At 48.9% G+C, this 57,671-nt stretch carries 29 protein-coding genes (2 of these 29 only partly in view); 14 read left to right on the top strand and 15 right to left on the bottom strand.

Annotated elements, in window-relative coordinates:
- The 10 genes from tssF to OCV12_RS08955 form a co-directional block, all read right to left on the bottom strand.
- On the bottom strand, positions 1-806 hold the 5' portion of the coding sequence (gene tssF / locus OCV12_RS09000) for a type VI secretion system baseplate subunit TssF (RefSeq protein ID WP_176681106.1). Its footprint begins 946 nt before the window's first position; the window shows 806 of its 1,752 coding nt (coding positions 1-806); it begins with the start codon at positions 804-806; its stop codon lies off the left edge, out of view.
- Positions 799-1,221, bottom strand: coding sequence for a type VI secretion system baseplate subunit TssE (gene tssE / locus OCV12_RS08995; RefSeq protein ID WP_176681107.1), 423 nt, complete (start codon positions 1,219-1,221; stop codon positions 799-801). The genes tssF and tssE overlap by 8 nt, the downstream gene beginning before the upstream one ends.
- Entirely contained in the window at positions 1,221-2,615 is a 1,395-nt protein-coding gene (locus tag OCV12_RS08990) for a type VI secretion system contractile sheath large subunit (protein ID WP_261884436.1), read from the bottom strand. Before OCV12_RS08990 ends, tssE begins: the two co-directional genes overlap by 1 nt.
- A 38-nt stretch (positions 2,616-2,653) precedes the next feature.
- A complete protein-coding gene (gene tssC, locus OCV12_RS08985) occupies positions 2,654-4,132 on the bottom strand; it encodes a type VI secretion system contractile sheath large subunit (RefSeq protein ID WP_017110738.1) in 1,479 nt (492 codons plus the stop codon).
- The gene (gene tssB, locus OCV12_RS08980) at positions 4,132-4,635 is read right to left on the bottom strand and encodes a type VI secretion system contractile sheath small subunit (protein ID WP_009846607.1); all 504 of its coding nucleotides are present in this window, start codon (positions 4,633-4,635) and stop codon (positions 4,132-4,134) included. Before tssB ends, tssC begins: the two co-directional genes overlap by 1 nt.
- 19 nt (positions 4,636-4,654) lie before the next feature.
- Positions 4,655-5,176, bottom strand: coding sequence for an Hcp family type VI secretion system effector (locus OCV12_RS08975; RefSeq protein ID WP_086713379.1), 522 nt, complete (start codon positions 5,174-5,176; stop codon positions 4,655-4,657).
- Positions 5,177-5,208: 32 nt separating this feature from the next.
- Positions 5,209-6,654: a type VI secretion system protein TssA gene (locus OCV12_RS08970; RefSeq protein ID WP_261884435.1), complete on the bottom strand. Its 1,446-nt coding sequence runs from the start codon at positions 6,652-6,654 to the stop codon at positions 5,209-5,211.
- Positions 6,655-6,873: 219 nt separating this feature from the next.
- Entirely contained in the window at positions 6,874-7,173 is a 300-nt protein-coding gene (locus tag OCV12_RS08965) for a PAAR domain-containing protein (RefSeq protein ID WP_017110734.1), read from the bottom strand.
- 24 nt (positions 7,174-7,197) lie between these two features.
- Positions 7,198-7,758 (bottom strand): DUF6931 family protein, encoded by a 561-nt coding sequence (locus OCV12_RS08960; protein ID WP_261884434.1) that lies wholly within the window; start codon positions 7,756-7,758, stop codon positions 7,198-7,200.
- A gap of 68 nt (positions 7,759-7,826) precedes the next feature.
- Positions 7,827-9,809 (bottom strand): type VI secretion system Vgr family protein, encoded by a 1,983-nt coding sequence (locus tag OCV12_RS08955; RefSeq protein ID WP_261885948.1) that lies wholly within the window; start codon positions 9,807-9,809, stop codon positions 7,827-7,829.
- Between the two features lie 373 nt (positions 9,810-10,182).
- On the opposite strand from OCV12_RS08955, the gene OCV12_RS08950 reads away from it, so the two are divergent.
- From OCV12_RS08950 to OCV12_RS08900, 11 genes are all read left to right on the top strand, one after another.
- Entirely contained in the window at positions 10,183-13,356 is a 3,174-nt protein-coding gene (locus OCV12_RS08950) for an HD domain-containing phosphohydrolase (RefSeq protein WP_261884433.1), read from the top strand.
- 412 nt (positions 13,357-13,768) lie between these two features.
- Positions 13,769-14,488 (top strand): GntR family transcriptional regulator, encoded by a 720-nt coding sequence (locus OCV12_RS08945; RefSeq protein ID WP_261884432.1) that lies wholly within the window; start codon positions 13,769-13,771, stop codon positions 14,486-14,488.
- 37 nt (positions 14,489-14,525) lie between these two features.
- Positions 14,526-15,422, top strand: coding sequence for a methylisocitrate lyase (gene prpB, locus OCV12_RS08940; RefSeq protein ID WP_239848188.1), 897 nt, complete (start codon positions 14,526-14,528; stop codon positions 15,420-15,422).
- 159 nt (positions 15,423-15,581) lie between these two features.
- Positions 15,582-16,784 (top strand): bifunctional 2-methylcitrate synthase/citrate synthase, encoded by a 1,203-nt coding sequence (prpC, locus tag OCV12_RS08935; protein ID WP_261884431.1) that lies wholly within the window; start codon positions 15,582-15,584, stop codon positions 16,782-16,784.
- Positions 16,785-16,885: 101 nt separating this feature from the next.
- Positions 16,886-19,540: a Fe/S-dependent 2-methylisocitrate dehydratase AcnD gene (gene acnD / locus OCV12_RS08930; RefSeq protein ID WP_261884430.1), complete on the top strand. Its 2,655-nt coding sequence runs from the start codon at positions 16,886-16,888 to the stop codon at positions 19,538-19,540.
- Positions 19,541-19,549: 9 nt separating this feature from the next.
- Complete coding sequence (gene prpF, locus OCV12_RS08925; RefSeq protein ID WP_261884429.1) at positions 19,550-20,722, top strand: 2-methylaconitate cis-trans isomerase PrpF; 1,173 nt, start codon at positions 19,550-19,552, stop codon at positions 20,720-20,722.
- Positions 20,723-20,838: 116 nt separating this feature from the next.
- Positions 20,839-22,743 carry a propionyl-CoA synthetase gene (locus tag OCV12_RS08920; RefSeq protein WP_261884428.1) on the top strand — a complete coding sequence of 635 codons (1,905 nt, stop codon included), beginning with the start codon at positions 20,839-20,841 and terminating at the stop codon, positions 22,741-22,743.
- A 162-nt stretch (positions 22,744-22,905) separates the two neighbouring features.
- Positions 22,906-23,352 carry a hypothetical protein gene (locus OCV12_RS08915; RefSeq protein ID WP_261884427.1) on the top strand — a complete coding sequence of 149 codons (447 nt, stop codon included), beginning with the start codon at positions 22,906-22,908 and terminating at the stop codon, positions 23,350-23,352.
- A gap of 242 nt (positions 23,353-23,594) precedes the next feature.
- On the top strand, positions 23,595-23,996 hold the full coding sequence (locus OCV12_RS08910; RefSeq protein ID WP_017631231.1) for a glycine zipper domain-containing protein: 402 nt from the start codon (positions 23,595-23,597) through the stop codon (positions 23,994-23,996).
- Between the two features lie 177 nt (positions 23,997-24,173).
- The gene (locus OCV12_RS08905; protein WP_261884426.1) at positions 24,174-24,653 is read left to right on the top strand and encodes a GNAT family N-acetyltransferase; all 480 of its coding nucleotides are present in this window, start codon (positions 24,174-24,176) and stop codon (positions 24,651-24,653) included.
- 84 nt (positions 24,654-24,737) lie between these two features.
- Positions 24,738-26,150, top strand: a complete 1,413-nt coding sequence (locus OCV12_RS08900; RefSeq protein ID WP_261884425.1) for a bifunctional NUDIX hydrolase/phosphatase PAP2 family protein — start codon at positions 24,738-24,740, stop codon at positions 26,148-26,150.
- A 79-nt stretch (positions 26,151-26,229) separates the two neighbouring features.
- On the opposite strand, the gene OCV12_RS08895 is transcribed toward OCV12_RS08900, so the two are convergent.
- Complete coding sequence (locus OCV12_RS08895) at positions 26,230-27,039, bottom strand: Cof-type HAD-IIB family hydrolase (protein ID WP_261884424.1); 810 nt, start codon at positions 27,037-27,039, stop codon at positions 26,230-26,232.
- Positions 27,040-27,224: 185 nt separating this feature from the next.
- Between OCV12_RS08895 and queE the strand changes: the two genes are divergently transcribed.
- Positions 27,225-27,893 (top strand): 7-carboxy-7-deazaguanine synthase QueE, encoded by a 669-nt coding sequence (gene queE / locus OCV12_RS08890; RefSeq protein WP_315972788.1) that lies wholly within the window; start codon positions 27,225-27,227, stop codon positions 27,891-27,893.
- A gap of 62 nt (positions 27,894-27,955) precedes the next feature.
- The gene (gene queC, locus OCV12_RS08885) at positions 27,956-28,651 is read left to right on the top strand and encodes a 7-cyano-7-deazaguanine synthase QueC (RefSeq protein ID WP_261884422.1); all 696 of its coding nucleotides are present in this window, start codon (positions 27,956-27,958) and stop codon (positions 28,649-28,651) included.
- On the opposite strand, the gene OCV12_RS08880 is transcribed toward queC, so the two are convergent.
- The 4 genes from OCV12_RS08880 to OCV12_RS08865 all read right to left on the bottom strand — a co-directional run bounded on the left by OCV12_RS08880 (position 28,611) and on the right by OCV12_RS08865 (position 33,219).
- Positions 28,611-30,644: a tetratricopeptide repeat-containing diguanylate cyclase gene (locus OCV12_RS08880; RefSeq protein ID WP_261884421.1), complete on the bottom strand. Its 2,034-nt coding sequence runs from the start codon at positions 30,642-30,644 to the stop codon at positions 28,611-28,613. The genes queC and OCV12_RS08880 overlap by 41 nt on opposite strands.
- A gap of 163 nt (positions 30,645-30,807) precedes the next feature.
- Positions 30,808-31,158 (bottom strand): DUF2750 domain-containing protein, encoded by a 351-nt coding sequence (locus OCV12_RS08875; protein WP_012603863.1) that lies wholly within the window; start codon positions 31,156-31,158, stop codon positions 30,808-30,810.
- Between the two features lie 136 nt (positions 31,159-31,294).
- The gene (locus OCV12_RS08870; RefSeq protein WP_261884420.1) at positions 31,295-31,912 is read right to left on the bottom strand and encodes an OmpA family protein; all 618 of its coding nucleotides are present in this window, start codon (positions 31,910-31,912) and stop codon (positions 31,295-31,297) included.
- Positions 31,912-33,219: a TolC family outer membrane protein gene (locus tag OCV12_RS08865; protein ID WP_261885947.1), complete on the bottom strand. Its 1,308-nt coding sequence runs from the start codon at positions 33,217-33,219 to the stop codon at positions 31,912-31,914. Before OCV12_RS08865 ends, OCV12_RS08870 begins: the two co-directional genes overlap by 1 nt.
- Before the next feature lie 403 nt (positions 33,220-33,622).
- On the opposite strand from OCV12_RS08865, the gene OCV12_RS08860 reads away from it, so the two are divergent.
- Positions 33,623-57,671, top strand: the 5' portion of a protein-coding gene (locus tag OCV12_RS08860; protein ID WP_261884419.1) for a Calx-beta domain-containing protein. The gene runs 7,091 nt beyond the window's last position; 24,049 of the gene's 31,140 nt are visible here — the first part of the coding sequence; its start codon is at positions 33,623-33,625; its stop codon lies beyond the right edge, outside the window.

Raw genomic sequence — 57,671 nt, 5'->3', positions numbered from 1 at the left:
AAGTTCTTAAGTCTGAAGAACTGTCGTTTCTCTTTGAAAAAGAAGAACTCGTTGATCAGTTGGTAGCCCGTAAATTGATTTCCGTGTTCTGGCAGAAATTTGAACTCTAGGTCACTGATTCGATTCTTAAGCTGGTGGCTATCGACAGTGACGTGTCGAGCGCACTCACTGTCTGAAATTGAAATCGATAAGGTATTGTTGAGAAGGAGTTCGACTAACGAATCTGCATTGTTCTCAAAGCCTTTGACGAAGAAGTCGAGATCGTTCAACTCCAAATGGCTGAAATGGACTTCAGGATCGCCTGTACTCAAAGAGATTTGAACAACGGCAGAGCTTTGATTAGCCGATTTCGGTCTGTTAAAGCTAAACGGAGCGCTTAAAGCCTTGATGTTACCTAAATTAAACGGGGCTATTTTGAGTTCATCAACGGTTCTAAATAGGCATTCGTTTTTGGTGTTAGTGCTCGAAAACAGTGAACCTTTTGGTAACGTGCTCGATTCAATCGGACCATCTTCCGCAAGCAACTCCAAATAGGCAACGCTTGGAACGGTTTGAATGTAAGAAGGGTAGAGGACGCTTAAAATGCCTTCAATCACCTCAGGAAGTTGCTCAGAGAGCTTCTTTTCTACTTTCGCATTCAAAAGTGCTACGCCATCTAAAAGGCGAGCCATACTTGGGTCTTCAATCTTACCCTGATGAATATTGAGTTTTTCAGCGTGCGTTGGATATTCTTGACCAAACTGCCCCAACGAACGGCGCACAAAAGCCAGTTCTTGCTCGAAGTAACGCATAATAGGTTCAGTCATAGTTATCTTCTTCTAAAGAGGTCGTTAAGTCGCTCAATGCGATTTTTGAATCGAAGATCAGGTCTTGTTCGCCATGGCTGGTTTTTACCTTGGCAATGATGTTGAACGATAGCGAGTTGTCGCCTTCTTTACGCTCTCCGAGTTCGACAGAAATATCATGTAATCGCGGTTCAAAGCTCTTGATCCAGTTTTCTATGCGCAAAGTAAGCTGTGTTTTTTCTAAGGTTGCGCTGAGTAACTGGATATCTTCGATACCAAATTTCAAGTTAGAGCGATTAACTTCAATCAACCTGTTATCGATATCTGTCAGTGACGCCTCGGCTTCTAACAGCTTGGTGAGATGGAACTTGATGTCTTCAATCTCAGCATCCTGATAAGGTTTTGAATCGCTAATAAAGGTTGTCCAAAAGCTCATTACGCCAACTCATTTAGGTCGGTAGTTAGAACTACTTCGCCACTGAAGTAATCAAACTGGTATTGAGGAACGATACGTAGAGTACAAGCAAAGCTGCCAGCTTGAGCACCAGACTCAGTGACACTCACTTTAGCGAAGCTTAATGGGTATTTAGATAAGGTCTCTTCATTGGCAAACGACACATTGCTTGAGAACTTTTCAATCCAGTGTGTCAAAAACAACTCACACTCTGTGGCATTGTTGAAGCTGCCAATCATCTCTCTGACCTGAACTTTTAAGTAGTGAGCGATTCGGCAAGACATCAGTGTGGTTTGAATCTGGGTAAGCACTTTGTCATTGTCGCTTTGCCCACATTGCCAAATCGAGTTATTACCATTGAAGTAGAACTTGTCGGTTAAAGGGCTTTTCGCTAATGGGATAAAACCGCTTTGCGCGTAAAAGTTCGATAGTTGGCCGAACAAGCTAATGTCGGCGACTGGCTTTTGCAGGTGACTATCGAAATAGTGGTTCGCAGGCAGATTGATAACAGCACCTTGAAGCTTGTCGTTCCAGCGAGATTTTAAAAATCCAAACCAGTTAACACGGTGAAACTCTCGCATGATAGTGGTCGCCAGTACCATATTAGCTAAACCCCAAGCGCCTTTACCTTGCTCGTTATAAATGAAGCCAGCTCGTCGGTTTTTGTAGGCATCACGAAGGCGCACTTGAGGAAGTGCCATGCCGATAAAGCGAGAGCTCGGTTTGCTGCGTAAATCCTGCCACGCTTTAAAATCGGGGCCGGAAAGTATTTTATTGATACGTTCAATGTCTGATAGCCAATCAGCGCCACTTTCGCCAAAGAAGGTCGAGACTGGGGAAAAGAGCATAGGGCATAGTGTTGCTTCGCCTAATTTACCTAATAGCTCTACGGTAAACAGGTCGTCGTAATCGGCGTCAAAATCGATATCCATCGAGATAGGGTGACTAAACGTGATGCAACCAAACGGGTGACCACCTAAGGTATTGAGTTCGTTATTACCAATCTTGTTATACAAGTCACTGGATTTGGTCGAATAAGCTTGGTTGACGTCACTGGATATCTCCGCCCAATTCATATCGAGTAACTTTACATGAGCTCTTTGATAGCTGACGGGTAGGGATACGAGTTGTTGAAGGCTTAACCAGTTACGCTCTAGCTTTTGAAATTCAGGTTCATGCAAGATTTCATCAAGCTGCAAACTGAGTTCAGTATCGATTGTTGATATAAGTGTTGATATCAATGAAATTAGTGAGGATTTAGAGCTTAAGGAGTGTTTGTCTAACTCAGAAAACAGAGATAAAGCCTCTTTCATAAAGGTATTATCTGTGTCATCTAATTGATTGAATTTGTTTTGCCATTCTGTATTTAACTTCATACAAAATTTTTGGCCGGATTGCTCCGGCCAAATCCCTATTAGCCTGGAATCTTCGCAACCATTCGAACTGAAGTCGTCAGTTCTTCAAGTTGTAACCAAGGTCTTAAATGAGCGACAGCTGAGTATGCGCCTGGCTTACCAGGTTGCTCAACCACCTCGATGCGAGATTCACAAAGCGGGGTTTTCGCACGTTGCTCATTACCAATTGCACCAGCGTTGGTGTATTGGTCGATCCAAAGTTGTAGCTCGCGTTTGATGTCCGGAGCTTCAAGGTTCGAGCCTAGCTTATCTCGACCCATTACTTTCAAGTAGTGGGCGATACGACTACTCGCCATGATGTAAGGCAGGCGGGCAGAGATTGCAGCGTTCGCCGTTGCATCTGGGTCAGTGAAGGTTTTAGGCTTCTGTGTGGTTTGACCGCCGATGAATACAGCGTAGTTCGAGCTTTTGTAGTGAACCAAAGGAAGGAAACCAAGGTCAGAAAGCTCTTTCTCACGCTCATCTGTTAGGTTAACTTCGGTTGGACATTGCTGAAGTAGATCGCCAGCTTCAGACTTGTACGTTAGGTTTGGAAGATTCTCGACCTTACCACCGTTATCTAAACCACGAATAGAAGTACACCAGCCAGAAGCGGTATAAGCTTGAGTCATTTTAAGACCCAGATCATACGCTGCATTTGACCAAACTAACTGATCATTGCTGGTCGGCTTAGGATTTCCATCCATGTCAGTGCCTAACTCTTCATAAGCAAAGACATCCGTGCTTAGGCCTTTGTCACCATAAGGTAGACGAGCCAGAGTACGAGGCAGAGTTAGTGTTACGTAACGTGCGTCATCACTCTCACGGAAAGAGTTCCATGCTGCGTATGCAGGAGAGTCAAAACCAGCGGCTACCGGTTTGCCTTCAGAGAAGGTTTGGAAGTCGTTAAACTCAAACATCTCAGCGTTTGCAGCGGCAATGAATGGTGCGTGACACGCTGCAGCAACTTCACCCATGTAGCGAAGTAGGGCAACATCTTCATCTTTCGCGCTAAACTCGTAGTCGCCAATGAACGTACCGTAAGGTTCACCACCGGCAGTACCGAATTCACCTTGATAAACGGCATTGAACAGCGGGCTACGGTCAATCGCAGGCGCATCTTCAAATTGGTCTAGCAGTTCTTCTTGAGTGTAATCGACCATTTTGATCTTCAGATCTCTGCCAAGCTCGCTCTCTTTAACCAGTTTTTGCAGACCACGCCAAGAGCCTTCCAGCTTTTGTAGGTCTTTCTGTTGCATGACTTCAGATAGCTGTTGAGACAGTTTTTTATCAATCTCAGAGATTGCATTTTCAATGGTTTTTGTAACGTTTTTATCCCACGTCACCGTGCCAGAAAGTGCTTGCTCTGTAAGGACAGAAAACAGCTCTTTTGTGGTGTCCGCAGGAGTTTGAGTGGTTGCTTCAATCGCACGGTCCAGGAAGCTCAGTGAGCCTTCCGCCGCCTCCGGTTGCGCTTGATTCTCAGTTTCAGTACTCATTACTCAGCTCCTTCTTCTTTAATACCAAGCTCATCAGAAAGAGCATTAATCGTATCTGCACTTTGTAGTACTTCTTTAAGTAGCTTCTCTAGGTCGCGAGAACGATCGGCTTTAGAAAGAAGTACCTTCAGTTGATTGCGGGTTTCGACTAGCTTCTTAAGCGGTTCAACTTGTTCGATGATCGCTTCAGGTTCGAAGTCTTTCATTGAGTCAAACTTAAGGCTCGCTTCGAATTGACTGTCATCGCCTGCAAGTACGTTGTCTACTTTTAGGGATAGTTCAGGACCAACGCGCTTCATTACAGTGTCGAAGTTGTCTTTATCAACGTTATAGAAAGTACGATCTTCCACTTCTTCTTTGTCTTGCTTATGGCCTGAGTAGTCACCAATAACCCCAACAACAAAAGGGAGCTCTTTGGTTTCTACAGCGCCATTAGTCTCAACGTCATAGGTAATACTTACGCGGTTCTTACTTACGCGTTTATGTTGGGAATTTAGTGCCACGGTAACTCTCCTTGTTTAATTACTTAGCAGTTGAAGTAACTTTAGCTGTAGTAGCATCGAAGCCAACCTCAGGGCCTTTCTCGATCTTACCGCCGTCTGCTTCAATGTAGTAAGCCTTCGAAATTTCTGTGTAAGTTAGGCTGAAAGATTCGCTTGGCAGTGAACCATCCGTACCAGACATGTTGTAGCTAGACATACGAGCCATTTTTAGCGTTAGAATCAGGTATGGATCAGCACCAGAACCTTCACGGTTTGGTTTTGTCATAACGATTTCAACAGTGCGACCTTCAGGGCCCGGCGCATATAAGAATGTGGTTAGATGTGGTGTTGCACCATCACAGCCACGAGTCATGTTGACTTCACCAAGAGCAACCATGCCTTGGTCCGCATTGTTTGCATTACCTACATCGATACCAACACCACGAACAGCGCTCCAAGAAATACTATCAAGAGCAAAGAAACCATCTTTGCCTCCGATTTTTTCTACAGTTGCCGCACCTTTTGGTGTCGTACCATCAATTCTCATAAAAATAGAAGCCATTACTTTCTCCTTGCTTGACGCATTAATGTGCTTTACCACTCAAAATCTTGCAGGCTGCTCGATGATGAGTCGGAAGTAGATTCAGATGTTTGGTTTGTATCTGTCGTGCTATTTGAACTATCGGGAACTGACGTTGCTGTCGCGGGCTCTTCAATAGTCGGTTTCGCTACCGGCGTTATCTCCGGAGCGGAAGTCATTACTGGAACCGACTTTCCAGACAAGTCCATCTTGTCTAGGTTGTCCATTCCCGTCATTTGATTAATTTGAGCAATCACATTTTGTTCATTGCCAATCATTTCTTGCAGCAGCTCTGGGAAGCTCATGTAGCCCCAACGAATTGAACGCTCAAGTAAGAAGGCGATAGGGCTGTGAGGTTCTGTTTCTTTGAAGTATTCGGCGATTTTTCGTATCTCTTGAAATGCATGGTCGCGATTCACAATGCCGTTAATGCTCGATACATTCTGTACAACCGTTTGAACTTGACTCGAAGTTGGCTGAATACTTGGCGCATGAGATTGCGCTGGGTTTGCTAGGGGTTCTTGCCCTAGATCTTGGTTGGTTGCCGTCGCAGGATTAGCGTTGCTGGCAGCAATATTCGCTTGCTCTGATGCCGCAGGTGTTGAATCGCTTTGCACTGAGCCGTCTGCAGTGTTCTGAATAACATGGAACTCATCATCTAAAGGCCAAGGAGTGAACTTTTCACCCACTAAGAAATGTATCGCCTTGATAAGATCACGTACATTAGTTTTGATGAAATTAAAACTGATTATGGTTGCACCAACGGTTTGGCATTTTGCCGCTAAGTTTTTTTCTACGACCTCCAATTCGCTGTAAATGCTAGCCAATTGAAAAAGTGTTTCTGAAACGCTTTGGTCAAATGCGCCTAAAGCTGACTCTTTTAATTCTGCAATATTGCCTTTGCGCTCTGCAGTGAGGTAGTCACCAAAAGTGATACCGGCACAAAAATCAATCATTTGAAAAGGAATGTAGACAGAACTTGAGTCAACAGACTCACCAACTAATTGAAGTAGGGGTTTAGTTCTAAACTCAGTAATTTCCTTTGCTCTGCCTGCATCATCAGAAGCTTTGAGTTTTGCTTCTGGTGGCATTGGGTTCAACGTGTCCCAAAATTGGTCGATGAAAAGGTTTAAAGCAGGGACAGCACTAGCAAGGTTATGGAATGGTTGCGAAGTAAAGAGTTGGCTAGTGATGTACCAACCCAATATCTCTAAGTCTTTCGATTGGGAAGTCAGGGTTTCTTCTGAAACTTTTCTTAGCTCAGCCCAATTGTCTGTATTGGCATCTACGATCGCGGGATCAGACGAAGCGTCAGGTGTTTCAACTAACTGTCTAAATGAAGATTGAGCACTGTTATAAACATTTCTCAAACTGCGATAGGCACTTCGATCTAACTTCAAATAAGTGCCCGACGGCGCATCATCTGAGATAGGAACAAGTAAGTGGTCGATTTCTGTCATATACATCCTGTAAAAATCTATTTGTTATCCTGATCGCACAAAGTGTCATTTTTGATACATATTCCTTATGTTTCGTAAACACTTGTTAACATTTATTAATTCTAGAGCTTTTTCTTGAAAAGTCTCATGCAAAATAGATATTTACTTAAAACTTTGAACTTCATCTAAGAAAGTGGACCGATGTCACGGTTTTTTGAAACCCTATGAAATGTAAGGTATTTAACCTCCAATCATCACGGTTGGCATACCAAGAACAATCGTGCCGCCATGGCTTGTTGTATCGCCCATACGCGCAGCGGGTTTACTCATTATGAGTACGGTAGCACTGCCCTTAATGATGCTGTCTGGAGGTCCGACACATACGCACATGTCACCAAGGGTTGCTGCTGGCATATTGCCAATAAGTACCGTTGGAACGCCGGGGCCACTAATCGGGCCACCAACGTGGGGGATAGGTGGGACTGCAGGTGTCTGCATTGGGCAAACGTGCATGTCAGTTAATCGTGCGGCTAACGTCATTAGTTACTCCTGTCATCTTTAACTTTATGCTTTACTGCCTTTGGCAAGCTCAAGTGCAATGCCAATGGATTTCTTATAATACTCGTTGGTTTTATCCCAGTTAGGCAGTGCCGCGGAATGGTTGATCGCGCCAGCTACCGCCTTAGAGTATAAGAAAGGATCGGGCAGAACGTTGGGTAAATCTGGCGCCACAATGCTGCCAGAACCATTCCAGAATACGGCTTGAGCTAACCAAGACGGGCCGCAATTCAGTTTGAGCTTGTTGGAAAAGAGTTCGCTCTTTCGCCTCTGCTCCTCTGAAGGAGACTTCACCCAAGCCTTGGCGGTTGAAATACACTGCTTTTGCATTGTAGACCACACATCATTTCTTGCATCGAGCGTATGTGCGCCCCACCAAATAGCCTCACGCACAGGCAACCCGTGAGCAAGAAACTGAACCAAGTCGAAATAGAGTTCGTCTTTCAACAAAGCTTCTATGGAATCAGCGACGTTGAGCTCTTCATCTATCAGAGCTTGAGCTTCGTCTGAGCTTGAAAACCTGTCGAGCAGTTGCCTGCCCGTTTGATATGGAATCTTTTTATACATCTTTTCGTTCTACCTAAATTTCGTTCGTGGTGGCTTATGAGCTTGATGAGTGAATTTCCTTGAACGGATTAATTCACCTTTACAATCGCGCCTTTGAGTTCGCCCATCACACCACCATCGAAAGTTCCTTTTAAGCCAGACTTAAACTCGGCACTCAATGATCCTTCCGCTGAGAGGGTAGTATCTGCTTTGATAGCGACGCTGAGCCCTTTGATACTGTTGGAACTTGTTGCTTCGAGCGCTGTTGTCACCCCTGATATCTTGTTGGCCGATGTTGCCTTGCTTGTCACGTTCATCCCTTCGAGGTTGAGAGCGCTGCTCGCTTTAATGTCGATGTTACTGGCTTCAATACTGATGGAAGATGAAGACATGGTGATCTTGCTGGAACCTACCGTTAGCTCAATTTTGTCATCGGCTTCTAACGAGATGGATTTGCCTTTCTCACTGATCGCTTTGTCTGAGGTGAGCGTGTAGTTATCTTCTGTGGAAACAGTTACTTGCTTAGTCGTCTTCTGAAGCAGTTCGCCTTTGATCGTTTCAGTCAGGTTGTTTTCTACTTCTTTGGTGAAGTCTTTCGTCGCGTGCATGTACATAAGCTCATTGTCTTTCTTATCATCGAAATAGAGCTCATTCGCTAATCCACTTAACTTAGTGCTGATCCCTGTTTTAGTAGAGTTGGCTTCTTTGTAAGGGGGCGCGTTTTTACTGTTATAGACACTGCCTGTGATAATCGGTTGATCTGGATCGCCATCAATAAAGCTAACCAGTACTTCTTGTCCCACTCTCGGGATGAATTGAGCGCCATAGCCACTGCCTGCCATCATCTGAGCGACTCGCACATAGCAACTCGTCTTGTCTCCGGATGCTTCGGTATCCCAATGGAATTGAATACGGACTCGACCTTGGTCATCTTGATTGATTTCACCTGCTGTACTACCCGCGACAATTGCGCTTTGTAGACCGTGTATTCTGGCTTTATCTCGCGGTGTCGGATAATTAGGAATTGAGGTATCAAGTAGGGTGAGGCGAGTATCACAGTGGTTCTCGGTGCTATATCGGATATGAAGTTCAGTGACGAGGTAGTCGCCCAGTTGAGCTTTGTCCAAATGGGATGCTAATGAAAACCAAGTGCCCAATTCGAATGAGTCGTGCTGCGCTTCTGCGTCTACGGTTTGATAGTTTTGCTCGAGTTGCTCAATACGTCGCTTAACTAGATTGCTTGCGAGATCTTCCATCCCACCTGTGATACCAAGGTTCGGGTAAAACTGTTTGGTTAACTTGGTGTTGTTAGCAATTGTGTGGCTGGATTTCTTCTCTTTACTGCTTACTAATTTGGTTTGTGAGTAGTCATAACTGGTTAGTTCGATACTGGCACCATGAAACTGACCTTGAGGCATCCATTTATCGATCAATGGATTACTGCCGGAGGGGACTTCAATCATGTCGAATTTGCCGGCATCTGATTTTTGGAAAGGGCTCTGTGCATCTTGAAGCATCATCAGATGGTCTGAATCGCTGTGTTGGAAAAAGTAATGCACGCCTTCTTCTGCAAGCAAGCGTGTTACAAAATCAAAGTCGCTTTCATTGTATTGAACGCAATATTCGCGTTTCGATGAAGGCATGGTTCCTGCTTTGAAGGAGCCACTGAAACCAGCTTGAGTTAGTACGTCTGAAACAATGTCTTTGGTCGATTGGCTTTGATAAACACGGAACGAGTGAGTGTGTTTCAATAACCAAAACCAGGGTCTTAGAGTGACACGGTAACTAGAGTATTGCAGATTACTGTCCATACCCAGTAATTGAACTTGTGTGACTATACCGTTGAATACTCGCGTCGCGGTCAAATTGTCGGTGTCGTTAACAAAGCGGGTAATAGAGAGTTTTTGACCCAGTTGGTCGTCAATAACAAAGTTCTTAGAGATAAGAGTGAGTTCGATTTTAAAAGGCTTCGATAAGTACTCAGAAATAGCAAAATCGCTGACTGCATGCTCGTTGCTTTTAGAATCTTTTGCCACAATCGTGCTGGCAGAAGGGGAGAAATTATCCGTCATAGGCTCGCCTGATAATGCTCGAAGATGTTCAGACATACGATTATGTCGATACTAACGAACTGACTTGATGTTAAAATTTTATATCTAAATTTATAGCATAAAGTAAATAATATAATAAGCATCATAACAAAGGCGTGAGGTGTTTCCATTTTATGAAAACAAATACCATTAATTTAAATAAGGAAATTGGCGGTCAATTTATATTGTTAAATATCATTAAAATATAAGGTTATTGCGACGTAGAGGGGAGATATAGGGATAACTTAAATAATATATAGAATAATGTGTTGCTAGAGACAGTATGCCGTAGTAATAATAGAAATATTGCTAGCATGTTACATTTCTTCGCTAGTGGTTATTCAAGGACAGAATAATGAAAAACACAAAAATCTCATTACGGGTGACCGTTGGAGGGATGTTTTTGCTTGCGACGGTACTGACGGCGATCGTAGCGGTTTCACTTCAATACTATTTCAGCAAAAAAATGGCGACTGAGCACACCTTGTCGAAACTGACTATGGTATCTCAAGATCTCAGTGACTATATCGGTAACATCGATTCTGATGCGATAAACACTGCACGATTGCTCTCCTCTGTACATCGTTCTATCAGCCACCAAATCTCTCGTGAAGAGTCACGTGGGATCCTTTCTGAAGCAATAAAAGACAACCCTCTATTTTACAGTATCTACATTGGCTCATCTAATGAACGCTTCTTCCAAATTATCAATCTAGAGTCTTCTCCTTTTGTTCGAGATAAAATCGGTGCTGATAGTACAGACCGATGGGTTGTAATAGAGATCAGTGATAGGGAAGCAGGCCGTATCCGAACGACCAAATACTATGACCTTGAATTTAATCTTCGAGATTCAAAAACAGAGCCGAGTAATTACTTTCCCACGACAAGACCTTGGTACGTAACAGCGAATACTGAGACTGTTGAAAAGACGCAGCCTTACCTTTTCCAACATCTCCAAATCACTGGACAAACCTATTCTTTAGCCTTTGAATCCAAAGCGGTAAGCGACACACAACATGTGATAGGTATTGATATCGTCCTCTCTTCGTTAGCGAGCAAGTTATCTGCTAGTGCATTGGACTTGGATGAAGAAAGCCAGGTTGAATCCTTTTTGTATTCCAAATCAGGAAACATTATTGCTTCAAACCGCGACCTCGATACGACACAGGAACTTCCACAATCCGATCAAATCAATTGGTCGCCTGAGCAGCAAGCCATAATAGAAGCTACGCCGCCTTTGTTGTTCTCGAATCAAACGGATTGGGGGCCAATGGATTTCTCTGTTTCGGGACAACCTAATGGCTATGCGATTGATCTTCTAAAGATGGTCGGGGAGACAAGTGGAATACAGTTTGAATTTGTAAACGGATTTTCTTGGAAAGAACTGACAGACAAGTTTCATGAAGGAAGCATCGATGGTCTTCATTCCATCCAGAACTATGAGAGTAATGGTGTAAAAGGATTATATACCGATGCTATTTACGATTTACCGTTTTCGGTGGTGACTCGCAGTGATGTTCAAACCGTATCAAGCTATGGCGAGCTGAGTGGTAAAAAGGTCGCGATTCTATCTGGATGGTCTATTACACCTCAGTTAATACAGGATTTCACAAGCATTGATCTTGTTGAAGTTCCTAATATTGAGGCTGCACTTGATGCCGTAGACAATGGTGAATACTTTGCGGTACTGGATGCCAAGCCTGTCCTCGCTTTTTCTCTGGATAAGTTCTTTCATGCCAACTTGAAGGTGAATGACGCATTGTCTGACCTAAAAGCAAACTATCCAAATCAGTTCCATATAGTGTTGCAGAATAAACATCAGCAGCTCTTACCGATCATCAACCAAGCGATTGGTGCACTGACTGTTGAACAGAAAGAAGCGTTAGCGCAAAAGTGGTTTCATCATCAGGCATTAAATACTGGAACCACCATTCCTTATACCGAACTTTACGAGAAAACCGCGACAGCGACGACTGAAGGCGAAATGGTCGAGATGGTGCTCAATGGAGAGACTAAACACCTTTATCTGAAAAAGATTGAGACGGGTGAGCATTATTCAGAATACTTTGCTGTGGCGATACCTGAGGCGGAAATTTACAGCGCGGTAAACAAGCGTGTGGCGACTTCGATTGGCGTGACTGTGCTGCTTATGAGCCTCACATTGCCTGTGGCTTGGATCTTTGGAGCGCCGATTGTTCGACCTATACGTCAGCTTAAAGCTGAAACAAATAAGATTAAACAACGTGATTACGACAGTGTGAATGTGCTTGATACTCGTATTAAAGAAGTATGGGAGTTGTCTGTCGCCGTTAAAGATATGTCTGCTGAGATTAAGCAACATGAGCAAACTCAAGAGGCGTTTGTTGAGTCGTTTATTAAGCTTATTGCTCAAGCGATCGATGACAAGTCTGCCTATACAGCAGGGCACTGTAATCGTGTGCCGGAACTTGGTTTGATGTTGGCAGAGGCGGCGGAGAAATCACAATCTGACCATTTCAAAGACTTTAAATTCGAGAATGACGATGAGCGTCGTGAATTTAGAATTGCAGCTTGGCTTCATGATTGTGGCAAGATCACCACGCCTGAGCACATCGTTGATAAAGGTTCGAAGCTAGAAGCCAACTACAACCGAATTCACGAGGTCAGAACACGATTTGAGGTGCTTTGGCGTGATGCAGAGATCGCCGCATTGAGAAAACAACTGGAAGGCACGCTACCAACACAGCAAATCGCCGACGAACTTGCTGCGGCTAAGCAACAGCTACAAGATGACTTTGCGTTCATCGCCAATTCAAACGTTGGTGGTGAGTTCATGAGCGGTGATAAAGTCGCACGTATTCGTTCTATTGCTGAAACCACTTGGACGCGCAATTTTGATGATCAACTTGGCCTATCACCAATTGAAGCGTTGAATAGGACACCAAGCTCAACCTTACCTGCGACAGAACCACTTCTGAGTGATAAGCCAGAGCACATAGTGAAAAGAGACCGACCGTTAGAGTTTGACCCAAAACACAAGATCAAAATGGACGTTCCTGAGCACTTATATAACTTAGGTGAGGTTTATAACCTGAGTATCGCTCGTGGTACCTTGACCGAAGAAGATCGATTCAAGATCAATGAGCATATGCTTGGCACCATTAAGATGCTGGAGAACCTACCATTCCCTAAAGAGCTAAGTCGTGTGCCTCGTTATGCTTCGACCCATCATGAAACGCTCAAAGGTACTGGTTATCCAAGGAAGCTGACTGCTGAAGAACTTTCTATTCCAGAGCGTATTCTGGTGATATCCGATATTTTTGAGGCATTAACCGCTGCGGATAGGCCGTACAAGAAAGCGAAGCCAATTAGTGTGGCAGTCGACATAATGCACAAGATGGCGTTGGACGAACATATCGATATCGAGCTGTTCAGGTTGTTCTTAACCAGCGGGACGCATGTTCGTTACGCAGAAGAGTATTTGAAACCAGAACAAATCGACTTTGTGGATATCAATAAATACCTCGAAGTCACTCGTCAGATTGCTTAACCACCGGATGTTTCGTTAAGGCAAGTACGGTCTCATCCTAAATTTCGTTTAACAAAAGGCGCACATGAGTGCGTCTTTTTTTGTGTCCGTTTATCATTGAACTCACTGGCAGGTATAGGTGAAGCGGTGTTTGGCGACTTAACTTGGTTAGTTGTCGACACATTATTTTGACCAGCTTTAAGGAAAGTAAAGGTTTAGTGGAGTGTTGGTTTGTTAAATTCATTAACTAACAATGACTTAGTTTTATTTCATGCTTGATGTGGCCATATTTAAACTGGCTAAAGAAAATACTACCTTAGTCTAAATTGTCGACAATTCGCTTGATTGTCGACAATTTGATCGTGTATTTTATGTTCATGTTATGGAATTGTTGACAATTAAGGTTCGGCAATCAGAAGTGAGCAGCGTGAATATGAATACTGCGATAAAAAATCTCACCTTAAGTGCAAACACGAAAACACATGTTAGCGCTAAAGAGAGCACCAAGTCAGAAAACCTGACGGAATACCTCGTTGAGGCGATTGTTAATGGCGAATTACCACCGGGCAGTAAGATCTCAGAACCGGAGCTGGCTAAACGCTTTGAGGTAAGCCGAGGTCCTTTGCGTGAAGCGATTATGCGGGTTGAAGGACTGGGGCTTATTGAGCGTATTCCTCATGTTGGCGCCCGAGTGATTACCTTTTCTGCTGACAAGCTACTTGAGTTATACGCGGTTCGAGAGGCTCTAGAAGGTATGGCTGCGCGACTCGCAGCAAGACACATCACACAAGAAGAACTGATCGGCCTTGAAGGGTTATTGTCGACACACTCTCAGCATATCGATGAAGTAGAGGGTTCTTCCTATTTCCACCAACACGGCGATTTCGATTTCCATTATCGAATCATTAAAGCCAGCCGCAACAGCAAACTCATTTCTTTATTGTGTGATGAGCTTTATCACTTATTACGCATGTATCGCTACCAATCGCCTAGAGCTCAGTCTCGACCAAAAGAGGCGCTTGATGAACACAAATATATCTTACAAGCAATTCGCAATGGTGATGAAGAGCTAGCAGAGATGCTGATGCGACGACATATCTCCGGTAGTCGTCTGCTTATCGAACAACAAATTCAATCCAAAGATATGGATTAAAAAACTGACAAATAAACATTTAACAGGGAGCGTCATTATGAAGTTATCAGCGGGAGCAAAGTTCCGACAAGCTGTGCAAGACAACGATCCACTGCAGATCGTCGGCACGGTGAATCCGTACTGCGCGATGATGGCAAAGAACTTGGGTCATCAGGCCATTTATTTGTCTGGTGGAGGTATCGCCAATGCGTCTTACGGTTTGCCTGACTTAGGCATCACTACATTGAACGATGTGCTGGTGGATGTGGAACGCATTACTAATGCGTGTGATTTACCTCTGCTAGTGGATATCGATACGGGATTTGGCGGTGCGTTCAATATTGCACGTACGATTCGAGCTATGGAGAAGGCGGGCGCTGCTGCCATTCATATGGAAGACCAAGTGGCACAGAAACGCTGTGGTCATCGTCCTAATAAAGCGATTGTTAGTCAGCAGGAAATGGTCGATCGAGTAAAAGCTGCAACCGATGCGAGAACTGATGAGAGCTTTGTGATCATGGCTCGTACCGACGCACTGGCCGTAGAAGGCATAGACAGTGCGATTGAACGCGCGATTGCGTGTGTTGAAGCCGGTGCGGACATGATTTTCCCTGAAGCGATGAATCAGCTCGACCAATACGTCAAGTTCTCGGCGGCGCTGAAATCAGCAACCGGTAAGCATGTGCCTATCTTGGCGAACATCACCGAGTTTGGACAAACACCACTCTACAACTGTAAAGAGCTGGCGCAATCTAATGTCGACATGGTGCTTTATCCACTTAGTGCATTCCGTGCAATGAACAAAGCGGCAGAGAACGTTTATAAGCACTTGCTAGTTGAAGGCAATCAGGAAGCACTGTTGGATTCAATGCAAACTCGTAAAGAGCTCTATGAACACCTGAATTACCACGACTACGAGAACAAACTGGATCAGTTGTTTTCGAGTGAAGAATAAAACCAGTTTCAAATATTAAAACATCAACTTAATCCAATAACGTGAATGGTTAGTCAGCCACATCGGGTCCGTGAAATCGAGTGAGATAGTCGTGGTCATCGAATACAAATAGTCAGCACCAAAGAGTGCAGGGCGGCTAACCCAGAGAAGGAGTTCATCATGTCTGTATCTTTGAGTGATAAAGCAACTGTCGATAATGCTTCAACAGTAAACCAACAAGAAAGCGCAAAACCAGCAAGCACACCAGAGATTGGTGGTGCTGGTCTGCGTGGCCAGAGTGCTGGAACCACGGCGCTGTGTACCGTAGGAAAATCAGGAACAGGTTTAACCTACCGTGGCTATGATATTACCGACCTTGCTAACCATGCTCAATTTGAAGAAGTGGCATATCTGCTACTAAGAGGCCATTTACCAAGTGAAAAAGAGCTAGACGATTACAAAACATTGCTGGTTGGTTTACGTGGTTTGCCTGAGCCGTTGAAAACAGCATTAGAGCTTATTCCTGCTGAAGCTCACCCTATGGATGTGATGAGAACGGGCTGCTCAATGTTGGGTAACTTAGAGCAAGAATCTGACTTCTCTGAACAACTATCAGCAACAGAACGTATGCTTGCGCTTTTTCCTGCCATTATCTGCTATTGGTACCGCTTCAGTCACGATGGTGTGCGAATTGATACACAAGACCAAAGCGAAGCGTGTCTGGGTGGCTACTTCTTGAAGATGCTAACGGACAAAGCGCCAAGTGAACTGCATAAGAAGGTGATGCACTGTTCGCTAACGCTTTACGCAGAGCATGAGTTTAATGCCTCTACCTTTGCGGCTCGTGTTTGTGCATCAACGCTGTCGGATATTCATTCGTGTGTAACAGCAGCAATTGGCACACTAAGAGGCCCTCTCCATGGCGGTGCGAATGAAGCGGCAATGGAAATGATCCAAGATTGGAAAACTGCCGATGAAGCTGAAGCAAACATCATGAAGATGCTTGCTAATAAAGACAAAATCATGGGCTTCGGTCACGCCATTTATCGAGAGAGCGACCCGCGCAACGCCCTAATTAAACGCTGGTCAAAAGAGTTGGCTCAAGAAGTTGGCGATGAGCAGCTTTACGCGGTATCTGAACGCGTTGAAGCGGTAATGAAGCGTGAGAAAGGCTTGTTCTGTAATGCAGATTTCTTCCACGCCTCTGCCTATCACTTCATGGATATCCCTACCAAACTATTTACGCCTATCTTCGTGATGAGTCGTCTTACCGGTTGGACAGCGCATGTGTTCGAGCAAAGAGAAAATAATCGCATCATTCGTCCAAGTGCAGACTACACCGGGCCAGAGCATCAAGACTGGCTACCTATACACCTACGTTAACCCTCTATATCGAGTCGACTTATGTCTTGAGGTGACTTCTGTCTGCATAGGACAAGACCTCAAGAAACAACGAATAGAATGTAACAGATAATGGTGGATGTATGTCTGATGTAAAAATTGAGCAAAACCAGTGCCTTGATAAAAATACAGGCGTTGAAAATAGCCAATATAGAAAGGCTCTACCGGGTACGGGCTTAGAATATTTCGATGCTCGTGAAGCGGTAGATGCGATATCTCCGGGCAGCTATAAAACCTTGCCTTATACGTCGAGAGTGTTGGCGGAGCAATTGGTAAGGCGCTGTGCCCCAGCCGCTCTTGAAGATAGCTTGAAACAGATCATTGAGCGTAAGAGCGACTTAGACTTTCCTTGGTATCCAGCGCGTGTCGTGTGTCATGACATTCTAGGTCAAACTGCTTTAGTTGATTTGGCGGGCCTACGAGATGCGATTGCTGATCAAGGCGGAGACCCTTCCAAGGTTAACCCAGTGGTCGAAACTCAACTGATTGTTGATCACTCTTTAGCTGTGGAGCATGCAGGGTTTGATAGACAAGCGTTTGATAAAAACCGTGCGATTGAAGAGCGCCGAAACGAAGATCGTTTTCATTTTATTGAATGGTGTAAAACGGCATTTCAAAACGTTAGTGTGATTCCTGCGGGTAACGGAATTATGCACCAGATTAACTTGGAAAAAATGTCTCCGGTCATTCAATCTAAACAAGGTATTGCGTTCCCAGATACCTGTGTTGGTACCGATAGCCACACTCCTCATGTTGATGCGCTGGGCGTTATTGCGATTGGCGTTGGTGGCTTGGAAGCGGAGACTGTAATGCTAGGTCGTCCGTCGATGATGCGTTTACCAGATATTGTGGGCGTTAAACTAACCGGTCAGCGACAGGAAGGCATTACAGCAACCGATATTGTGCTAGCAATTACTGAGTTTCTTCGCAATGAAAGGGTTGTTTCAAGTTACTTGGAATTCTTCGGTGAAGGCGCTCGTGCACTGACTATTGGTGATCGTGCAACTATCTCAAATATGACGCCTGAGTACGGTGCGACGGCAGGCATGTTTTACATTGATGAGCAGACCATTCAATACCTTAAATTGACAGGTCGTGATCCGGATCAGGTTGAGTTAGTCGAACTTTACGCTAAGCAAACAGGACTATGGGCGGATGATCTCGACTCGGCTCACTATGAGCGTGTACTCGAGTTTGATTTGTCTAAAGTCGAGCGAAACCTCGCAGGGCCTTCGAACCCTCATCGACGCTTACCAACCAGTGAACTTGCCGAGCAAGGTATCAGCCAAGTTTCTTGGAAAGCGCAACACGCTGAACAATATAGTGAAGAGCAAATGCCAGATGGTGCGGTAATTATCGCCGCAATTACCTCTTGTACCAATACCAGTAACCCAAGAAACGTAGTGGCGGCAGGGCTAGTAGCTAAAAAAGCCAATCAACTTGGTTTGGTTCGTAAGCCATGGGTGAAAACGTCATTTGCTCCGGGGTCTAAGGTTGCCAAGCTCTATCTAGAGTCTGCGGGTTTGCTTCCAGAACTTGAACAGTTGGGTTTCGGCATTGTCGGCTATGCATGCACGACTTGTAACGGTATGAGCGGGGCATTGGATCCTCAAATTCAACAAGAGATCATTGACCGCGACCTCTATTCCACTGCGGTGTTATCAGGTAATCGAAACTTTGATGGTCGAATCCATCCCTATGCCAAACAAGCTTTTCTAGCGTCACCGCCATTAGTAGTAGCTTATGCCTTGGCTGGCACGATTCGTTTTGATATCGAGAAAGACAGCCTAGGCAAGGACAACAACGGTAAACCGATTTATTTAAGTGATTTGTGGCCAAGTGATGCAGAGATCGATGCGGTTGTTGGCGAGCATGTTAAACCACAACAGTTCCAACAAATTTACGTGAAAATGTTCCAGCCAGATGATGAGCAGCTAAGCAGCGAGCCGCTTTACGATTGGCGACCTAAGAGTACCTATATTCGTAGGCCTCCTTATTGGGAAGGTGCACTCGCAGGTGAACGAAGCCTTTCTGGTATGAGGCCTCTAGCAATCTTAGGTGACAACATCACCACCGATCACTTATCGCCATCAAATGCGATTCTAGCCTCAAGTGCGGCAGGTGAATATCTTGCCAAAATGGAAGTACCAGAGGAGGACTTTAACTCGTACGCGACTCATAGAGGTGATCATCTAACGGCACAAAGAGCGACCTTTGCTAACCCGAAACTGTTCAATGAAATGGTCAAGGAATCAGGAAGCGTTGTACAGGGTTCATTAGCACGAGTTGAGCCTGAGGGACAAGTAACTCGCATGTGGGAAGCGATAGAAACCTACATGAACCGTAAACAGCCTTTGATTGTTGTGGCTGGCGCAGACTATGGACAAGGTTCATCACGTGACTGGGCGGCTAAAGGAGTGCGTTTAGCGGGTGTTGAAGTGATTGTCGCCGAAGGCTTTGAACGTATCCACAGAACTAACTTAGTGGGTATGGGGGTCTTGCCTTTGCAATTCAAAGAAGGAACAGATCGCAACACGTTACAACTCGATGGTACTGAACTTTACGATGTGTATGGCGACATCCAAGCGGGAGCCGATTTAGCGTTGGTCATTACTCGTAAAAGCGGTGAAAAGCTTGATGTGCCAGTGACCTGTAGATTGGATACGGCAGACGAGGTAAGTGTGTATAGCGCTGGTGGCGTATTACAACGCTTTGCCAAAGACTTTCTCGCGCAATAGGAGCCTGTGATGAGTATTAAACAGATAAAAGTCCCGGCAACCTATATGCGCGGAGGGACCAGTAAAGGTGTTTTCTTCTGCTTGAATGATCTACCAGAAGCGGCGCAAGTTGCGGGACAAGCGAGAGACGAATTCCTTCTACGTGTGATTGGCAGCCCTGATCCTTATGGTAAGCAAACCGATGGCATGGGCGGTGCGACGTCCAGTACCAGTAAAACTGTCATCGTATCGAAGAGTGGTAAAGCTGGTCACGATGTTGACTACCTCTTTGGGCAGGTAGCTATTGATAAGCCATTTGTCGATTGGAGCGGTAACTGCGGGAACTTGTCTGCGGCGATTGGCCCATTTGCTATTCACAGTGGTTTGGTGGATTCAAGCCGTATTCCGCAAAACGGTGTGGTCGAAGTGCGAGTATGGCAAGTGAACATAGAGAAAACCATTATTGTTCATGTGCCTATCGTGGATGGTGAAGTTCAAGAGTTGGGTGATTTCGAGCTCGATGGCGTCACTTTCCCTGCAGCTGAAATCCAGGTTGATTTTCTGGACCCGGCAGACGCGAGTGGGTCGATGTTTCCGACGGGAAATGTGGTCGATTTCTTAGATGTCCCGGAGTTAGGTTGCATCAAAGCGACTTACATCAATGCTGGGATACCGACCATTTTTGTTGATGCTGAATCGGTTGGATATCAAGGCACTGAGCTTCAATCAGATATCAACAGTGATCCAAAAGCCCTCGAAATGTTTGAGTCTATCCGAGCGCATGGCGCAGTTTCGATGGGGCTTATTGATTCGCTAGAACAAGCGGAATCGCGCCAGCACACGCCAAAGGTCGCCTTTGTTGCCAAGCCTCAAGCGTATCAAGCTTCAAGTGGCAAGTCAGTTGCTGTGGATGATACTGACCTGCTGGTACGTGCTCTGTCTATGGGGCAGTTGCATCACGCCATGATGGGCACAGCTGCGGTTGCGATTGCTTCAGCGGCGAGTGTGCCGGGTACTTTAGTGAACTTAGCGGCGGGAGGTGGCTCTCGTGACTTTGTGACCTTTGGGCACCCATCAGGAACGCTAAAGGTGGGAGCTAAAGCGCTAGAGACAGAAAGTGGATGGAAAATCGAGAGGGCGATTATGAGTCGTAGTGCCCGAGTGATCATGGAAGGTGCCATTCGTGTGCCTTTTCCCAAGTAAAGCGATTGTCGTAAACGGTTAAATGTTCCGAGAACAACGCTGAGAAAAGAGTGCACCCAAGTGCTACTGCCAAAGGCTAGCCGCTTGGAAAATGGATAAATCATGGAGGAGGCATTATGTCTGCTACAAATCGAATGACTAGAAAAACGGATTACATCACCGAGTATCAATGGGCGAGGGAAGATCCAAAATCGTTCTGGGAAACACAATCACAAGCCATTGATTGGTTTGAGTCTCCAAAAACAATATTACAAACGGACGATAACGGTATTGAACGCTGGTTTCCTGATGGAGTAATGAATACTTGTTGGTTGGCTTTGGATTATCATTGTGAAAATGGCCGTGGTGATAAGGTCGCGCTGATTTACGACTCGCCAGTTACAGGCATCAAGTCGTCTTATACTTACAATGAGCTTCGCGAACAAGTGGCTAAGACCGCTGGTATGTTGGCAGAACAGGGCGTCACCAAAGGCGATCGTGTAGTCATCTACATGCCCATGATTCCTGAAGCAGCTATGGCAATGTTAGCCTGTGCTCGGTTAGGGGCAGTGCACTCTGTGGTATTTGGTGGGTTTGCTCCGCATGAGCTTGCGGTTCGAATTGAAGATGCTGAACCCAAGGTATTGATCACCGCCTCATGTGGCATCGAAATCAACAAGGTTCTACCGTATAAACCAATGGTTGACCGTGCAATCATGGATAGCCGTTGGAAGCCAGAGAAGGTCGTGGTCTTCCAAAGAGAGCAATGCCTTGCAGAGTTAAACAACGAGCGTGATTTGCATTGGCAACAAGCTGTTGCTAACGCTGAGCCTCATAAGTGTGTACCTGTTTTGGCAACCGACCCGTTATATATTCTCTACACCTCGGGCACGACAGGCAAGCCAAAAGGCGTGGTTCGTGATAATGGCGGCCATGCGGTCGCGATGAAATACTCGATGAGTACCATCTACGATATGCCACAAGACGGTGTATTTTGGGCGGCTTCCGATGTGGGTTGGGTAGTTGGACATTCCTATATAGTTTACGCACCACTGATTCATGGCTGCACTACGATTCTGTTTGAAGGTAAGCCTGTGCGGACACCTGATCCGGGTGCATTCTGGCGCGTGTGTGAAGAATATAAAGTCGATGTTCTATTCTCGGCACCAACTGCATTCAGAGCGATTAAGAAGGAAGACCCAGAAGGTGAGTTGCTCATCAAATATGACTTATCATCACTCAAGTCGATCTTTATGGCTGGCGAGCGTTTAGACCCGCCAACATTGGATTGGGTTGAATCTCATACGAGCAAACCGGTTATAGACCATTGGTGGCAAACCGAGACGGGTTGGGCTATCTCAGCAAATCCAACGGGGCTTGAGTCTTTACCGGTGAAAGCGGGTTCTTCAACTAAACCTGTGCCGGGCTATCAAGTGGAGATCCTCAATGAGTTGGGTGAGCCTGCACAAGCTAACCAACAAGGCTTCGTCGCACTTAAAAGACCGCTTCCACCTGGCTGTTTACCGACGGTATGGCGCAACCATGATAGGTTCGAATCGGGTTATTTAAGTCAATTCCCAGGTTATTATGTCTCGGGCGATGGTGGTTATCTCGATGAAGAGGGTTACCTATTTATCATGGGACGCATTGATGACGTGATAAATGTCGCAGGGCATCGTTTGTCTACTGGTGAAATGGAAGAGATCGTTGGTGGCCACCCTGCCATCGCTGAATGTGCTGTGGTCGGTATTCACGATGATTTAAAAGGTCAGCTTCCTCTCGGGTTAGTGGTTCTGAAAGATGGCGTGAAAGTGGATGGCGAAGACCTTCAAGCTGAGCTTGTTGGTAAGGTTCGAAATGAGATTGGTGCTGTCGCATGTTTCAAACAAGCCTTAGTCGTCGAAAGGCTACCAAAAACGCGTTCTGGTAAGATCTTACGAAGAACTATCCGACAAATAGCCGAAGGTGAACAATACGTAGTGCCTTCAACGATTGATGACCCAACAAGCCTAACGGAAATTGCCGAAAAGCTCGGTAAATAAAGGCTAGGTTGAATCTGAGTTGTGGCTTGGTTCTTTAAATAGTACTTAGTTTGATGAAGTATAACTAGGCGTGATGCTTTATCTAAACTCTGCTTTATTCATCTCCCAATGCATCGCATTTACTATGACCTCATTATGAAATACAAATAATGAGGTCTTTTTATGCGAGCTTACTTTTTGTTGATTACTTTACTTGTTAGTGGTGTCGCCAGCGCCGGTATTTCAAAGGATGAAGCGAGTAGAGCGCTGCTGGAGCCTTTAAGCCACCCTAAGATATTTAAATGTGTCTCCAAGACGGGTGTCGACTTGTATCAAGCCGTGTTTGATATTGGTGTTGGCTATGAGGCAGACCCAATTAACTCCAAGATGATTGTGAATTCAAGGAAAGGCCGCTTTGAGTATCAAATTTTAGGCGCAGTGAAATCACAAAGAGCAGGTGAAACCGTCGTGCTGACTCGACATGTAGGAGACGGTGTTCAAGTTGCCGCCATGATTGATGAGGAAAATGGCAAGATACTTGGGATAGGCGATAAACATCATTATCGAGATTGTGGTGTAAGGCCGCCTGCTAGCGTAGTGGATATGCAGAACTTTTGGTCGCAAGGTTAAAAGCTAAATCTTAATCTGACTCTGAATGTTATAAAGAAGAATTATCGAGGCGACCTTAATGGTCGCTTTTTTGTTTTTGATGGAGCAATTCGTATCAAAGGCATATGTCACGCTTCAAATATGCGTTGGTTGAATGATACATAGCTGAACACTATGTATCGTCTAAACTTGGCTTTATTTATCTCGATAACGCTTCTATTTAAGATGGCTTCATTCCAAACGAAGAACTAAGCGAGACTCCTATGAAATTCACTAAACCTTTCCTTTTAGCGACACTAATTGTGACTCTTTCTGGTTGTGCATCACCAGCAATGGATAACGAAAATGAAAACGCAGCACGTAACCGTGGCGCAGTTGGTGGTGCTTTACTAGGAGCGACAGCTGGCGCGTTGACTGGAGACGCGAGCTTAGCCGTGAAAGGGGCTGCGTTAGGTGGTGTGACTGGCGGTGTTGCGGGTTCTATGAAAGATACAGACGACGCGCGAAATGCTCAACGAACTCAAGTGACGGCAGACGGCCTAGCGCAAGACAATCGTACTGACGCTGAAAAGCGAGTTGCAGAAGTCGAAGCAGAAATTAAGCTTATTGAACTGGAGCAGCAGCTTGCTGACCTCAAAGAAGAGAAAGACGACAACGGTGCATAAAGTCAGCTTTCTGATTCACGCTTAATTAAATACAAAAATGGTCACTTTATGTGGCCATTTTTGTATTTAAAACACTCAGTTCAAACAACGAATTAATTCAATAGCTTGTATAGATACTTACTGCAAGTAAACTAGACTCTGTTTAGATATTAATTGGGTTTTAGAAGCGTACTTGTCATGAACGTCACTTTAAGGGCTGCAAAGCATACCGATCTCGAGCAACTTAACGAGTTAATGTTTGATCTTCACCACCATCATCACATTGCCTGTCCCGAACACTTTAAAACAGCAGAAGAGATAGAGCAGGAAAAGAGTATTGCAAGGTACTTAGATGACCCTGAATGTTTGGTGTATGTGGCATTAAGAGGTGAACTGATAGTCGGTTTCATTTCAGGACATTTTTGTGAGCTTATCTCTACTGTGAGTAAACCGGTGCAGATGGGCAGTGTCGATGAACTTTTTGTTTTACCAGAATACCGAAAAGCAGAAGTCGCCCAGATGCTGTTTAATCGTGTTGAGTCCACTTTTGGAGACTATGGTGTTACCCAGGTTTTTGTTGAGGTTTGGGACTTTAATTCACCTGCCAAGGACTTCTATCAAAAAATGGGGTTCACACCTCACATTCAATGGATGAGGAAGGCTTTGAATAAAACATAGACAGCGATTTTGTGTGGGTTTGATTACAATAGGCTCGATGTATTAGCAGTCTTTATTTTTTTCTATTATTTTTAGGTAAATTCGTTGGTTATTCGATATTTATTAGTTCTTATTCTATCTCTTTTGAGTACTATTTCCGCTTGGGCGAGTAACACCTTGCCTGACCATATTGCGGGCGCCTTATGTGTAGTGCGTGCTGATAACCAAATTGTGTTGGTTGATGAACTGATCACAGGTCAATTATCTCTGCCGGGTGGCACGGTTGTTTCTGGTGAGCCGCCAGCGATTGCAGCGCAACGTGAAACTTGGGAAGAAGCCGGTTTGTCCGTCACCGTTGGTGATGTGTTGGGTTACACCGACAGTGCCGTTGTGTTTGATTGTGTCTCTGATTCTGAAGTGATCAGTTATCAAGCTCGAAATGAGCTAGGTGGTTTTGAACTTCCTATCTGGTTTGCTCCTCACTATGGAGTCGAGGTCAGCAGAGCGATGTTACTTCCTCCTACTGAGTTGGAAGCAAACCAATACCGTTATCCAGAACAATGGTCTGAGATTAACGAACTGTTTCTTTCCGCGACGGATCAACCAGTGACTTATGTGACTGAGTTGGTGGGCGCTGCGCCGAAAGTTCATCAAGTTGAATTGAGCTGGATTGTTTCACTTCAAAACACGTTCGATAATTTACCGAGTGTGTTTTCTAATACGGTACTTTTGACTGACTTACTCGCAAAGCCTTGGGTTTTCATCATTATCCTGCCGTTGATTGCTTGGCATTTTGGCCGTAATTTTGCGTTGAAGTTTGGTTTCACGTTGATATCAGTAACGCTGCTTACGCTAATTGCCCACCAAGGCTTTGGCTTTCCACGACCGCACGCTTATCTTCCAACACTGAAATTGGTGATGAGCAGTGGCTATAGCTTTCCAAGCCAACTAGCGGCTCTATGGGTTAGTTTGACTTTGTTGGTGCTTTGGAAGCTTAAACGCCTGTTTGAACAGAAATCGTTGTTGATTGTGTTAGCCGGTCTACTTTGGATTATGTTGTTTAAGTCATACTCAGGCAGTGCTTTCTTTAGCGATGTCTTGATGGGAGGCATATTAGGTGCGTTGACAACGTGGCATATCGTGAGGTTAGACACCAAGCCTGATGTTGATATCAGTGTGTTATTGAGCTCTAAAGGCGTTTGGTGGGGGCTGTGCCTACTATCAATTGTTCTAACCGTTATCTGGCCACTGCCAACCTTCTCATTCTGGGTGGCTATTTTGATGACGATTGCTTGTTTGGTGACGTTAACGGATTCAAAGCCTTTGGTCGGCCAGTTCTCATTCAAGGTCGTGGTTGGGGTTATTGCGATGTTACTTGCCGGTAACCTGTTGATCAGTTGGGCAGGGAGCTTTGTCTCTTTTAGTGGCATCGCTTCATTTATTGTCGAAACGTTACGTTTCCCAATCTTGATTCTATTTGGTGTTGTGGCGTTCCGTCTGCCTTGGGCTCGGAAATAGTTAAACCACTCGTGTTAAGTAAAAGAAGGCTGTGTACTGCACAGCCTTCTTTGTTTCAACGATACACTATCGAAAATGCTTATGAGTTGAAGATAAACTTTTCAATCGCAACAGCTACACCGTGGTCATCATTGCTTGCTGTAATGTAGTCAGCTAGCTTCTTGGTTTCTTCCATTGCGTTATCCATTGCAATACCAAGGCCCGCGTATTCAAGCATATGGTGGTCGTTCTCAGCGTCTCCCATACAGATCACTTCTTCGGCTTTAATACCTAAGTGTTTAGCAATCGCTTCAATACCCACACCTTTGTTCGAATTTGGATTTAAGAACTCTAAGAAGAAGGGTGCACTTTGCACGATGGTAAACTGAGTCTTAAGTTCTTGTGGCAACTTGCTGATGATTTCGGTCAACTTGCTTGGCTCAGCAACAATCATGGTTTTGATGATTTCGTGATCGTCTTCTAGTTGAGAAAAGTCGAATTCGGTAATTTCTAAACCATTAATGCGTGCTTCAATGCTAGTGTATTCGTTGTTCTCTGGCGTCATTAAACCATGAACCTTGCTGAATGCATGAACGTAACCACCTAGCTGTTTAGCAAGAGCTGCGATTTCTTTCGCGGCTTTACCATTGCTGATCTCGCTGTGAATGACCTCTTTTGTCGATACATTCTGAACCATAGAGCCGTTGTAGAAGAGCACAAAGTCATCTTCGCCGTTGATTGACAGCTCATCTAGCTTACTCTGCATGCCTTCTAAAGGGCGACCAGAAGCCAGAACCACTTTCACACCTGCAGCACGAGCTTTAGCAATCGCGTCTTTGTTCTCTTGAGAAATCACTTTTTCACTGTTAAGCAGCGTGCCATCCATATCAAGAGCAATCAGTTTGTACATGTTGTTCCTTACTAAAAAATTAAAAGCTAACGAAATCTAATGGGCGAAAGGATAAGGGAACTTGAAACTTCAGGCTAGGGCTTTGATCAACTGATTTATCAGTACTCATTTGTTTGACCAAAAGAGGTAAGTGCTTTAAGGTCTGCGGTTGATTAATTTCATCAAATGATTGAGCTGAGGGAAAGTTGTACAAGATTAATGAAATGTTTGAAACCATCCAAGGTGAGGGCGTGTTTACTGGCGTTCCTGCTGTTTTTGTTCGTCTGCAAATTTGCCCAGTTGGCTGTTCTTGGTGCGATACCAAACAGACTTGGGAAGCATTACCAGAAGATGAAACTAGCCTTGGCGATATTATGGTTAAGACAGAGGATTCACCCACTTGGTCAGCCATTGATGCCCAAGGAATCGTCAATGAATACATCAAGCAAGGTTACACGGCTAAACACATTGTGATTACTGGTGGTGAGCCGTGCATTTATGATCTTGTCCCTCTTACTGAAGCGTTTGAGCAACACGGTTGTCGTTGTCAGATTGAGACTAGCGGTACGTCAGAAGTTAAAGCAACAAGTGACACTTGGGTTACGGTGTCACCGAAAGTGGCAATGAAAGCGAAACTGGAAATTTTAGACAGTGCCTTGCAACGCGCTAACGAGATTAAGCACCCAGTAGGAACCGGAAAAGACATTGAACAGCTAGATGGTTTACTAGAGCGAGCGGATGTTTCGAGCGACACAGTGATCGCACTGCAACCGATTAGCCAAAAAGACCGCGCGACACAGCTTTGTATTGATACCTGCATTGAGCGCAATTGGCGTTTATCAATCCAAACTCACAAGTATTTGAGCATCGCGTAGTAGGTTAGATCGCATAGTTGGTTAGATTGTAGATAGCTCGTCAGTTTTAGGTAGGAATGAAAATGAAAAAAGCAGTGGTAGTATTCAGTGGTGGTCAAGACTCAACAACATGTCTTGTTCAAGCATTAAAAGAGTATGACGAGGTTCATGCGATTACATTTGATTATGGTCAGCGCCACCGACTAGAGATTGAAGTGGCTGAGTCATTGTCAAAAGAACTGGGTGTGAAAGCACATAAAGTGATGGATGTGACTCTGTTGAATGAGCTAGCGATCAGCTCTCTAACACGTGACGATATTCCTGTATCACACGAGCTTCAAGAGAATGGTTTACCGAACTCATTCGTTCCTGGTCGTAATATTCTTTTCTTAACGCTGGCAGGTATTTATGCGTACCAGATCGGCGCTGAAACTGTGATTACCGGTGTGTGTGAGACTGACTTCTCTGGCTACCCAGATTGCCGCAATGATTTCGTAAAAGCGATGAACTCTGCGTTAGTGCAAGGCATGGACAAGCAGCTTGATATCAAAACACCACTGATGTGGCTGAACAAGGCTGAGACATGGGCGTTGGCCGACCAATACTCAGCACTTGAGCTTGTTCGCAACAAAACCCTGACTTGCTACAACGGCATTATCGGTGATGGTTGTGGCGATTGCCCTGCGTGTGAATTACGTAAAGTAGGCCTTAATGATTACCTCGGTGACCGTGAAAGCATCATGGCTGAGTTGGTTCGCAAACAGGCTGAGAATAAATAACATCAGGTAAGTCTATTGGGTCGTTATAGGCATCGATGATGCAGTTTCGGCCATTACTCTTCGCTTGATAAAGTGCTTGGTCAAGAACTGAGTACAAGTCATCAAAGTCACTTAATGCGTTTGAGGTTGCTAGGTAAGCAAAGCTCGCGGTCACATTAAGTGGCTTTTTGCTTTCTGATAAGAAGACAGTGCTTGATATAGCGTAGTGTAACTCCTCAACGCGCTCCCGTACTTCAGAAGGTTTTGTATCGGTCAGCATGATGACAAACTCTTCGCCACCTAAACGGCCAAACAATTCACCATTCATTAAGTGCTTTCTTATTTGCTGACTAACATGAACCAGTGCTTTGTCGCCAGTAGGGTGGCCATGTTGGTCATTTATCTTTTTAAACTTATCTAGGTCGAGTAAAACAAGCACGTGTTGCTTTTCCTTTCCTGGACAGCGTTTTACTCGCTTAATTCTTCGTATTATTTCGGTGCGACCGTATGCTTTTGTCATAGCGTCAATGGCTGCTTTCGCACGAACTGTTCTGTTGACCAATACCGTGAAGCTTGCAGCACACAGCAGTAGAATCACAATGATGTTGTACATCCACCTTTGATGCTCCATCTTTTCAATTTGAAGGCGGTCGAGTTTCGTCTGATGTGTCAGAAAGGAGCTTTCTAACTCTTGCTCATATTTGGCGTGCGTTAGATCTAGTGCTTCAAAGGCTAATCGGTTATCAATGTCTCGTGCTTCCATCTGTATGGACGAGTAGCGTTGGTAGAAGTAAAACGCTTGCTGGTAATCGGCCAGTGATTGATGAATATCAGAAAGCTGAAGAAGAGCCCCTGCGATGTATTTATGTCTAGCAACTTGCTCAGCTAACTCTAACGCTTGTTGTGCATAATTGAGCGCTTCTTCCATTAGTTTTTGCTCTTCGAACATATCGCTGATTGCCAAGTAAGCGTTGATTCGAATGACATCGTTGTTGAGCTCGCTGGAAGCTGAAAGAGAGTCGACTAAATAGCTTCTCGCTAGATCATAGTCATTGATTTGTGTGTAAGCCTTACCCAAACCAAGATTGGTTAGAGCGATGCCGTAGCTATGGGATGAGGCGCTTAGCAGCACTTTAGCTTGCTTAAAATGGGTAATCGCTAAATCATTTTGACCTTGATTTAGATACAGGTCAGCTAAGCTATGATGCACTTGAGCTTTCATTAAATCGGAAGCATCAGCCCTTAGTACCAGCGCTTCTTCCAAATACTGCGCCGATTTATCGTATTGCTTTAGTTCTTTGAGTAAATTACCCACATCATTGTATATTCCTGAAATATCATGCCCTTGTGGGAATACATTAATCAACGAGAGGTAGGTGCTTAGCGCTGCTTGATAGTCACTACGGAAATGGTGATTGTTGGCGATGACTCGATAAGTCCCAAATTTTGGCAATACTGGGTCGGCAATGTCATGCAGATCGGATTGAAGAGCGGAGCAGTAGTAGTTCGCTTGATGATATTTCGCTTGCTCGTTAAGGGATCGGCATAGTTGGTATTTCAGTAGCGCTCTTCCCGTTAAATCGCTGCGTGATTGCATCTTCGCCAGCAAAGTCAAAAAGCCTTGTTGTGCCTCTTCATATTGACCTTTGCCGTCTTTCATCAGAGCAGAAATAAACGCTTCTTCAATTGCTTGATATTCGCTGTCATTCGAAGCTATGCCATAGAATGGTTGATCGCGATGGCTCATGTATTGATACAAAAGAGACGATAGGTAAAGCTTATCTCCGTAAACCGTTGAGCTCGTATAACGTGTCTGCAGCATGTTTAACGCACGTTCAGGAGAGTGGTTCAAAGTCGAGAGGTAAAGCGCATTCCAATCAGCGTTGGGAGTGGTGTTAGCGTCTAAATTGGAAGAATAATTGGATGACTTGTGGTCACGATCTGAAGTCGATACTTGGCTATAAGAATTAAAACTAATGAAAAGAAGAAAGGTAACGAAAGCAGAGTGAATCACAAGAAAGTATCAGTTAGATAAAGAACGATATTCTATGATTAATTTGATGTTGCTTCAATTTTTGGGTGATGTATGTAGGAGGTTGTGCGAGGAGGTTCTCGAATTTAACGAGTATTATCAGAGGTATATCGGCCGTACGTATTCGCACGGCCGATATTGGAAATTAGATGTATAATTTCGCTAGGTCAGAAGGCTCAAGCTCTTTGCCTTCTAGTGTCGCATTCCAGTTAATACCAACAAGAACGCCGTCTTCAGCAAGAGTCAGTAACCAATCTTCTACAAAGATATCTAGTGGAATTTCTAGTACTTCAAAGTCAGCCCACTCTTCAACGTTGTGAGTTTGAGCGTCTTCTTTTGAAGACCAGAAAGGCATCACTTCGCTGTTTTCGAATTCACTTGAGTCACATGCTAGCCAACCTTCTTCATTGCGAAGGCCCCATACCAGTTTGGTTTCTTGTGTTTCAGAAACGAAAAGTTCTAGATTTGCTTGAGTATCAGCTGTTAGTTTGCTCATGGATTAATTCTCTATGTTGATAACGAGGCAAGATTAACATTATAGACGGCTTAGGTATATGCTATTCAAGGAATTATCACCATACTGAAACGTTAACTTAAGAGAACGTTTCAGTATGGTAAAAGTAGTACTGAAGCTACTTTTTAATTTTAGTGAAGATATGCCACTCTTCTTTGATGTTACCTTTGAATCCAGCCACAGAGGCGACCACTTTTCGGTGAAGTGCATGGTTGATTTCGGTGTCATCACTACTGAACTCAACATCACCATGACCAACGATGTTGACTCTCGAAGGCTGAATGCCGTTGCTGATTAGTGCTCGCCTTACATTTGATGCCCTTTGTTTTGATAGCTTCAAGTTATGTGCGGCATTACCAACCTTGCTGGCATAACCTTGTAACTCGATGGTCGTGCTTTCGTAACGCTTCAAAAATGCAGCCATCTGGCGTATCTGGGTAAGGAAAGCCGGGTTAATTTCTGTAGAGTTATTGGCAAAGAGTATGTGGAGCTCTTTCTTCTCCGATGACTCGAAATATGAACCACAACCGTCGTTATCTATCTCGGCACCCATTTGCGTATCTGGGCATAAATCACGCGCATTGATTACGCCATCGTTGTCATCATCTTGCAGGTCGTAAATTTGAGTGACAGGTGGGAGAGCGCGATATTCAAATTCGTCTTCATTGTTTTCAGCTAAAGCATTGGTAGATACAACCATGAAGCAAAGCGATAATACTGTGTTTGTAAGCTTCATTAATATTCCACCTTCTCATTCCATTCTTCAGGGATTTCAACTCGCAAACCGATCAACAGGTTGCCCGTTGCGTTCATTACGCGATATTTTGCGTATTGTTCGTCATACTTAGCATCCAAATAGCCTTTACGAGCTTCAAACAACTCATTCTCAGTGTTCAGCAAATCGAGAAGGGTTCGTTTACCGATTCGGTATTGTTTTTCATACGAGATAACCGTATCTGATGCCGAGTCTACGTGGTCAGAGAGGAACTCTTTCTGCTGAACGGTCAAATCCAATGCGCTCCATGAAAGACGCAAGCTCTCTTCTACATTACGGTAGGTACTCTCGCGAAGGTCTTTGGCCTTGTTGAGTTGGTAAGCGGCACTTTCCGCACGGTCTTGATCAGAACCGCCGTTGTAAAGGTTATATCTTAAGCGAACCATGGCAGAGAATTCATCACTGCTGCCTTCTGTACCACCGGCATCATCACGCCAGGTTTGAGCCGCTTCAAAAGAAACGGTCGGGTAGTTGGTGCTCTTCGATTGTTTGTATTGAAATTTTGCTGAATCAACGTCGGCTTGAGCTATCTTGATTACTGGATGTTGATTAAAAGCTTTTGCTAGGGCCCCATCGACCGTGTATGGAATAGCTCCTGCATCAGCGCGAGGGAAGGTGAGCCCCAGCGGAGATTGACCAACAAGTCTCTTGAATTGAGTGTGGGTATCAAACAGGTTATTTTGAGCCGCGAGTAGGTTGCCGTGTGCTTTTGCAATACGAGCCTCTACTTGAGACATATCTGCTGTTGAGCCAATACCTGATTCAACGCGTTTACGAATATCGCTGTATATCTCTTTGTGTGTCGCTAAGTTGTTTTCAGAAAGTGAAAGCACTTCATATGCTTTTACTGCATCGAGGTAAACTTTGGTCACTTCTAATGCGATATCTTGCGCATTAGACAGCAGTTGGTAGCGCACAGATTCTGCATCAGCTGCGGTACGATCTATATCATTTGATGTATTCGCGCCATCCCAAATCAGTTGAGTAAGCGTAATCGTTGCTTCTTTTCGAGTAAGGTCTGTCGTGTCTGCATTAGTTGCTAGGTCGGTATGTTCATAACCAATCCCACCATCTAAGTCTATACTTGGTCGATAAGCACCACCAGAAGCGTCGTTAAGATAACGCTTGCTGATATATTCGTTATAAGCACTTTTGATTTCAGGATTGCTTTCTAAAGTAAACGCAACGGCTTGCTCTAGGGTTTGTGCTGCTGTTGGCAAACTTAGCGCTATAGCTAACCCTAATGTTGTCGTTTGAATGTAGTTCAATTTCCATTTCTCCAAATTGGACAGCACCTAAACCTACGCTTTTTAATGTGCGAGATACGAAATTCAGATGGACCGCCAAAAAAATAACGTTCGCTAGAAAAGCGTCCGTAAATGGTTGTAAAATTGTTAACCGATCGTCGTGCGTTTTATGTTGTTTTTGAGCACTTAAATCATTCATTAATGTTCGTATTATTTTCTGCATGCACAATAACTTATATCGATGTTTTAAGCACCTAATTTGTTACTTAGTGTGATGACAGTCATTAAGCTAAACTAGAGGTTGTTAAATTATGTATCTATAACTATGAATTATGTGACTTTAGATGTTATATTCTAACTAATATTATAAAAATGATGTCACTATTTTGACGTTAATGACAAGAGATGGGTTTTAGGGGTTTATATGGATATGACAACACTGAATTTGGGTGGTGCTTTAGCACTTGGCCAGCGCATTGTTATCTCGGTAGATGGTACGATTAAAATCTTAGAAGAAGGTGCACCGCTCCAGGCGGGTGATGTCGTTCTTGAATCTCTAAATGAATCAAACGCTCCTGAAGTATCAGCGAAGCGTTTTTCACCCGAAGATGGGGAAGTCGAACTCGACCAAGATATTGCGGATATTTTTGCTGCTTTAGAAGAAGGTCAAGATCCTGCGGAACTAGGGGAAGAGTTCGATACAGCTGCTGGTCAAAATGGCTCGAGTTTGGGAACTAGCGGAACGATCGAGCGAGACGGTGAAGAAACCATTCCAGGTACAGAATTTGTAACTACAGGTTTTGAAGCGTTGGGTATGTCTCGTACTCAAAGCCTCAGTCTCCTCGACGCCTTCCGCACGCTTGAACAACCTAATAATGAACCTACTTTTGTTGATAACAATAATTCTCCAGTCGGTGACACTGTCTCTTTTACAACAAATGAAGACACGCCAGTAAACGGAACCCTTTCAGCCTCAGACGAAGATGGTGACTCTTTATCTTTTACCAAAGCGACAGATCCATCAAACGGAACTGTCGTCGTCGATGACAATGGCGACTGGACTTACACACCAAATGAAAATTACAACGGCGATGACAGCTTCACGGTTGTTGTATCCGACGGCCAAGGTGGCACCGATACAATCACAGTTAATATTGGTGTAACTCCTGTCAATGATGCCCCTGTTGGTAATGACGTTTCAGTAACCACCGACGAAGACACCCCAGTAAGCGGAACACTGAATGCAATAGACGCAGACGGTGATTCGCTAACATTCACCAAAGGCACAGATCCGTCAAACGGCTCTGTAGTCGTCGATGAAAATGGTAATTGGACTTACACGCCAGACGAAAACTACAACGGCTCTGACAGCTTCACGGTGGTTGTCAGTGATGGTGAAGGTGGTACTGATACTATTACTGTTGATGTTGGGGTTATTCCTGTCCCATATGTGAGCATCACAGAAACCGTGAGCGTAAGTGAAGGTTCAGCGGCTGGGTTCACCGTGAGCCTAGATAAGGCGGCGGACGTAGCAGTGACGGTGAACCTGACGAGCTCAACGGCAGGCGCTAATACAGCGGAATCGGACGACATCGGTAACATGGTAGTGACGTTGGCAGATGGTGTGACGGTCGTGACACCGAACGATGACGGCAGCTACACAATCCCAGCGGGTCAGACCGAGCTGAAAGTGAGCGTGGCGACGACAGGCGATGACGTGTATGAAGGCGACGAGACGTTCAGCGTGAGCGTTGAGGGCAGCTCTGGCACGATAGGCACGGCGACAGGCGAAGCGACCATCAAAGACGACGGTACAGGCCCAGGTACCCCAGACAACGATAAGCCAGCATTATCTGTCACTGACGCCGGTGACGTGAACGAAGGGACTGATGCGGTCTTCACCGTGTCACTGTCGAATGAAACCGAAGCGCCAGTGGTGGTGAATCTTGCGCCAACGACGGACGGTAACTACACCGCAGAAGCCAACGACCTTGGTGACATGGTGGTGACTTACGTCGATGGTAATAACCAGACACAAACTCTGACGGTGGATGGAAGCGGCAACGTGACGATCCCAGCGGGCGTGACAGCGATTACTGTGACCGTTCCGACTGCAGACGACAATGTCTATGAAGGCGATGAAACCTTCGGTCTAGTGGTGACAGAATCGAACGGCGTGACGTCTAACGGCACGGCGACAGGCGAAGCGACCATCAAAGACGACGGTACAGGCCCAGGTACCCCAGACAACGATAAGCCAGCATTATCTGTCACTGACGCCGGTGACGTGAACGAAGGGACTGATGCGGTCTTCACCGTGTCACTGTCGAATGAAACCGAAGCGCCAGTGGTGGTGAATCTTGCGCCAACGACGGACGGTAACTACACCGCAGAAGCCAACGACCTTGGTGACATGGTGGTGACTTACGTCGATGGTAATAACCAGACACAAACTCTGACGGTGGATGGAAGCGGCAACGTGACGATCCCAGCGGGCGTGACAGCGATTACTGTGACCGTTCCGACTGCAGACGACAATGTCTATGAAGGCGATGAAACCTTCGGTCTAGTGGTGACAGAATCGAACGGCGTGACGTCTAACGGCACGGCGACAGGCGAAGCGACCATCAAAGACGACGGTACAGGCCCAGGTACCCCAGACAACGATAAGCCAGCATTATCTGTCACTGACGCCGGTGACGTGAACGAAGGGACTGATGCGGTCTTCACCGTGTCACTGTCGAATGAAACCGAAGCGCCAGTGGTGGTGAATCTTGCGCCAACGACGGACGGTAACTACACCGCAGAAGCCAACGACCTTGGTGACATGGTGGTGACTTACGTCGATGGTAATAACCAGACACAAACTCTGACGGTGGATGGAAGCGGCAACGTGACGATCCCAGCGGGCGTGACAGCGATTACTGTGACCGTTCCGACTGCAGACGACAATGTCTATGAAGGCGATGAAACCTTCGGTCTAGTGGTGACAGAATCGAACGGCGTGACGTCTAACGGCACGGCGACAGGCGAAGCGACCATCAAAGACGACGGTACAGGCCCAGGTACCCCAGACAACGATAAGCCAGCATTATCTGTCACTGACGCCGGTGACGTGAACGAAGGGACTGATGCGGTCTTCACCGTGTCACTGTCGAATGAAACCGAAGCGCCAGTGGTGGTGAATCTTGCGCCAACGACGGACGGTAACTACACCGCAGAAGCCAACGACCTTGGTGACATGGTGGTGACTTACGTCGATGGTAATAACCAGACACAAACTCTGACGGTGGATGGAAGCGGCAACGTGACGATCCCAGCGGGCGTGACAGCGATTACTGTGACCGTTCCGACTGCAGACGACAATGTCTATGAAGGCGATGAAACCTTCGGTCTAGTGGTGACAGAATCGAACGGCGTGACGTCTAACGGCACGGCGACAGGCGAAGCGACCATCAAAGACGACGGTACAGGCCCAGGTACCCCAGACAACGATAAGCCAGCATTATCTGTCACTGACGCCGGTGACGTGAACGAAGGGACTGATGCGGTCTTCACCGTGTCACTGTCGAATGAAACCGAAGCGCCAGTGGTGGTGAATCTTGCGCCAACGACGGACGGTAACTACACCGCAGAAGCCAACGACCTTGGTGACATGGTGGTGACTTACGTCGATGGTAATAACCAGACACAAACTCTGACGGTGGATGGAAGCGGCAACGTGACGATCCCAGCGGGCGTGACAGCGATTACTGTGACCGTTCCGACTGCAGACGACAATGTCTATGAAGGCGATGAAACCTTCGGTCTAGTGGTGACAGAATCGAACGGCGTGACGTCTAACGGCACGGCGACAGGCGAAGCGACCATCAAAGACGACGGTACAGGCCCAGGTACCCCAGACAACGATAAGCCAGCATTATCTGTCACTGACGCCGGTGACGTGAACGAAGGGACTGATGCGGTCTTCACCGTGTCACTGTCGAATGAAACCGAAGCGCCAGTGGTGGTGAATCTTGCGCCAACGACGGACGGTAACTACACCGCAGAAGCCAACGACCTTGGTGACATGGTGGTGACTTACGTCGATGGTAATAACCAGACACAAACTCTGACGGTGGATGGAAGCGGCAACGTGACGATCCCAGCGGGCGTGACAGCGATTACTGTGACCGTTCCGACTGCAGACGACAATGTCTATGAAGGCGATGAAACCTTCGGTCTAGTGGTGACAGAATCGAACGGCGTGACGTCTAACGGCACGGCGACAGGCGAAGCGACCATCAAAGACGACGGTACAGGCCCAGGTACCCCAGACAACGATAAGCCAGCATTATCTGTCACTGACGCCGGTGACGTGAACGAAGGGACTGATGCGGTCTTCACCGTGTCACTGTCGAATGAAACCGAAGCGCCAGTGGTGGTGAATCTTGCGCCAACGACGGACGGTAACTACACCGCAGAAGCCAACGACCTTGGTGACATGGTGGTGACTTACGTCGATGGTAATAACCAGACACAAACTCTGACGGTGGATGGAAGCGGCAACGTGACGATCCCAGCGGGCGTGACAGCGATTACTGTGACCGTTCCGACTGCAGACGACAATGTCTATGAAGGCGATGAAACCTTCGGTCTAGTGGTGACAGAATCGAACGGCGTGACGTCTAACGGCACGGCGACAGGCGAAGCGACCATCAAAGACGACGGTACAGGCCCAGGTACCCCAGACAACGATAAGCCAGCATTATCTGTCACTGACGCCGGTGACGTGAACGAAGGGACTGATGCGGTCTTCACCGTGTCACTGTCGAATGAAACCGAAGCGCCAGTGGTGGTGAATCTTGCGCCAACGACGGACGGTAACTACACCGCAGAAGCCAACGACCTTGGTGACATGGTGGTGACTTACGTCGATGGTAATAACCAGACACAAACTCTGACGGTGGATGGAAGCGGCAACGTGACGATCCCAGCGGGCGTGACAGCGATTACTGTGACCGTTCCGACTGCAGACGACAATGTCTATGAAGGCGATGAAACCTTCGGTCTAGTGGTGACAGAATCGAACGGCGTGACGTCTAACGGCACGGCGACAGGCGAAGCGACCATCAAAGACGACGGTACAGGCCCAGGTACCCCAGACAACGATAAGCCAGCATTATCTGTCACTGACGCCGGTGACGTGAACGAAGGGACTGATGCGGTCTTCACCGTGTCACTGTCGAATGAAACCGAAGCGCCAGTGGTGGTGAATCTTGCGCCAACGACGGACGGTAACTACACCGCAGAAGCCAACGACCTTGGTGACATGGTGGTGACTTACGTCGATGGTAATAACCAGACACAAACTCTGACGGTGGATGGAAGCGGCAACGTGACGATCCCAGCGGGCGTGACAGCGATTACTGTGACCGTTCCGACTGCAGACGACAATGTCTATGAAGGCGATGAAACCTTCGGTCTAGTGGTGACAGAATCGAACGGCGTGACGTCTAACGGCACGGCGACAGGCGAAGCGACCATCAAAGACGACGGTACAGGCCCAGGTACCCCAGACAACGATAAGCCAGCATTATCTGTCACTGACGCCGGTGACGTGAACGAAGGGACTGATGCGGTCTTCACCGTGTCACTGTCGAATGAAACCGAAGCGCCAGTGGTGGTGAATCTTGCGCCAACGACGGACGGTAACTACACCGCAGAAGCCAACGACCTTGGTGACATGGTGGTGACTTACGTCGATGGTAATAACCAGACACAAACTCTGACGGTGGATGGAAGCGGCAACGTGACGATCCCAGCGGGCGTGACAGCGATTACTGTGACCGTTCCGACTGCAGACGACAATGTCTATGAAGGCGATGAAACCTTCGGTCTAGTGGTGACAGAATCGAACGGCGTGACGTCTAACGGCACGGCGACAGGCGAAGCGACCATCAAAGACGACGGTACAGGCCCAGGTACCCCAGACAACGATAAGCCAGCATTATCTGTCACTGACGCCGGTGACGTGAACGAAGGGACTGATGCGGTCTTCACCGTGTCACTGTCGAATGAAACCGAAGCGCCAGTGGTGGTGAATCTTGCGCCAACGACGGACGGTAACTACACCGCAGAAGCCAACGACCTTGGTGACATGGTGGTGACTTACGTCGATGGTAATAACCAGACACAAACTCTGACGGTGGATGGAAGCGGCAACGTGACGATCCCAGCGGGCGTGACAGCGATTACTGTGACCGTTCCGACTGCAGACGACAATGTCTATGAAGGCGATGAAACCTTCGGTCTAGTGGTGACAGAATCGAACGGCGTGACGTCTAACGGCACGGCGACAGGCGAAGCGACCATCAAAGACGACGGTACAGGCCCAGGTACCCCAGACAACGATAAGCCAGCATTATCTGTCACTGACGCCGGTGACGTGAACGAAGGGACTGATGCGGTCTTCACCGTGTCACTGTCGAATGAAACCGAAGCGCCAGTGGTGGTGAATCTTGCGCCAACGACGGACGGTAACTACACCGCAGAAGCCAACGACCTTGGTGACATGGTGGTGACTTACGTCGATGGTAATAACCAGACACAAACTCTGACGGTGGATGGAAGCGGCAACGTGACGATCCCAGCGGGCGTGACAGCGATTACTGTGACCGTTCCGACTGCAGACGACAATGTCTATGAAGGCGATGAAACCTTCGGTCTAGTGGTGACAGAATCGAACGGCGTGACGTCTAACGGCACGGCGACAGGCGAAGCGACCATCAAAGACGACGGTACAGGCCCAGGTACCCCAGACAACGATAAGCCAGCATTATCTGTCACTGACGCCGGTGACGTGAACGAAGGGACTGATGCGGTCTTCACCGTGTCACTGTCGAATGAAACCGAAGCGCCAGTGGTGGTGAATCTTGCGCCAACGACGGACGGTAACTACACCGCAGAAGCCAACGACCTTGGTGACATGGTGGTGACTTACGTCGATGGTAATAACCAGACACAAACTCTGACGGTGGATGGAAGCGGCAACGTGACGATCCCAGCGGGCGTGACAGCGATTACTGTGACCGTTCCGACTGCAGACGACAATGTCTATGAAGGCGATGAAACCTTCGGTCTAGTGGTGACAGAATCGAACGGCGTGACGTCTAACGGCACGGCGACAGGCGAAGCGACCATCAAAGACGACGGTACAGGCCCAGGTACCCCAGACAACGATAAGCCAGCATTATCTGTCACTGACGCCGGTGACGTGAACGAAGGGACTGATGCGGTCTTCACCGTGTCACTGTCGAATGAAACCGAAGCGCCAGTGGTGGTGAATCTTGCGCCAACGACGGACGGTAACTACACCGCAGAAGCCAACGACCTTGGTGACATGGTGGTGACTTACGTCGATGGTAATAACCAGACACAAACTCTGACGGTGGATGGAAGCGGCAACGTGACGATCCCAGCGGGCGTGACAGCGATTACTGTGACCGTTCCGACTGCAGACGACAATGTCTATGAAGGCGATGAAACCTTCGGTCTAGTGGTGACAGAATCGAACGGCGTGACGTCTAACGGCACGGCGACAGGCGAAGCGACCATCAAAGACGACGGTACAGGCCCAGGTACCCCAGACAACGATAAGCCAGCATTATCTGTCACTGACGCCGGTGACGTGAACGAAGGGACTGATGCGGTCTTCACCGTGTCACTGTCGAATGAAACCGAAGCGCCAGTGGTGGTGAATCTTGCGCCAACGACGGACGGTAACTACACCGCAGAAGCCAACGACCTTGGTGACATGGTGGTGACTTACGTCGATGGTAATAACCAGACACAAACTCTGACGGTGGATGGAAGCGGCAACGTGACGATCCCAGCGGGCGTGACAGCGATTACTGTGACCGTTCCGACTGCAGACGACAATGTCTATGAAGGCGATGAAACCTTCGGTCTAGTGGTGACAGAATCGAACGGCGTGACGTCTAACGGCACGGCGACAGGCGAAGCGACCATCAAAGACGACGGTACAGGCCCAGGTACCCCAGACAACGATAAGCCAGCATTATCTGTCACTGACGCCGGTGACGTGAACGAAGGGACTGATGCGGTCTTCACCGTGTCACTGTCGAATGAAACCGAAGCGCCAGTGGTGGTGAATCTTGCGCCAACGACGGACGGTAACTACACCGCAGAAGCCAACGACCTTGGTGACATGGTGGTGACTTACGTCGATGGTAATAACCAGACACAAACTCTGACGGTGGATGGAAGCGGCAACGTGACGATCCCAGCGGGCGTGACAGCGATTACTGTGACCGTTCCGACTGCAGACGACAATGTCTATGAAGGCGATGAAACCTTCGGTCTAGTGGTGACAGAATCGAACGGCGTGACGTCTAACGGCACGGCGACAGGCGAAGCGACCATCAAAGACGACGGTACAGGCCCAGGTACCCCAGACAACGATAAGCCAGCATTATCTGTCACTGACGCCGGTGACGTGAACGAAGGGACTGATGCGGTCTTCACCGTGTCACTGTCGAATGAAACCGAAGCGCCAGTGGTGGTGAATCTTGCGCCAACGACGGACGGTAACTACACCGCAGAAGCCAACGACCTTGGTGACATGGTGGTGACTTACGTCGATGGTAATAACCAGACACAAACTCTGACGGTGGATGGAAGCGGCAACGTGACGATCCCAGCGGGCGTGACAGCGATTACTGTGACCGTTCCGACTGCAGACGACAATGTCTATGAAGGCGATGAAACCTTCGGTCTAGTGGTGACAGAATCGAACGGCGTGACGTCTAACGGCACGGCGACAGGCGAAGCGACCATCAAAGACGACGGTACAGGCCCAGGTACCCCAGACAACGATAAGCCAGCATTATCTGTCACTGACGCCGGTGACGTGAACGAAGGGACTGATGCGGTCTTCACCGTGTCACTGTCGAATGAAACCGAAGCGCCAGTGGTGGTGAATCTTGCGCCAACGACGGACGGTAACTACACCGCAGAAGCCAACGACCTTGGTGACATGGTGGTGACTTACGTCGATGGTAATAACCAGACACAAACTCTGACGGTGGATGGAAGCGGCAACGTGACGATCCCAGCGGGCGTGACAGCGATTACTGTGACCGTTCCGACTGCAGACGACAATGTCTATGAAGGCGATGAAACCTTCGGTCTAGTGGTGACAGAATCGAACGGCGTGACGTCTAACGGCACGGCGACAGGCGAAGCGACCATCAAAGACGACGGTACAGGCCCAGGTACCCCAGACAACGATAAGCCAGCATTATCTGTCACTGACGCCGGTGACGTGAACGAAGGGACTGATGCGGTCTTCACCGTGTCACTGTCGAATGAAACCGAAGCGCCAGTGGTGGTGAATCTTGCGCCAACGACGGACGGTAACTACACCGCAGAAGCCAACGACCTTGGTGACATGGTGGTGACTTACGTCGATGGTAATAACCAGACACAAACTCTGACGGTGGATGGAAGCGGCAACGTGACGATCCCAGCGGGCGTGACAGCGATTACTGTGACCGTTCCGACTGCAGACGACAATGTCTATGAAGGCGATGAAACCTTCGGTCTAGTGGTGACAGAATCGAACGGCGTGACGTCTAACGGCACGGCGACAGGCGAAGCGACCATCAAAGACGACGGTACAGGCCCAGGTACCCCAGACAACGATAAGCCAGCATTATCTGTCACTGACGCCGGTGACGTGAACGAAGGGACTGATGCGGTCTTCACCGTGTCACTGTCGAATGAAACCGAAGCGCCAGTGGTGGTGAATCTTGCGCCAACGACGGACGGTAACTACACCGCAGAAGCCAACGACCTTGGTGACATGGTGGTGACTTACGTCGATGGTAATAACCAGACACAAACTCTGACGGTGGATGGAAGCGGCAACGTGACGATCCCAGCGGGCGTGACAGCGATTACTGTGACCGTTCCGACTGCAGACGACAATGTCTATGAAGGCGATGAAACCTTCGGTCTAGTGGTGACAGAATCGAACGGCGTGACGTCTAACGGCACGGCGACAGGCGAAGCGACCATCAAAGACGACGGTACAGGCCCAGGTACCCCAGACAACGATAAGCCAGCATTATCTGTCACTGACGCCGGTGACGTGAACGAAGGGACTGATGCGGTCTTCACCGTGTCACTGTCGAATGAAACCGAAGCGCCAGTGGTGGTGAATCTTGCGCCAACGACGGACGGTAACTACACCGCAGAAGCCAACGACCTTGGTGACATGGTGGTGACTTACGTCGATGGTAATAACCAGACACAAACTCTGACGGTGGATGGAAGCGGCAACGTGACGATCCCAGCGGGCGTGACAGCGATTACTGTGACCGTTCCGACTGCAGACGACAATGTCTATGAAGGCGATGAAACCTTCGGTCTAGTGGTGACAGAATCGAACGGCGTGACGTCTAACGGCACGGCGACAGGCGAAGCGACCATCAAAGACGACGGTACAGGCCCAGGTACCCCAGACAACGATAAGCCAGCATTATCTGTCACTGACGCCGGTGACGTGAACGAAGGGACTGATGCGGTCTTCACCGTGTCACTGTCGAATGAAACCGAAGCGCCAGTGGTGGTGAATCTTGCGCCAACGACGGACGGTAACTACACCGCAGAAGCCAACGACCTTGGTGACATGGTGGTGACTTACGTCGATGGTAATAACCAGACACAAACTCTGACGGTGGATGGAAGCGGCAACGTGACGATCCCAGCGGGCGTGACAGCGATTACTGTGACCGTTCCGACTGCAGACGACAATGTCTATGAAGGCGATGAAACCTTCGGTCTAGTGGTGACAGAATCGAACGGCGTGACGTCTAACGGCACGGCGACAGGCGAAGCGACCATCAAAGACGACGGTACAGGCCCAGGTACCCCAGACAACGATAAGCCAGCATTATCTGTCACTGACGCCGGTGACGTGAACGAAGGGACTGATGCGGTCTTCACCGTGTCACTGTCGAATGAAACCGAAGCGCCAGTGGTGGTGAATCTTGCGCCAACGACGGACGGTAACTACACCGCAGAAGCCAACGACCTTGGTGACATGGTGGTGACTTACGTCGATGGTAATAACCAGACACAAACTCTGACGGTGGATGGAAGCGGCAACGTGACGATCCCAGCGGGCGTGACAGCGATTACTGTGACCGTTCCGACTGCAGACGACAATGTCTATGAAGGCGATGAAACCTTCGGTCTAGTGGTGACAGAATCGAACGGCGTGACGTCTAACGGCACGGCGACAGGCGAAGCGACCATCAAAGACGACGGTACAGGCCCAGGTACCCCAGACAACGATAAGCCAGCATTATCTGTCACTGACGCCGGTGACGTGAACGAAGGGACTGATGCGGTCTTCACCGTGTCACTGTCGAATGAAACCGAAGCGCCAGTGGTGGTGAATCTTGCGCCAACGACGGACGGTAACTACACCGCAGAAGCCAACGACCTTGGTGACATGGTGGTGACTTACGTCGATGGTAATAACCAGACACAAACTCTGACGGTGGATGGAAGCGGCAACGTGACGATCCCAGCGGGCGTGACAGCGATTACTGTGACCGTTCCGACTGCAGACGACAATGTCTATGAAGGCGATGAAACCTTCGGTCTAGTGGTGACAGAATCGAACGGCGTGACGTCTAACGGCACGGCGACAGGCGAAGCGACCATCAAAGACGACGGTACAGGCCCAGGTACCCCAGACAACGATAAGCCAGCATTATCTGTCACTGACGCCGGTGACGTGAACGAAGGGACTGATGCGGTCTTCACCGTGTCACTGTCGAATGAAACCGAAGCGCCAGTGGTGGTGAATCTTGCGCCAACGACGGACGGTAACTACACCGCAGAAGCCAACGACCTTGGTGACATGGTGGTGACTTACGTCGATGGTAATAACCAGACACAAACTCTGACGGTGGATGGAAGCGGCAACGTGACGATCCCAGCGGGCGTGACAGCGATTACTGTGACCGTTCCGACTGCAGACGACAATGTCTATGAAGGCGATGAAACCTTCGGTCTAGTGGTGACAGAATCGAACGGCGTGACGTCTAACGGCACGGCGACAGGCGAAGCGACCATCAAAGACGACGGTACAGGCCCAGGTACCCCAGACAACGATAAGCCAGCATTATCTGTCACTGACGCCGGTGACGTGAACGAAGGGACTGATGCGGTCTTCACCGTGTCACTGTCGAATGAAACCGAAGCGCCAGTGGTGGTGAATCTTGCGCCAACGACGGACGGTAACTACACCGCAGAAGCCAACGACCTTGGTGACATGGTGGTGACTTACGTCGATGGTAATAACCAGACACAAACTCTGACGGTGGATGGAAGCGGCAACGTGACGATCCCAGCGGGCGTGACAGCGATTACTGTGACCGTTCCGACTGCAGACGACAATGTCTATGAAGGCGATGAAACCTTCGGTCTAGTGGTGACAGAATCGAACGGCGTGACGTCTAACGGCACGGCGACAGGCGAAGCGACCATCAAAGACGACGGTACAGGCCCAGGTACCCCAGACAACGATAAGCCAGCATTATCTGTCACTGACGCCGGTGACGTGAACGAAGGGACTGATGCGGTCTTCACCGTGTCACTGTCGAATGAAACCGAAGCGCCAGTGGTGGTGAATCTTGCGCCAACGACGGACGGTAACTACACCGCAGAAGCCAACGACCTTGGTGACATGGTGGTGACTTACGTCGATGGTAATAACCAGACACAAACTCTGACGGTGGATGGAAGCGGCAACGTGACGATCCCAGCGGGCGTGACAGCGATTACTGTGACCGTTCCGACTGCAGACGACAATGTCTATGAAGGCGATGAAACCTTCGGTCTAGTGGTGACAGAATCGAACGGCGTGACGTCTAACGGCACGGCGACAGGCGAAGCGACCATCAAAGACGACGGTACAGGCCCAGGTACCCCAGACAACGATAAGCCAGCATTATCTGTCACTGACGCCGGTGACGTGAACGAAGGGACTGATGCGGTCTTCACCGTGTCACTGTCGAATGAAACCGAAGCGCCAGTGGTGGTGAATCTTGCGCCAACGACGGACGGTAACTACACCGCAGAAGCCAACGACCTTGGTGACATGGTGGTGACTTACGTCGATGGTAATAACCAGACACAAACTCTGACGGTGGATGGAAGCGGCAACGTGACGATCCCAGCGGGCGTGACAGCGATTACTGTGACCGTTCCGACTGCAGACGACAATGTCTATGAAGGCGATGAAACCTTCGGTCTAGTGGTGACAGAATCGAACGGCGTGACGTCTAACGGCACGGCGACAGGCGAAGCGACCATCAAAGACGACGGTACAGGCCCAGGTACCCCAGACAACGATAAGCCAGCATTATCTGTCACTGACGCCGGTGACGTGAACGAAGGGACTGATGCGGTCTTCACCGTGTCACTGTCGAATGAAACCGAAGCGCCAGTGGTGGTGAATCTTGCGCCAACGACGGACGGTAACTACACCGCAGAAGCCAACGACCTTGGTGACATGGTGGTGACTTACGTCGATGGTAATAACCAGACACAAACTCTGACGGTGGATGGAAGCGGCAACGTGACGATCCCAGCGGGCGTGACAGCGATTACTGTGACCGTTCCGACTGCAGACGACAATGTCTATGAAGGCGATGAAACCTTCGGTCTAGTGGTGACAGAATCGAACGGCGTGACGTCTAACGGCACGGCGACAGGCGAAGCGACCATCAAAGACGACGGTACAGGCCCAGGTACCCCAGACAACGATAAGCCAGCATTATCTGTCACTGACGCCGGTGACGTGAACGAAGGGACTGATGCGGTCTTCACCGTGTCACTGTCGAATGAAACCGAAGCGCCAGTGGTGGTGAATCTTGCGCCAACGACGGACGGTAACTACACCGCAGAAGCCAACGACCTTGGTGACATGGTGGTGACTTACGTCGATGGTAATAACCAGACACAAACTCTGACGGTGGATGGAAGCGGCAACGTGACGATCCCAGCGGGCGTGACAGCGATTACTGTGACCGTTCCGACTGCAGACGACAATGTCTATGAAGGCGATGAAACCTTCGGTCTAGTGGTGACAGAATCGAACGGCGTGACGTCTAACGGCACGGCGACAGGCGAAGCGACCATCAAAGACGACGGTACAGGCCCAGGTACCCCAGACAACGATAAGCCAGCATTATCTGTCACTGACGCCGGTGACGTGAACGAAGGGACTGATGCGGTCTTCACCGTGTCACTGTCGAATGAAACCGAAGCGCCAGTGGTGGTGAATCTTGCGCCAACGACGGACGGTAACTACACCGCAGAAGCCAACGACCTTGGTGACATGGTGGTGACTTACGTCGATGGTAATAACCAGACACAAACTCTGACGGTGGATGGAAGCGGCAACGTGACGATCCCAGCGGGCGTGACAGCGATTACTGTGACCGTTCCGACTGCAGACGACAATGTCTATGAAGGCGATGAAACCTTCGGTCTAGTGGTGACAGAATCGAACGGCGTGACGTCTAACGGCACGGCGACAGGCGAAGCGACCATCAAAGACGACGGTACAGGCCCAGGTACCCCAGACAACGATAAGCCAGCATTATCTGTCACTGACGCCGGTGACGTGAACGAAGGGACTGATGCGGTCTTCACCGTGTCACTGTCGAATGAAACCGAAGCGCCAGTGGTGGTGAATCTTGCGCCAACGACGGACGGTAACTACACCGCAGAAGCCAACGACCTTGGTGACATGGTGGTGACTTACGTCGATGGTAATAACCAGACACAAACTCTGACGGTGGATGGAAGCGGCAACGTGACGATCCCAGCGGGCGTGACAGCGATTACTGTGACCGTTCCGACTGCAGACGACAATGTCTATGAAGGCGATGAAACCTTCGGTCTAGTGGTGACAGAATCGAACGGCGTGACGTCTAACGGCACGGCGACAGGCGAAGCGACCATCAAAGACGACGGTACAGGCCCAGGTACCCCAGACAACGATAAGCCAGCATTATCTGTCACTGACGCCGGTGACGTGAACGAAGGGACTGATGCGGTCTTCACCGTGTCACTGTCGAATGAAACCGAAGCGCCAGTGGTGGTGAATCTTGCGCCAACGACGGACGGTAACTACACCGCAGAAGCCAACGACCTTGGTGACATGGTGGTGACTTACGTCGATGGTAATAACCAGACACAAACTCTGACGGTGGATGGAAGCGGCAACGTGACGATCCCAGCGGGCGTGACAGCGATTACTGTGACCGTTCCGACTGCAGACGACAATGTCTATGAAGGCGATGAAACCTTCGGTCTAGTGGTGACAGAATCGAACGGCGTGACGTCTAACGGCACGGCGACAGGCGAAGCGACCATCAAAGACGACGGTACAGGCCCAGGTACCCCAGACAACGATAAGCCAGCATTATCTGTCACTGACGCCGGTGACGTGAACGAAGGGACTGATGCGGTCTTCACCGTGTCACTGTCGAATGAAACCGAAGCGCCAGTGGTGGTGAATCTTGCGCCAACGACGGACGGTAACTACACCGCAGAAGCCAACGACCTTGGTGACATGGTGGTGACTTACGTCGATGGTAATAACCAGACACAAACTCTGACGGTGGATGGAAGCGGCAACGTGACGATCCCAGCGGGCGTGACAGCGATTACTGTGACCGTTCCGACTGCAGACGACAATGTCTATGAAGGCGATGAAACCTTCGGTCTAGTGGTGACAGAATCGAACGGCGTGACGTCTAACGGCACGGCGACAGGCGAAGCGACCATCAAAGACGACGGTACAGGCCCAGGTACCCCAGACAACGATAAGCCAGCATTATCTGTCACTGACGCCGGTGACGTGAACGAAGGGACTGATGCGGTCTTCACCGTGTCACTGTCGAATGAAACCGAAGCGCCAGTGGTGGTGAATCTTGCGCCAACGACGGACGGTAACTACACCGCAGAAGCCAACGACCTTGGTGACATGGTGGTGACTTACGTCGATGGTAATAACCAGACACAAACTCTGACGGTGGATGGAAGCGGCAACGTGACGATCCCAGCGGGCGTGACAGCGATTACTGTGACCGTTCCGACTGCAGACGACAATGTCTATGAAGGCGATGAAACCTTCGGTCTAGTGGTGACAGAATCGAACGGCGTGACGTCTAACGGCACGGCGACAGGCGAAGCGACCATCAAAGACGACGGTACAGGCCCAGGTACCCCAGACAACGATAAGCCAGCATTATCTGTCACTGACGCCGGTGACGTGAACGAAGGGACTGATGCGGTCTTCACCGTGTCACTGTCGAATGAAACCGAAGCGCCAGTGGTGGTGAATCTTGCGCCAACGACGGACGGTAACTACACCGCAGAAGCCAACGACCTTGGTGACATGGTGGTGACTTACGTCGATGGTAATAACCAGACACAAACTCTGACGGTGGATGGAAGCGGCAACGTGACGATCCCAGCGGGCGTGACAGCGATTACTGTGACCGTTCCGACTGCAGACGACAATGTCTATGAAGGCGATGAAACCTTCGGTCTAGTGGTGACAGAATCGAACGGCGTGACGTCTAACGGCACGGCGACAGGCGAAGCGACCATCAAAGACGACGGTACAGGCCCAGGTACCCCAGACAACGATAAGCCAGCATTATCTGTCACTGACGCCGGTGACGTGAACGAAGGGACTGATGCGGTCTTCACCGTGTCACTGTCGAATGAAACCGAAGCGCCAGTGGTGGTGAATCTTGCGCCAACGACGGACGGTAACTACACCGCAGAAGCCAACGACCTTGGTGACATGGTGGTGACTTACGTCGATGGTAATAACCAGACACAAACTCTGACGGTGGATGGAAGCGGCAACGTGACGATCCCAGCGGGCGTGACAGCGATTACTGTGACCGTTCCGACTGCAGACGACAATGTCTATGAAGGCGATGAAACCTTCGGTCTAGTGGTGACAGAATCGAACGGCGTGACGTCTAACGGCACGGCGACAGGCGAAGCGACCATCAAAGACGACGGTACAGGCCCAGGTACCCCAGACAACGATAAGCCAGCATTATCTGTCACTGACGCCGGTGACGTGAACGAAGGGACTGATGCGGTCTTCACCGTGTCACTGTCGAATGAAACCGAAGCGCCAGTGGTGGTGAATCTTGCGCCAACGACGGACGGTAACTACACCGCAGAAGCCAACGACCTTGGTGACATGGTGGTGACTTACGTCGATGGTAATAACCAGACACAAACTCTGACGGTGGATGGAAGCGGCAACGTGACGATCCCAGCGGGCGTGACAGCGATTACTGTGACCGTTCCGACTGCAGACGACAATGTCTATGAAGGCGATGAAACCTTCGGTCTAGTGGTGACAGAATCGAACGGCGTGACGTCTAACGGCACGGCGACAGGCGAAGCGACCATCAAAGACGACGGTACAGGCCCAGGTACCCCAGACAACGATAAGCCAGCATTATCTGTCACTGACGCCGGTGACGTGAACGAAGGGACTGATGCGGTCTTCACCGTGTCACTGTCGAATGAAACCGAAGCGCCAGTGGTGGTGAATCTTGCGCCAACGACGGACGGTAACTACACCGCAGAAGCCAACGACCTTGGTGACATGGTGGTGACTTACGTCGATGGTAATAACCAGACACAAACTCTGACGGTGGATGGAAGCGGCAACGTGACGATCCCAGCGGGCGTGACAGCGATTACTGTGACCGTTCCGACTGCAGACGACAATGTCTATGAAGGCGATGAAACCTTCGGTCTAGTGGTGACAGAATCGAACGGCGTGACGTCTAACGGCACGGCGACAGGCGAAGCGACCATCAAAGACGACGGTACAGGCCCAGGTACCCCAGACAACGATAAGCCAGCATTATCTGTCACTGACGCCGGTGACGTGAACGAAGGGACTGATGCGGTCTTCACCGTGTCACTGTCGAATGAAACCGAAGCGCCAGTGGTGGTGAATCTTGCGCCAACGACGGACGGTAACTACACCGCAGAAGCCAACGACCTTGGTGACATGGTGGTGACTTACGTCGATGGTAATAACCAGACACAAACTCTGACGGTGGATGGAAGCGGCAACGTGACGATCCCAGCGGGCGTGACAGCGATTACTGTGACCGTTCCGACTGCAGACGACAATGTCTATGAAGGCGATGAAACCTTCGGTCTAGTGGTGACAGAATCGAACGGCGTGACGTCTAACGGCACGGCGACAGGCGAAGCGACCATCAAAGACGACGGTACAGGCCCAGGTACCCCAGACAACGATAAGCCAGCATTATCTGTCACTGACGCCGGTGACGTGAACGAAGGGACTGATGCGGTCTTCACCGTGTCACTGTCGAATGAAACCGAAGCGCCAGTGGTGGTGAATCTTGCGCCAACGACGGACGGTAACTACACCGCAGAAGCCAACGACCTTGGTGACATGGTGGTGACTTACGTCGATGGTAATAACCAGACACAAACTCTGACGGTGGATGGAAGCGGCAACGTGACGATCCCAGCGGGCGTGACAGCGATTACTGTGACCGTTCCGACTGCAGACGACAATGTCTATGAAGGCGATGAAACCTTCGGTCTAGTGGTGACAGAATCGAACGGCGTGACGTCTAACGGCACGGCGACAGGCGAAGCGACCATCAAAGACGACGGTACAGGCCCAGGTACCCCAGACAACGATAAGCCAGCATTATCTGTCACTGACGCCGGTGACGTGAACGAAGGGACTGATGCGGTCTTCACCGTGTCACTGTCGAATGAAACCGAAGCGCCAGTGGTGGTGAATCTTGCGCCAACGACGGACGGTAACTACACCGCAGAAGCCAACGACCTTGGTGACATGGTGGTGACTTACGTCGATGGTAATAACCAGACACAAACTCTGACGGTGGATGGAAGCGGCAACGTGACGATCCCAGCGGGCGTGACAGCGATTACTGTGACCGTTCCGACTGCAGACGACAATGTCTATGAAGGCGATGAAACCTTCGGTCTAGTGGTGACAGAATCGAACGGCGTGACGTCTAACGGCACGGCGACAGGCGAAGCGACCATCAAAGACGACGGTACAGGCCCAGGTACCCCAGACAACGATAAGCCAGCATTATCTGTCACTGACGCCGGTGACGTGAACGAAGGGACTGATGCGGTCTTCACCGTGTCACTGTCGAATGAAACCGAAGCGCCAGTGGTGGTGAATCTTGCGCCAACGACGGACGGTAACTACACCGCAGAAGCCAACGACCTTGGTGACATGGTGGTGACTTACGTCGATGGTAATAACCAGACACAAACTCTGACGGTGGATGGAAGCGGCAACGTGACGATCCCAGCGGGCGTGACAGCGATTACTGTGACCGTTCCGACTGCAGACGACAATGTCTATGAAGGCGATGAAACCTTCGGTCTAGTGGTGACAGAATCGAACGGCGTGACGTCTAACGGCACGGCGACAGGCGAAGCGACCATCAAAGACGACGGTACAGGCCCAGGTACCCCAGACAACGATAAGCCAGCATTATCTGTCACTGACGCCGGTGACGTGAACGAAGGGACTGATGCGGTCTTCACCGTGTCACTGTCGAATGAAACCGAAGCGCCAGTGGTGGTGAATCTTGCGCCAACGACGGACGGTAACTACACCGCAGAAGCCAACGACCTTGGTGACATGGTGGTGACTTACGTCGATGGTAATAACCAGACACAAACTCTGACGGTGGATGGAAGCGGCAACGTGACGATCCCAGCGGGCGTGACAGCGATTACTGTGACCGTTCCGACTGCAGACGACAATGTCTATGAAGGCGATGAAACCTTCGGTCTAGTGGTGACAGAATCGAACGGCGTGACGTCTAACGGCACGGCGACAGGCGAAGCGACCATCAAAGACGACGGTACAGGCCCAGGTACCCCAGACAACGATAAGCCAGCATTATCTGTCACTGACGCCGGTGACGTGAACGAAGGGACTGATGCGGTCTTCACCGTGTCACTGTCGAATGAAACCGAAGCGCCAGTGGTGGTGAATCTTGCGCCAACGACGGACGGTAACTACACCGCAGAAGCCAACGACCTTGGTGACATGGTGGTGACTTACGTCGATGGTAATAACCAGACACAAACTCTGACGGTGGATGGAAGCGGCAACGTGACGATCCCAGCGGGCGTGACAGCGATTACTGTGACCGTTCCGACTGCAGACGACAATGTCTATGAAGGCGATGAAACCTTCGGTCTAGTGGTGACAGAATCGAACGGCGTGACGTCTAACGGCACGGCGACAGGCGAAGCGACCATCAAAGACGACGGTACAGGCCCAGGTACCCCAGACAACGATAAGCCAGCATTATCTGTCACTGACGCCGGTGACGTGAACGAAGGGACTGATGCGGTCTTCACCGTGTCACTGTCGAATGAAACCGAAGCGCCAGTGGTGGTGAATCTTGCGCCAACGACGGACGGTAACTACACCGCAGAAGCCAACGACCTTGGTGACATGGTGGTGACTTACGTCGATGGTAATAACCAGACACAAACTCTGACGGTGGATGGAAGCGGCAACGTGACGATCCCAGCGGGCGTGACAGCGATTACTGTGACCGTTCCGACTGCAGACGACAATGTCTATGAAGGCGATGAAACCTTCGGTCTAGTGGTGACAGAATCGAACGGCGTGACGTCTAACGGCACGGCGACAGGCGAAGCGACCATCAAAGACGACGGTACAGGCCCAGGTACCCCAGACAACGATAAGCCAGCATTATCTGTCACTGACGCCGGTGACGTGAACGAAGGGACTGATGCGGTCTTCACCGTGTCACTGTCGAATGAAACCGAAGCGCCAGTGGTGGTGAATCTTGCGCCAACGACGGACGGTAACTACACCGCAGAAGCCAACGACCTTGGTGACATGGTGGTGACTTACGTCGATGGTAATAACCAGACACAAACTCTGACGGTGGATGGAAGCGGCAACGTGACGATCCCAGCGGGCGTGACAGCGATTACTGTGACCGTTCCGACTGCAGACGACAATGTCTATGAAGGCGATGAAACCTTCGGTCTAGTGGTGACAGAATCGAACGGCGTGACGTCTAACGGCACGGCGACAGGCGAAGCGACCATCAAAGACGACGGTACAGGCCCAGGTACCCCAGACAACGATAAGCCAGCATTATCTGTCACTGACGCCGGTGACGTGAACGAAGGGACTGATGCGGTCTTCACCGTGTCACTGTCGAATGAAACCGAAGCGCCAGTGGTGGTGAATCTTGCGCCAACGACGGACGGTAACTACACCGCAGAAGCCAACGACCTTGGTGACATGGTGGTGACTTACGTCGATGGTAATAACCAGACACAAACTCTGACGGTGGATGGAAGCGGCAACGTGACGATCCCAGCGGGCGTGACAGCGATTACTGTGACCGTTCCGACTGCAGACGACAATGTCTATGAAGGCGATGAAACCTTCGGTCTAGTGGTGACAGAATCGAACGGCGTGACGTCTAACGGCACGGCGACAGGCGAAGCGACCATCAAAGACGACGGTACAGGCCCAGGTACCCCAGACAACGATAAGCCAGCATTATCTGTCACTGACGCCGGTGACGTGAACGAAGGGACTGATGCGGTCTTCACCGTGTCACTGTCGAATGAAACCGAAGCGCCAGTGGTGGTGAATCTTGCGCCAACGACGGACGGTAACTACACCGCAGAAGCCAACGACCTTGGTGACATGGTGGTGACTTACGTCGATGGTAATAACCAGACACAAACTCTGACGGTGGATGGAAGCGGCAACGTGACGATCCCAGCGGGCGTGACAGCGATTACTGTGACCGTTCCGACTGCAGACGACAATGTCTATGAAGGCGATGAAACCTTCGGTCTAGTGGTGACAGAATCGAACGGCGTGACGTCTAACGGCACGGCGACAGGCGAAGCGACCATCAAAGACGACGGTACAGGCCCAGGTACCCCAGACAACGATAAGCCAGCATTATCTGTCACTGACGCCGGTGACGTGAACGAAGGGACTGATGCGGTCTTCACCGTGTCACTGTCGAATGAAACCGAAGCGCCAGTGGTGGTGAATCTTGCGCCAACGACGGACGGTAACTACACCGCAGAAGCCAACGACCTTGGTGACATGGTGGTGACTTACGTCGATGGTAATAACCAGACACAAACTCTGACGGTGGATGGAAGCGGCAACGTGACGATCCCAGCGGGCGTGACAGCGATTACTGTGACCGTTCCGACTGCAGACGACAATGTCTATGAAGGCGATGAAACCTTCGGTCTAGTGGTGACAGAATCGAACGGCGTGACGTCTAACGGCACGGCGACAGGCGAAGCGACCATCAAAGACGACGGTACAGGCCCAGGTACCCCAGACAACGATAAGCCAGCATTATCTGTCACTGACGCCGGTGACGTGAACGAAGGGACTGATGCGGTCTTCACCGTGTCACTGTCGAATGAAACCGAAGCGCCAGTGGTGGTGAATCTTGCGCCAACGACGGACGGTAACTACACCGCAGAAGCCAACGACCTTGGTGACATGGTGGTGACTTACGTCGATGGTAATAACCAGACACAAACTCTGACGGTGGATGGAAGCGGCAACGTGACGATCCCAGCGGGCGTGACAGCGATTACTGTGACCGTTCCGACTGCAGACGACAATGTCTATGAAGGCGATGAAACCTTCGGTCTAGTGGTGACAGAATCGAACGGCGTGACGTCTAACGGCACGGCGACAGGCGAAGCGACCATCAAAGACGACGGTACAGGCCCAGGTACCCCAGACAACGATAAGCCAGCATTATCTGTCACTGACGCCGGTGACGTGAACGAAGGGACTGATGCGGTCTTCACCGTGTCACTGTCGAATGAAACCGAAGCGCCAGTGGTGGTGAATCTTGCGCCAACGACGGACGGTAACTACACCGCAGAAGCCAACGACCTTGGTGACATGGTGGTGACTTACGTCGATGGTAATAACCAGACACAAACTCTGACGGTGGATGGAAGCGGCAACGTGACGATCCCAGCGGGCGTGACAGCGATTACTGTGACCGTTCCGACTGCAGACGACAATGTCTATGAAGGCGATGAAACCTTCGGTCTAGTGGTGACAGAATCGAACGGCGTGACGTCTAACGGCACGGCGACAGGCGAAGCGACCATCAAAGACGACGGTACAGGCCCAGGTACCCCAGACAACGATAAGCCAGCATTATCTGTCACTGACGCCGGTGACGTGAACGAAGGGACTGATGCGGTCTTCACCGTGTCACTGTCGAATGAAACCGAAGCGCCAGTGGTGGTGAATCTTGCGCCAACGACGGACGGTAACTACACCGCAGAAGCCAACGACCTTGGTGACATGGTGGTGACTTACGTCGATGGTAATAACCAGACACAAACTCTGACGGTGGATGGAAGCGGCAACGTGACGATCCCAGCGGGCGTGACAGCGATTACTGTGACCGTTCCGACTGCAGACGACAATGTCTATGAAGGCGATGAAACCTTCGGTCTAGTGGTGACAGAATCGAACGGCGTGACGTCTAACGGCACGGCGACAGGCGAAGCGACCATCAAAGACGACGGTACAGGCCCAGGTACCCCAGACAACGATAAGCCAGCATTATCTGTCACTGACGCCGGTGACGTGAACGAAGGGACTGATGCGGTCTTCACCGTGTCACTGTCGAATGAAACCGAAGCGCCAGTGGTGGTGAATCTTGCGCCAACGACGGACGGTAACTACACCGCAGAAGCCAACGACCTTGGTGACATGGTGGTGACTTACGTCGATGGTAATAACCAGACACAAACTCTGACGGTGGATGGAAGCGGCAACGTGACGATCCCAGCGGGCGTGACAGCGATTACTGTGACCGTTCCGACTGCAGACGACAATGTCTATGAAGGCGATGAAACCTTCGGTCTAGTGGTGACAGAATCGAACGGCGTGACGTCTAACGGCACGGCGACAGGCGAAGCGACCATCAAAGACGACGGTACAGGCCCAGGTACCCCAGACAACGATAAGCCAGCATTATCTGTCACTGACGCCGGTGACGTGAACGAAGGGACTGATGCGGTCTTCACCGTGTCACTGTCGAATGAAACCGAAGCGCCAGTGGTGGTGAATCTTGCGCCAACGACGGACGGTAACTACACCGCAGAAGCCAACGACCTTGGTGACATGGTGGTGACTTACGTCGATGGTAATAACCAGACACAAACTCTGACGGTGGATGGAAGCGGCAACGTGACGATCCCAGCGGGCGTGACAGCGATTACTGTGACCGTTCCGACTGCAG

Source organism: Vibrio pomeroyi (assembly GCF_024347595.1).
Taxonomy (GTDB): domain Bacteria; phylum Pseudomonadota; class Gammaproteobacteria; order Enterobacterales; family Vibrionaceae; genus Vibrio; species Vibrio pomeroyi.
The sequence above is the reverse complement of the archived record's forward strand: the minus strand, read 5'-3'. Positions and strand labels throughout refer to the sequence as shown.

Excerpts from the sequence above, each read along its gene's own strand:
- OCV12_RS08895 (WP_261884424.1), bottom strand. The coding sequence starts at position 27,039 with ATGTACAAACTGATTGCTCTTGATATGGATGGCACGCTGCTTAACAGT.
- prpF (WP_261884429.1), top strand. The coding sequence starts at position 19,550 with ATGAGTATTAAACAGATAAAAGTCCCGGCAACCTATATGCGCGGAGGG.
- OCV12_RS08960 (WP_261884434.1), bottom strand. The coding sequence starts at position 7,758 with ATGTATAAAAAGATTCCATATCAAACGGGCAGGCAACTGCTCGACAGG.
- OCV12_RS08945 (WP_261884432.1), top strand. The coding sequence starts at position 13,769 with ATGAATACTGCGATAAAAAATCTCACCTTAAGTGCAAACACGAAAACA.
- OCV12_RS08975 (WP_086713379.1), bottom strand. The coding sequence starts at position 5,176 with ATGGCTTCTATTTTTATGAGAATTGATGGTACGACACCAAAAGGTGCG.
- tssC (WP_017110738.1), bottom strand. The coding sequence starts at position 4,132 with ATGAGTACTGAAACTGAGAATCAAGCGCAACCGGAGGCGGCGGAAGGC.
- acnD (WP_261884430.1), top strand. The coding sequence starts at position 16,886 with ATGTCTGATGTAAAAATTGAGCAAAACCAGTGCCTTGATAAAAATACA.
- OCV12_RS08905 (WP_261884426.1), top strand. The coding sequence starts at position 24,174 with ATGAACGTCACTTTAAGGGCTGCAAAGCATACCGATCTCGAGCAACTT.
- OCV12_RS08990 (WP_261884436.1), bottom strand. The coding sequence starts at position 2,615 with ATGAAGTTAAATACAGAATGGCAAAACAAATTCAATCAATTAGATGAC.
- prpC (WP_261884431.1), top strand. The coding sequence starts at position 15,582 with ATGTCTGTATCTTTGAGTGATAAAGCAACTGTCGATAATGCTTCAACA.
- prpB (WP_239848188.1), top strand. The coding sequence starts at position 14,526 with ATGAAGTTATCAGCGGGAGCAAAGTTCCGACAAGCTGTGCAAGACAAC.
- OCV12_RS08875 (WP_012603863.1), bottom strand. The coding sequence starts at position 31,158 with ATGAGCAAACTAACAGCTGATACTCAAGCAAATCTAGAACTTTTCGTT.
- OCV12_RS08920 (WP_261884428.1), top strand. The coding sequence starts at position 20,839 with ATGTCTGCTACAAATCGAATGACTAGAAAAACGGATTACATCACCGAG.
- OCV12_RS08970 (WP_261884435.1), bottom strand. The coding sequence starts at position 6,654 with ATGACAGAAATCGACCACTTACTTGTTCCTATCTCAGATGATGCGCCG.
- OCV12_RS08950 (WP_261884433.1), top strand. The coding sequence starts at position 10,183 with ATGAAAAACACAAAAATCTCATTACGGGTGACCGTTGGAGGGATGTTT.
- OCV12_RS08915 (WP_261884427.1), top strand. The coding sequence starts at position 22,906 with ATGCGAGCTTACTTTTTGTTGATTACTTTACTTGTTAGTGGTGTCGCC.
- OCV12_RS08965 (WP_017110734.1), bottom strand. The coding sequence starts at position 7,173 with ATGACGTTAGCCGCACGATTAACTGACATGCACGTTTGCCCAATGCAG.
- queC (WP_261884422.1), top strand. The coding sequence starts at position 27,956 with ATGAAAAAAGCAGTGGTAGTATTCAGTGGTGGTCAAGACTCAACAACA.
- tssE (WP_176681107.1), bottom strand. The coding sequence starts at position 1,221 with ATGAGCTTTTGGACAACCTTTATTAGCGATTCAAAACCTTATCAGGAT.
- OCV12_RS08955 (WP_261885948.1), bottom strand. The coding sequence starts at position 9,809 with ATGACGGATAATTTCTCCCCTTCTGCCAGCACGATTGTGGCAAAAGAT.
- OCV12_RS08870 (WP_261884420.1), bottom strand. The coding sequence starts at position 31,912 with ATGAAGCTTACAAACACAGTATTATCGCTTTGCTTCATGGTTGTATCT.
- OCV12_RS08910 (WP_017631231.1), top strand. The coding sequence starts at position 23,595 with ATGAAATTCACTAAACCTTTCCTTTTAGCGACACTAATTGTGACTCTT.